The organism is Streptomyces sp. WAC03905 (assembly GCF_057371075.1).
This window is the reverse complement of the sequence record NZ_JBXYDZ010000003.1, coordinates 1307024-1364694: the sequence shown is the minus strand read 5'-3', so window position 1 is coordinate 1364694 and position 57671 is coordinate 1307024. Positions and strand designations below refer to the sequence as shown.

The window sequence follows — 57671 nt, the reverse complement described above, 5'->3', positions numbered from 1 at the left end:
GTCGGCGTGGTGGACCCCCGCGAGCACCTTGATCAGGGTGGACTTGCCGGCCCCGTTGGGTCCGAGGAGGGCGAGGACGCTGCCACCGTGGAGGTCGAGGCTGACGGAGTCCAGTGCGACGGTGCCGCCGAACCGCTTGCCCAGACCGCGTACCCGGACGAGGGGTTCGGCCCCGGAGGGCGGGGGCGGGCTCATCGAGGTGACGGGAGTGTCATGCACGGACGTCTCCGGGGCCGCCTGGGGGAGGTGGTGCTGCGTCAGGGAACAGTCGGGATGTTACTGGGGACCATCGCTGCATCTCGGACATTGCGGGTCATGCCGCGTCCACGGCGCATTCGGCCCAGATGACCTTGCCCCGGGGGGTGTACCGGGCGCCCCAGGTCCGGGAGAGCTGCGCGACGAGGAACAGGCCGCGTCCGCCCTCGTCCGTCGTCGCGGCCCGCCGCAGGTGGGGGGCGGTGCTGCTGCCGTCGGAGACCTCGCAGATCAGGGCCCGGTCGTGGATCAGCCTGACCTGGATGGGTTCGCTGCCGTACCGCATGGCGTTCGTGACCAGCTCGCTGAGCATCAGCTCGGCGGCGAAGGAGAGTTCGTCCAGCCCCCACGCCGCCAGCCGGCGGGTGGCGGCGGCCCGGACCTCGCCGACGCGGGACGGGTCCGGGACGAGGTCCCACGTGGCGATCCGGTCGGCCGGCACGGTACGGGTGCGGGCGACGAGCAGCGCGACGTCGTCGCCCGGATGCTCCGGCGCCACGGCGTCGATGACGGCCCGGCAGGTGTCCTCGGGTGTCCGGTCCGGCCCTGCCAGCGCCTGGCGCAGCTGCTCCAGCGCGACGTCGACGTCGCGGTGGCGGGCGTCGACGAGGCCGTCGGTGTAGAGGACCAGCGTGCTGTGCTCGGGGAGGCGGACCTCGGCCGTCTCGAAGGGCAGCCCGCCCAGGCCCAGCGGCGGTCCGGCGGGCAGGTCGGGGAAGGTCACGCCGCCGTCCGGGGCGACGAGGGCGGGCGGGGGGTGCCCGGCGCGAGCCATCGTGCACATCTGCGAGGTGGGGTCGTAGACGGCGTACAGGCAGGTGGCGCCGACGATGCCGGTGCTGCCGGTGGCGCTCGCGTCGCCGCCCTCCTCGCGGTCCAGCCGCACCAGGAGGTTGTCCAGGTGGGTGAGCAGCTCGTCGGGGGCCAGTTCCAGCTCGGCGAAGGTGCGGGCGGCGATCCGCAGCCGGCCCATCGTGGCGGCGGCGTGCAGTCCGTGTCCGACGACGTCGCCCACGAGCAGGGCGACGCGGGTGCCGGAGAGGGGGATGACGTCGAACCAGTCCCCGCCCACCCCGGACTCGGCCGGCAGGTAGCGGTGGGCGACCTCCACGGCGCTCTGCTCGGGCAGGCCGCGCGGGAGCAGGCTGCGCTGCAGGGCCAGCGCGAGGGTGTGCTCGCGGGTGTAGCGGCGGGCGTTGTCGATGCAGAGGGCGGCGCGGGCGGCGAGTTCCCGGGCCAGCCGGCTGTCGTCGTCCCCGTAGGGGGCCGGGTCCTCGGAGCGGTAGAAGGTGGCGATCCCGAGGAGTACGCCGCGGGCGAGGAGGGGGACGCAGATCATGGAGTGGACGCCGTGGGCCAGGATCCCCCGGGCGTGCTCGATGCCCGGCAGCATCCACGCCGGAGTGGTGTCCTGCAGGCCGGTCTCCAGTACGGCAGGCTCGCCCTCCAGACAGCGCATGTGCGGGCTGCCGGGATCCAGGCGCACCTGGTGGCCGACGGGGTGGAAGGGGCAGTCGTCGCGGATGCCGTGGACCACCGTGCGGTGCAGCTCGGCCTGCGGGTCGGCGGACTCCTCGCCGCGCAGCACGGCTCCGGCCAGGTCGACCGTGACGTAGTCGGCCAGGCGCGGCACGGCCGTCTCGGCGAGTTCCCGGGCCGTCCGGCTCACGTCCAGGGTGGTGCCGATGCGGGTGCTGGCCTCCGCCAGCAGTTCCAGGCGGCGGCGTGCGGCCACGGCGTACTTGCCCACCTCGGGCTCGCCCACCAGGACCAGGCCGCGGACGGCGCCGGAGGAACCGGCCGCGTCGTCCGTGCGGGCGGACGCCCTCCCGCCCGGCCCGGCCGGTGCGCCGCCCGCGTACCGCGCGCCGGCGGAGGCGTCGGCGAGGTGCCAGGGCAGCGACTCGGCGCGTTCCGTGGCGGCGAGGGCCAGGGCGCCCAGGGCGGAGGCGGTCGGTTTCGTGGCGGCCAGGTGGTGCGCCGGCGGGGACTCCCCGGTGAGGACCGCCTCGACGACGACGCCCTGCACCCCGGAGGGGCTCGTGACCGGGCTGCTCAGGAGGGTGACCCCGCGCCCGTGGGACAGCGGCACCTCCACGGCGGCCCGCTGCGGGGAGCAGATCAGCTCGGTGGCCTTCGCCTTCAGGACCATCTGATCCTGCCGGTCCAGCCCGCCGCCGGTCAGTTCGTCCAGCCCGATCAGCTGCCCGTCGTCGGCGGCCTCGCCCCCTCGGGCGCGGAGCCGCGCTTCGAGGTACGTCCGCAGCAGGGCGCGCTCGCGCGCCGAACCCTGCTCCATGAGGCGGCGCTCGATGGACTCCGCCGCCCGGCGGACCAGGACCGGCAGGGCCGGGTCCTCGTAGCTGCGCGGGTAGCCGAAGCAGAGGACGCCGACGATGTGGCCGCTGAACTGGTCGCGGATGGGCGTCGCGGAGCAGGCGTTCGACTGGGAGCGCTCGGCGAAGTGCTCGGCGCCGTAGACCTGGCAGAGCCGCCTCTCGGCGAGCGCGAGCCCGATGCCGTTGGTGCCCGCGTAGCGCTCGGCGAAGACGAAGCCGGGGACGCTCTGGATCGGCGGCAGCCGGCCGGCCAGGGTCGGCTCGCCGAACCGGCGCTGCAGGACGGTCCCGTTCCCGTCGGCCAGGGAGACGTTCATCTGGCTGCCCGAGAACCTGGACTGGAGCTGGTCGAGGACCGGCCCGGCCGCGCGGACGAGCCGGCTGTCCGGGTCGAAGTCGTCCGTGTACGGGAGGTCCGTCTGCTCCGGCGAGAGGCCCAGCATCCGGCTGCGCATCCAGGAGTTCAGGATGGTGCCGCGGACGCTGCCCTCGACCGCCTCGCCCAGCAGGAACCGCTCACGGGAGCGTACGGGGCTGACCTTGCCTCCCGTGACCCCCATCTGCACCACTTCCCCTTGCCGTGCCGCCTGCGAGCGCCTTCCGAGTATATTCCTCCGCTTTTACCTCAATAGAGCGGAATGGGTCTGCTTGCTCCGGCCCGTTCTTGCAGTGTTCCCCCTGCCTCACAGGACCGCGACCGGATTGACCGGTGACCCCGTCCCGCCCGGCACCCTGAGCGGCGAGACCATGAGCATGAACGCGTACCGCCCGGCTCCGGCGCAGGCCGCCGAGAGGGCCTCCAGGTCGAGGTTGTCCAACAGCGGCACCCCCATGGCGGCGACGGCCAGCGCGTGCACGGGGGAGTGCACTCCCTCGACCGGCGAGGGACGTACGTCGCTGTCCCCGTCGCCGCCGAGCAGCGCGATCGCCCGCTCCGCCAGCAGCGGCACGGCGTCCACGTGGAAGCCCGCACAGGCCGCGTCGGCGTCCCAGGGGCCGAGCTCCCGGCGCCGCCGGAAGCGGCCGGAGCGCAGCAGCACCGCACAGCCCTCGTCGATCGTCACCCCCAGCGCCCGCTCCGCGGCGACGACGTCCCGCGCGCGGACCGCGTGGCCGGGCTCCAGCCAGTCCGTCCCCAGGACCGCCGGCAGGTCGAGGAGCACCCCCTTGGCGACCAGCGGGCCGAGGGCCTCCACCGAACCGAAGCGGGCGCCGCCCGCGCCGACGGCCTGCCGCGCCGGACGGCCGTCGTAGAGGTCGCCGCGGTAGGCGACGTGCGACAGCGCGTCGAGGTGGCTCACCGCCTTGCCGTGGTAGTCGGCGGCGAGGAAGTCCTTGTGCGTGGCGGGCTCCCCGGGCTCCACGTCACCCAGGTCGGTCATGTGGTGCAGGGCCGGCCGCTGTTGTCCGGTGCGGCGCGGGTGTTCCACGGCAGGCCCAGCGGCACGGTCGTGCCGGACCGCACCAGGGCGGCCGCCCGGAGCACGTGGTCCGGGGTGACCCGGTTCCAGGCGCCGCGGTCGGCCGGGGACCACCGGCCCCACGTACTGACCGAGGCGAAGAGGGAGTCGAACTCCGCACGCGAGACCCCGGGACCGGGATCGGGGCCGGGACCCGGGCCGGGACCGGCGGGGTCGGGCGCGGCGGCGGGGTCGGGTGGGGGGCTGCTGCTCACCTGCTGCTCCTGCGCTGGGTGCGGGTGCGGTGCTCCACGGCCGGGAGGCCTTCCCCGGTGTGCGCACGCAAGCACATGCCCGCCGGCCCGCGGCCCTACGCGGGGCACGCCGCCCGGTAGGCCGTACGGGGGCGCCGACCGGCCGCGACCGTCCCCGGCCCGGGGGCGCGGGGCCCCGGCGAGTGGCGGTGACGAGCTCCGACGGCGCAGGCTGTATGCATGCGGGTGCCCATCGGCTCCTCTTCCCGACCGGGAGGAAGCGGTCATCACCAGGTCCTCTTCGTCCTCGCGGAGTGCGTGCCCTTCGCGATCGCGCTCCTGGTGCTGGCCATCGAGTTCACGCCCGCACACTTCCTGTACACCGGGCCCTTCCTGGTGGCCACGCCCGCGCTGGCCGCCGTGACCATGGGACCCCGGGGCACCATCGCCGCGGCGGCCCTGGCCGTGGCCGTGAGCATCACGACGGCCACGTACAACCAGGCGTGGGGCAACCAGCAGGTCTACAGCAACTTCATCGCCCTCTTCCTGGTGTCGGTGGCCAGCGTGATGACCAGCCGCATGGCCCGCGCCCGCAGCGCGAGCGAGCTGAACCAGGTCCGCCGGATCGCCTCGGCGGCGCAGAAGGTCCTGCTGCGGCCCGTCCCCGAACGGCTGGGCCGGCTGCGCGCGGCCAGCATCTACCTCGCGGCCGAGAAGGGCGCGCAGATCGGCGGGGACCTCTACGAGGCCATGGAGACCCGGTACGGGATCCGGATGATCGTCGGCGACGTACGGGGCAAGGGCCTGCCGGCCGTACGGACGGCCGCGGCCGTACTGGGCGCCTTCCGGGAAGCCGTCTACTACGAGGACGACCTGGTCGACGTCATCCGGCACTGCGAGGCGGCGATGCGCCGCGACGCGGCCGTACCGGGAGCGGTCGACGAGGAGGCGCTCGTGGAGGGCTTCGTCACCGCCGTGGTGGCCCAGGTGCCCGACGGGAACGTCGTCGAGGTGGTCAACCGCGGCCATCCGCCCCCGCTGCTGCTGCGTGACGGCAAGGTCGAGGCCCTGATGCCGAGCACTCCGCTGCCGCCGCTCGGGCTGGGCGAGTTCATCGCCGGGCCGCCCGGGACCCGGGACAGCTTCGCCTTCCTGCCCGGGGACCGCCTGCTGCTCCACACCGACGGCGTCAACGAGGCCCGCGACCGCGGCAACGCGTTCTTCGCCCTGCCGGAGGCCATGGAGGCGATGCCCGACCGCGGGCCCCGAGAGTTCCTGGACCGGCTCTGCCAGGCGCTGATCCGCCACACCGACGACCAGCTGGCGGACGACGTGGCGATGATCCTCGTCGACCGGCGCGACGACACCGGCGAGCCGGCCCGATGACCCGCGTGCAGTGGCTCCTGGTCCGCGGCGAACGCGGCAATCCCGCGACCCGCCTGGACGACCGGCGCGCGGACGGGGCCGCCTGGTCCTGGGGCAACCGGGCGCGGCCACTGGTCCACGGCGCCTCCTACTTCGCCGAGCTCCTGGCGGGAGTCGAAGCGATGCGCGAGGGCGACCTGCTGCTGTTCACCGACTGGCGCGGCGACCCCGACGAGCGGCTCGACGGACCCGGCACCGAGATCGGCGCGGTCCTGTGCCGGGCGGCCGAGCGCGGGGTCATGGTCAAAGGCCTGCTCTGGCGCTCCCACCTGGACAGCCTCCACTTCAGCGAGGAGGAGAACCTCCGTTTCGGCCGGGAGATCGCGCGGGCCGGCGGCGAGTGCCTGCTCGACATGCGGGTCCGGCCCGGCGGCTCCCACCACCAGAAGCTCGTCGTGCTGCGCCACCGTGACCGCCCCGAGCGGGACGTCGCCTACGTCGGCGGCATCGACCTGTGCCACAACCGCAACGACGACGCCGAGCACCGCGGCGACCGCCAGTCGCTGCCCCTGGCCGCCCCCTACGGGCCGCACCCGCCGTGGCACGACGTCCAGCTCGCCCTGCGCGGGCCGGTCGTCGGTGACGTCGAGGCCGTCTTCCGCGAGCGCTGGGACGACCCCGCCCCGCTCAGCCGCAGCCCCCTGACCCGCCTGCGGGAGCGAATGCACCGCGAGGACGTCCACGCGGACCCGCTGCCGCCCCAGACCCCCGACCCGGCCCCCTGCGGCAGCCACACCGTCCAGTTGCTGCGGACCTACCCGAACCGGCTGCTGGCCGGCTACCCCTTCGCCCCCGACGGCGAGCGCAGCATCGCCCGCGGCTACCTCAAGTCGCTGCGCCGGGCCCGGGCGCTGATCTACCTGGAGGACCAGTACCTGTGGTCGCCCCGCGTCGTGGCCGGCTTCGCCGAGGCGCTGCGCCGCCATCCGCGGCTGCGGATGATCGGCGTCGTCCCCACGTACCCCGACCAGGACGGTCCGCTCACCCTCCCGATGAACCTGATCGGGCGGATCAACGCACTGTCCGAGCTGCGCCGGGCCGGCGGCGACCGGGTCGCGGTGTACGGCCTGGAGAACCACGCCGGGACGCCCGTCTACGTCCACGCCAAGGTGTGCGTGATCGACGACGTGTGGGCATCGGTCGGGTCGGACAACATCAACCTCCGCTCCTGGACGCACGACTCCGAACTCGGCTGCGCCGTCCACGACGAGACCCCGGACCCGCGCGCTCCGCGGGATCCGGGCGGCCTGGGGGACGGCGCCCGCGTCTTCGCCCGGGAGCTGCGCCTGGAGCTGATGCGCGAGCACCTGGACCTCGCGGAGGCGGACGACGGCGTTGACGGTGGCGGTGAGGGAGACGGCGGCTCGCTCTGCGACCCCGTGGCCGCCTTCGAGGCCTTCCGGGCGGCCGCCGCCGCGCTCGACGCCTGGTACGAGGGGGGCCGCCGCGGACCGCGCCCGCCCGGGCGGCTGCGCCGCTACGGTCCCCCGGACCTGCCCGCCGGCCGGAGGCTGCTGGCCCGCCCGCTCCACCGCGTCCTGGTCGATCCCGACGGCCGCCCGATGGGGCTGAGGTGGCGCAAGAGGTTCTGACCGGGGGTGCGTACTTGGGCGTAGTGGGGCAAAGCAGCGCACCGGGCTCCTGGACGGGTACCCCTTAAGCGTCCCATGAGTAGTGGGGTTAGCATATGAGCGCCGCCTAGCTCGAAAGATAAAGCCTGTGACTGTCAACGAGGACTCGTTCACCAACTGGAACCACCGCGAGGAGATCGCGGAGGCGATGATCCCGATCATCGGGAAGCTGCACCGGGAGCGGGACGTCAACATCCTGCTCCACAGCCGCTCCCTGGTGAACAAATCGGTGGTCAGCATCCTCAAGACCCACCGCTTCGCCCGGCAGATCGACGGCGAGGAGCTGTCGGTCACCGAGACCATGCCGTTCCTGCAGGCGCTCACCGCGCTCGACCTCGGTCCCTCGCAGATCGACCTCGGCATGCTCGCCGCCACGTACAAGGCCGACGACCACGGCCTGTCGGTGGAGGAGTTCACCGCCCAGGCCGTCGCCGGCGCCACGGGCGAGCACAAGCTGGAGCGCAGCGGGGGCCGGGACGTCGTCCTCTACGGCTTCGGCCGCATCGGCCGCCTCGTCGCCCGCCTGCTCATCGAGAAGGCCGGCTCCGGCAAGGGCCTGCGCCTGCGGGCCATCGTCGTCCGCGGCGGCGGCGACCAGGACCTGGTCAAGCGCGCCTCCCTGCTGCGCCGCGACTCGATCCACGGCCAGTTCCAGGGCACGATCACCGTCGACGAGGCCAACAGCACCATCGTCGCCAACGGCAACGCGATCAAGGTGATCTACGCCAACGACCCCTCCGAGGTCGACTACACGGCGTACGGCATCAAGGACGCCATCCTCATCGACAACACGGGCAAGTGGCGCGACCGCGAGGGCCTGTCCAAGCACCTGCGCCCCGGCATCGACAAGGTCGTCCTGACCGCCCCGGGCAAGGGCGACGTCCCGAACATCGTGCACGGCGTCAACCACGACACCGTCAAGCCGGACGAGCGCATCCTGTCCTGCGCGTCCTGCACCACCAACGCGATCGTCCCGCCGCTGAAGGCCATGGACGACGAGTACGGCGTCCTGCGCGGCCACGTCGAGACCGTCCACTCGTTCACGAACGACCAGAACCTGCTGGACAACTACCACAAGGCCGACCGCCGCGGCCGCTCCGCGCCGCTGAACATGGTCATCACCGAGACCGGCGCCGCCTCCGCCGTCGCGAAGGCGCTGCCCGACCTCAAGGCGCCGATCACCGGCAGCTCGATCCGCGTCCCCGTCCCGGACGTCTCGATCGCCATCCTCAGCCTGCGCCTGGGCCGCGAGACCACCCGCGAAGAGGTCCTCGACCACCTGCGCGACGTCTCGCTGAACTCGCCGCTGAAGCGCCAGATCGACTTCACCACCGCCCCCGACGCCGTCTCCATGGACTTCGTCGGCTCGCGCCACGCGTCCATCGTCGACGCCGGCGCGACCAAGGTCGACGGCGACAACGCGATCCTCTACCTCTGGTACGACAACGAGTTCGGCTACTCGTGCCAGGTCATCCGCGTCGTCCAGCACGTCTCCGGCGTGGAGTACCCGACCTACCCGGTGCCGGCGGTCTGATCCCGCCCGACCCGTGTCGACGCCGCCGCCCCGCCGCTCCGCGCCGCGGGGCGGCGGTGTTCGTCGTCCGAGCGGCCACCGCGGCGCCCGCCCGCCCCCGCCCCCGCCCCCGTCCCCGCACCCCCGCCCGTCACGCTCACGCGTCCGCGGGTACCGGCCGACGCAGCAGGTACACGGCCGCGGCGCCCACCAGGGCGGCCATGCACGCGATGAACACCAGCCCCGCGCCCTCCAGGCCGATCGGATCGACGAGCAGGCCCACGCCGATCACCGGTACGGAGATGCCCGCGTAGGCCACGACGAACAGCGTCGAGACGACCGCCGCGCGCCGGTCCGGCGGTGAGGCCGCTGCCACCGCCGACAGCGCCCCGCGGAACGCCATGCCCTGCCCGACCCCGCCGACCACGGCGCTCGCCACCACCAGCGCCAGCAGGTCCCACACCAGCGCGCCCGCCAGCAGCGCCAGCCCGGCGAGCAGCCCCGCACAGCCCAGCGGCAGCGACCGCCCCACGCCCACCCGGCCGACGGCGAGCTGTCCGGCGGTGGAGGAGAAGAAGGCCAGCGCGACGACGAGCCCGCTCACGGCGTGATCGGTCACGTCCAGGGACTGCGCCAGGAAGGCCGGACTGACCGACGTGAACACCCCGAACAGCGCGAAGCCCGCGAAGGCGGCGATCGCCGCGGGCCCGAACACGGACCGCACCTGCGGGGGTACGCCGGGCCGTTGCGGCCGTACGGTGCTCAGCGGCCGCCGCTCCCGGACGGTCTCGTCCAGTCCGAGCACGACGGCGGCCGACACGGCGACCAGGAGCAGGTGCACGGCGAACGGCAGGTACAGCGGCCAGGGCGCGTACTGGGCGAGCAGCCCGGCGAGGAGGGGGCCGCAGCCCAGCCCGCCCATGTTGGCGGCCGTCGCCACGAACGTGGCCCGGGAGGACCCGCCCGGCGGGGCCAGTTCCATCACGTACACGGTGGCGGCGCCGGTGAACAGGCCGGCGGACAGCCCCGACAGCAGCCGTCCGGCGTACAGCCAGCCCATCGCCGTGGCGCACAGGAAGCAGACGGCGCTGGCCGCGGAGAAGCCCAGGCCCGCCAGCAGCACGGGCCGCCGCCCGACGGCGTCGGAGGCGTTGCCCGCCAGCAGGAGCACACCGATGACCCCGAAGGCGTACACGGCGTACACGACGGTCACCACCAGTTCGGAGAAGCCGAACTTCTCCTGGTAGAGGCCGTAGAGCGGGGTCGGCAGCGTGGTGCCGGCCATGCACACCGCGAACACCGCACCGCTGAGCAAGCACTGGCGCCACCCTCGGCGATCACCGTCCATGCCGCAGACGGTATCCCGGCCTCCGCGGCGCCGCAGGGCGGTCAGCGACGGCCCGCGTGGAGTTCCAGCGGGCCGGCGCCGCTCGCCCGGGCGTCGAGGCAGGCGGTGATCTGGCGCCGCAGCGCCCCCTTGACCAGGGCGGGGAGGTCCTCACGCGGGACGGTGCGCCACTGCAGGAGCTCGGTGCGGTCCAGCCGGATCCGGGCGAGGGTCGGCGCGTCGAGCACGCCGCCGTCGTAGAGGAAGCGGATACGGACCGGACGGCCGGGTTTGTGCGACCAGTTCACGGCGAGCAGGCGGCCCGGGGCGAGTTCGAGGCCGAGCTCCTCGCGGACCTCCCGCCGGGCGGCGGCGCGCGGGATCTCGCCGAGGTCGCTGTCGATGCCGCCGCCGGGCAGGTTCCAGCGGTCGGTGCGGCCGTACGCGGGTTGCACCAGCAGGATCCGGCCGCCGTCGTCGGTGAACACCACGCTGGCGGCGGTCAGCGCCTTCGGCCGGCTGGCCCGGTGGCTGGCGGCGTCGAGCGCCCCCGCGTGCTCCAGGGCCACCCGCCGGGCCGGATCCAGGCCGGCGGGCGAGCCCGGCTGGGGTACACCGTCGACCAGGTGGGCGAAGGACCCGGTGTGCAGGGCGGCCAGTCCGGCCCGCAACCGGGCCGCGACCGGGGCGGGCAGGACCGCGCAGGCCTCCTCCGGCCGCAGCCAGCGGGCGCCGGTGAGCGCGGAGGCCTGCCGGGGCGGGAGCGGCCCGATCAGGTGGACGTGCACGATCAGGGCGCGGCCGGTCGGGCCGGGCGGCCGCGAGTCGACCGCCAGCAGCCGGCCGACGGGCACGGCCGGCCCCAGCCCCTCCCGCAGGCTCCGGGCCAGCCCCCGCTCCGGCGTCTCGGTGTCCTCGACCGTGCCGCCCGGCAGGTCCGTACCGGCCGGGGCGGTCCGTACGAGGACCCGCCCGCGGGCGTCCAGGAGGATCCCGGTGGCGGCCACGAGCGGCGCCGGGCGGGCGGGGGAGGGACGTGCGGGCACGGCGGGGCTCCTGGGACGAGGGTCGGCACGAGCACTATCCCCCTTCCCCCACCCACCCCCCCGCCCCGACATGCCCACCCCCGCCCCGCGGCCCGTCGTTGTCCGCTGCCTACCCGGGACGGATTACGCGCGGGCGAGGAGGAGGCCGCCCATGGTGACCATCGTCGCCGCGACGAGGCCGTCCATGACGCGCCAGGCCGAGGGGCGGGCGAGGAGGCCGCTCAGGAGCCGGGCCCCGTAGCCCAGGCCCGCGAACCAGGTCAGGCTGGCCAGGCCGGCTCCGACGCCGAAGGCCCAGCGCAGGTCGCCGCGGTCGGCGGCGAGGGATCCGACGAGCAGCACGGTGTCGAGGTAGACGTGCGGGTTGAGCCAGGTCATGGCCAGGCAGGTCAGCACGGCCCGGCGGGCGGAACCGGAGGCGGCACCCTCCGCGGTGAGGGCGGCACCGGGGACGGGCCGCAGCACCCGCCGCGCGGCCAGCACCCCGTAACAGACGAGGAAGGCGCCCCCGGCCAGGCCCACCGCGGTCAGGGCGGCCGGCCAGGCCGTCACGAAGGCGCCGACGCCCGCCACGCCGAGGGCGATGAGGAGCGCGTCGGAGAGCGCGCAGATCGCGACCACGGCGAGCACGGCGTGCCGGCGCACGCCCTGCCGGAGGACGAAGGCGTTCTGCGCGCCGATGGCGACGATGAGGGAGAGCCCGGTGCCGAAGCCGGCCAGGGCCGCGGTGGTGATGCCGTGTGTCATGACTCCGACCGTAGGCAGCCGACACCTTTCAGTACAGCTAAAGATTTTTACGTACCATTAGCGCCCGTGATGGACGAGCTTCCCCTGGACCAGGTGCGCACCCTCCTCGCCGTCGTCGACGAGGGCACCTTCGACGCGGCCGCGGCCGCCCTGCACGTGACGCCGTCGGCGGTCAGCCAGCGCGTCAAGGCCCTCGAACAGCGCACCGGCCGCGTGCTGCTGATGCGGACGAAGCCGGTGCGGGCGACGGAGTCCGGTGAGGTCGTGGTCCGCTTCGCCCGGCAACTGGCCCGGCTGGAGCGCGACGCGCGCGCCGAGCTGGGCATGGCCGACGAGCGGGGCCCGGTGCGGCTGCCGATCGCGGTGAACGCCGACTCCCTCGCGACGTGGTTCCTGCCGGCGCTGACGAGGGTCCCGCAGGACCCGCCGATCTGCATCGAGCTGCACCGCGAGGACGAGTCGCACACGACGGCGCTGCTGCGCGAGGGCCAGGTCATGGCGGCCGTGACCTCCTCCCCGGACCCGGTGGCCGGATGCGGCGTACGGATGCTGGGACTGGCCCGGTACCTGCCGACGGCCAGTCCCGCCTTCGCCGCCCGGTACTTGACGGGCCCGCCGGAGCGGGACCTCCGGGAGGCGCCGACGATCGTCTTCGACCGCAAGGACGACCTCCAGGACGCCTTCGTCCGCTCGCTGACCGGGGACCGGGCGGCCGGCGCGGGGCGGGTCCGGCACCACGTGCCGACGTCCGAGGGCTTCCGCGACGCGGTCGTCGCCGGACTGGGGTGGGGGCTGGTGCCCGAACAGCAGGCGGCCCCCCTGGTGCGTGACGGGGAGCTGGTGCTGGTGGTGCCCCGGCGGCCGCTGGACGTACCGCTGTACTGGCAGCAGTGGAAGCTGGACTCGCCGGCCCTCTCGACGGTGGCCGACATCGTCGCGCAGGCGGCCGCGCGGGCACTGCGCGTCCCTCCGGCGTGATCGCCCGCGCCGCCGCATAGGCTTGCCGGTCATGGAGTCCTACACGATCGGCCAGGCCGCCCGGCTGCTCGGCGTCAGCATCGACACCGCCCGACGGTGGGCGGATGCCGAACGCTTCCCCACCCGCCGCGAGGGCACCCGCCGGATGGTGGACGGGCCGGACCTGGCCGCCTTCTGCGTCGAGGCCGCCCAGGAGGGGGCCGAGGGCGAGGAGTCCGCCCACACCTCGGCGCGCAACGCCTTCCCCGGGATCGTCACCGGGGTGAAGCTGGGCACGGTCGACGCCCAGGTGGAGATCCAGGCCGGCCCGCACCGCATCGTCTCCCTGCTGACCCGCGAGGCGGTGGAGGAACTGGGCCTGGAGGTGGGCGCGCGGGCCACGGCGCGGGTCAAGTCCACCAGCGTGTTCATCGACCGCGTCTGAGCCCGCGGCCCCGAGGACCCCGGGGTGTGCCCGGACACGAGCGGTCGGCGGCGATGGCAGACTGGCCGCTGATCCGCCGAAGGGGAGTACGCCGTTGTCCATGTTCAGCAACCTGCGCCGGGCCGTGCGTCGCGGCTACCGGCGGGCCGTCGACCTCAGCCACCCCGCCCGCTCCCCGCTCGGCAGCTCGGTGGTCAACTGCCTGGTCTACCGCGACGGCGTACGGCAGGAGGACTGCGCCGAGGTCGAGGAGGCGCTGCGCCGGGTCCGCAAGACGGGCGACGGCTTCGTCTGGATCGGCCTGCACGAGCCGGCGCAGTCCGAACTCGCCGGTCTCGCCGAGCTGTTCGGCCTGCACCCCCTCGCCGTCGAGGACGCCGTGCACGCGCACCAGCGGCCGAAGGTGGAGCGTTACGGCGACACGCTGTTCTCCGTCTTCAAGACCGTGCGCTACGTCGAGCACGAGGAACTCACCGCCACCAGCGAGGTGGTGGAGACCGGCGAGCTGATGGCCTTCACCGGCCAGGACTTCGTCATCACCATCCGGCACGGCGGCCGCGGCACCCTCGGTCCGGTGCGCGAGGAGCTGGAGGCCGCCCCCGACCAGCTCCTCAAGGGGCCCGCGGCGGTCCTGCACGCCATGGCCGACCACGTGGTCGACGACTACGTGGCCGTCACGGACGCCGTGCAGAACGACATCGACGCCGTCGAGACCGCGGTGTTCAGTGAGAACGGCGGCCGCGGCGACGCCGGTCGGATCTACCAGCTCAAGCGCGAACTCCTGGAGCTGCGGCGGGCGGTGGCACCGCTGAGCCGCCCGCTCCAGCAGCTGGCCACCCAGCCGATACCCGTCATCCCGCCCGAGATCCGTGCGTACTTCCGGGACGTGGCGGACCACGTGACCCGGGCCACCGAGCAGATCGGCGCCTACGACAACCTCCTGGACTCCATCCTCCAGGCCCACCTCGCGCAGGTGACCGTCGCCCAGAACGAGGACATGCGCAAGATCACGGCATGGGCGGCGATCGTGGCCGTGCCCACCATGGTCTGCGGGGTCTACGGCATGAACTTCGACCACATGCCCGAACTGCACTGGACGTACGGCTATCCGCTCGTCCTCGGCGTCATGGCGCTCGCCTGCTTCGTCATCCACCGGGGCTTCCGCCGCAACGGCTGGCTCTGAGCCGGGCGAAATACCGTCGGGGCGGTCTTGAGTCGCTCTCAGATCTGGCAGTAAAGTTTCCTAACGAAGCCAGGACGCCTCAACTCCCCCATGGAGGCCTTGTGTTCGCCCCCCACCGCACCATGCTGGCGACCGGAGCCCTGCTCGGCAGTGCGCTCCTCGCCGTACCCGTCGCCGCCCACGCCACCGCCGCGCCGCCCGACCCCGCCCGCGCGGCACGGGCCGCCGCGCCCGCGGCGGTCGCGGGGCTCGACGATCCGGCGAAGAAGGAGATCGCCATGCAGATCGTCTCCAGCGCGGAGAACTCCTCGCTGGACTGGAAGGCGCAGTACAAGTACATCGAGGACATAGGCGACGGCCGCGGTTACACCGCCGGCATCATCGGCTTCTGCTCCGGCACGGGCGACATGCTCGACCTCGTCGAGCACTACACCAGGGTCAAGCCCGGCAACGTCCTCGCCAAGTACCTGCCGGCCCTGCGCGAGGTCGACGGCAGCGACTCGCATGCGGGCCTCGACCCGAACTTCACCAGGGACTGGGCGAAGGCCGCCCAGGACGCGGAGTTCAGGAAGGCCCAGGACCACGAGCGCGACCGGGTCTACTTCAACCCGGCCGTGAAGCAGGGGAAGTCGGACGGGGTCGGCGTCCTCGGCCAGTTCACCTACTACGACGCCATCGTGATGCACGGCGACGGCTCCGACCCGACCAGCTTCCGCAACATCCGCAAGCGCGCCCTGTCCAGGGCCAAGCCGCCGTCCCAGGGCGGCAACGAGGCCACCTGGCTGAACGCCTTCCTCGACGCCCGCGTCTGGGCCATGAAGCAGGAGGAGGCGCACAGCGACACCAGCCGGGTCGACACCGCGCAGCGGGTCTTCCTCAGGAAGGGCAACTTCAACCTCGACACGCCCCTCGACTGGAAGGTCTACGGCGACTCGTTCCGCATCGGCTGACCGCGCCGCCCGGTGACTCCCGCGCCGGGTCGCGACGCGGTAACGATGTCGGTAACGATCCGGGTGGCTCCCGGGGTGTCAAGTAGGCCTTGGGTGCGGACGATTCGGACGACCGGGGACATGGCGCCCCGGTCGTGTCCCGAACTCGTCACTCGGGTGCCGGAAATCGGGCGGTCCGGCCGATTTGGCTTCCCCGTAAGTGGCTTGACCCCGACGTAAGGGGGGCATAAGTTCTGCCCCGGCTTGCTCCAGCAGGACGGGCCGAACCAACCGTCCTCTGGGGGGACCCGTGAACTACTACCTCGACGTTCTGAAGAAGTACGCCGACTTCTCCGGCCGCGCGCGCCGCCAGGAGTACTGGATGTACACCCTCTTCCAGATCGCCGCGCTCATCATTGTCATGATCCTGGACGCGGTCATCGGCACCGCCCCGTGGCTGTACGCCCTCTACGCGCTCGGCACCTTCCTCCCGAGCCTGGCCGTCGCCGTGCGCCGTCTGCACGACCTGGGCAAGTCCGGCTGGTGGCTCCTCATCTCCTTCGTGCCGCTCGTCGGTGGCATCTGGCTCCTGGTCCTGCTGGCCACCGCCGGTGAGCAGCAGCCGAACCAGTACGGCCAGAACCCGAAGGTCCTCGCCGCCTGATCAGGCGCGCGGGCCCGATCGTGGTCCGACCGCGAGAGCGTCGCCCCGGCTGGAGACAGCCGCGGGCGGCGCTCTCGCCGTTTCCGGGGCCGCCGCGGCCCGCGTGACGTGCGTCTCGCCGACTGGCGGCCGGGGGCTGTGCTGACCGGCCCGATCACGAGATATCTTGATGTCGAGCAATGTTGCAGACGAGAGACGCAGACTGTGGAGCGGAGCATCCGGTGACTGACTCGACCATCATCTACACGCACACTGACGAGGCCCCGGCCCTCGCGACGTATTCCTTCCTGCCTGTGATCCAGGCCTACGCGTCGACGGCCGGTGTGAATGTCGAGACCCGTGACATCTCCCTGGCCGGTCGGATCATCGCCGTGTTCCCCGAGTACCTCGAGGAGGGCCAGCGGATCGCCGACGCCCTCGCCGAGCTCGGCGAGCTGGCGAAGACCCCGGAAGCCAACATCATCAAGCTTCCGAACATCTCGGCTTCGATCCCGCAGCTGAAGGCCGCGATCGCCGAGCTCCAGGGCCAGGGCTACGCCCTCCCCAACTACCCGGACGACCCGAAGACCGACGAGGAGCGCGACGTCCGCGCCCGTTACGACAAGGTCAAGGGCAGCGCCGTCAACCCGGTCCTGCGCGAGGGCAACTCCGACCGCCGCGCCCCCGGCTCGGTCAAGAACTACGCCAAGACGCACCCGCACCGCATGGGCGCCTGGACCACCGAGTCGAAGACGAACGTCGCCACCATGGGCGAGAACGACTTCCGCTCCACCGAGAAGTCCACCGTCGTCGCCGAGGACGGCACCCTGCGCATCGAGCACGTCGCCGCCGACGGCGCCGTCACCGTGCTGCGCGAGTCCGTACCGGTCCTCGCCGGCGAGGTCGTCGACGCGTCCGTCATGCACGTCGACGCGCTGCGCACCTTCCTCAACGACCAGATCGAGCGCGCCAAGGCCGAGGACGTCCTGTTCTCCGTGCACCTCAAGGCCACGATGATGAAGGTCTCCGACCCGATCATCTTCGGCCACGTGGTCCGCGCCTTCCTCCCGAAGACCTTCGCCCGCTACGGCGAGACCCTGGCCGCCGCCGGCCTGTCGCCCAACGACGGCCTCGGCGCCATCCTGAACGGCCTGGGCGCCCTGCCCGACGGTGACGCGATCAAGGCCTCCGTCGAGGCCGAGATCGCCGAGGGCCCGGCCCTCGCCATGGTCGACTCCGACAAGGGCATCACCAACCTGCACGTGCCGTCCGACGTCATCGTCGACGCCTCGATGCCGGCCATGATCCGCACGTCGGGCCACATGTGGGGTCCCGACGGCAACGAGGCCGACACCCTCGCCGTCCTCCCGGACAGCAGCTACGCCGGTGTCTACCAGGTCGTCGTCGACGACTGCCGCGCCAACGGCGCCTTCGACCCCTCCACCATGGGCTCGGTGCCGAACGTCGGCCTCATGGCCCAGAAGGCCGAGGAGTACGGCAGCCACGACAAGACCTTCGAGATCGCCGCCGCGGGCACCGTCCGCCTCGTCGACGCCGCGGGCACCACGGTCCTGGAGCAGGAGGTCGCCGCCGGCGACATCTTCCGCGCCTGCCAGACCAAGGACCTGCCGATCCAGGACTGGGTCAAGCTCGCCGTCACCCGCGCCCGCGCCACCGGCGCCCCGGCCGTCTTCTGGCTCGACGAGAACCGTTCGCACGACGCGCAGCTGATCGCCAAGGTCAAGACGTACCTCGCCGACCACGACACCGAGGGTCTGACCATCAAGATCCTCTCCCCGGTCGAGGCCACCGCCTTCTCCCTGGAGCGCATCCGCCGCGGCGAGGACACCATCTCGGTGACCGGCAACGTGCTGCGTGACTACCTGACCGACCTCTTCCCGATCCTGGAGCTGGGCACCAGCGCCAAGATGCTGTCGGTCGTCCCGCTCATGAACGGCGGCGGCCTCTTCGAGACGGGCGCCGGCGGCTCCGCCCCGAAGCACGTCCAGCAGCTGGTCAAGGAGAACTACCTGCGCTGGGACAGCCTGGGCGAGTTCTTCGCGCTGGCCGCCAGCTTCGAGCACCTCGCGGTCACCACCGGCAACGCCCGCGCCCAGGTGCTGGCCGACACCCTGGACCGCGCGACCGGCACCTTCCTCAACGAGGACAAGTCGCCGAGCCGCAAGCTGGGCGGCATCGACAACCGCGGCAGCCACTTCTACCTCGCCCTGTACTGGGCGCAGGAGCTGTCCCGCCAGATCGACGACCCGAAGCTGGCCGCGGCCTTCGAGCCGCTCGCGAAGACCCTCGCCGAGCGCGAGGAGACCATCGTCGGCGAGCTGATCGCGGTGCAGGGCGCCCCTGCGGAGATCGGCGGCTACTACCAGCCCGACCCGGCCAAGGCCGCGGCGATCATGCGTCCGTCCGCGACCCTCAACGAGGCGCTCGGCCTCCTCGGCTGACACCCGTCGACGCGTTCCGCCCCGGCCGGCCCCGCGCCCGGCCGGGGCGGACCCGTTTCCGGCCCGGGCGGACCCGGCTCCCCGGGGCCGCCCGGGCGTGACCGCGGCGGGCGGTCAGAGGCGGTGGATGCGTTCCTGGTCGAAGGCCAGCGGGAAACGGCCCGCGGCCAGGATCCGCAGGCCGGGAGCCACGGCCAGCAGCTTGCGCAGCCAGGCCAGGGCGTCCTGGCCGAGCTGCTCGGTGCCGTCGAGGACGAGCAGCATGTCCCGCTCGGCCAGCCACGAGGCGGCGTACGTCGTCGTCCCGCACGGCAGGGCGGGTCCGCCGGGTGCGCCTGGTACGGGGCCCAGCTCGGCCGTCAGTTCGCGGACGCCGTAGCCACCTTCGAGCGGGTCGAGGTCGACGACCGCGACACCGTCGCAGAAGTTGGACGCGAGTCGCCGGGCGATCTCCCGCACCAGCAGGCTGCGCGGCTCGCGGAACCCGCCCGCCACGGTGAGCACCCGTCCCCGGCGGACGGCGGTGAGCAGCCGGGACATCTCTACCGACGTCGCCGGCAGCCTCCCGGCCGACCCTGATTCCCTCATCGGCACGATGCCCCCCATCGCATGCGTGACCAGGCGCGGCCGTGGCTACAGGGATCTTTCGGCCGTGTGACGATGATTATGCGCCACTTGCGCCGTATCGCTAGGGGAATGTCGCATTCCGATCGAGCGCCCCGCCGCCGCCCAGGTCAGCGCCCCGCGCCCCGCGCGCCCCGCGCTCCGCCGCGCCGACGGTGCCCCTGCCGGGAGCCGGGCGACGGACCGTCCGGGGCTACGGCGCGTGCGGGGGCGGGGCCCCGCCCGGACCGTACCGAGGCCCCGCGCACGGGTGGCCGGCGCCTACGACGACCTGACGAGGCGGTCCGGGCAGCCACCGTGCCCGGCCGTCGGCGTCCCGAGGCGCACGCGCGCGGTCCCCGCTCCCCGATCCGCGGGAGCCCGGCGTCCCGCACCGCACCGACCCCGGGCAGTGCATCCGCATACGTCGCCCCGCGTACCGCAAGGCCATCGCCGCCCTCCTGCGGGCGGGCCGGGGAGGACGGGGCCGGCCCGGAGACGGCCATGCGCCCCGGCACGGCCCACCCCGGCCCGGGGGAACGGTTGTCCGGAAGGCGGTAATGGGCTCTACTGCTGTCCAGCCCCACCGGGGCATATTCGCGGGAGGGGCCAGCATGACAGCGGACCGGCGCACGGACCGGCGAGCACGACGCAGAACGCGCGGCGCGGAGCGGGCGGCGGGACCCGTGTCGCACCGGCGCCGGCCGGCCGTGCGCGGCGGCCGGCCCCTGCTGACCCTGCTGCTCTCCGCCTTCCTCCTCGTCGGCGTCTGCGCCGCCACCGGCATCGCCTGGGACCCGCTCAGCGGGGATCCCGCGCGGAACGCCACCGCCCGCGGCCCCGCCCTCCCGCAGCCCACCGGTTCCGCACCCGGCGCCACCGGCCCTGCCGAGTCCGCACCGCCGGACCGGAGCCCGGCGCCCACCAAGGGCGCGGCGGGGAAGGGCGATCCCGAGGGGGCCGTGGACTCCGGGGCCGTGCGCCCCGCCGGCGCGCTGCCCTTCGACATGCCCCAGCCGGCCTCCCTGCGCTCCGGCGAAGCGGGCAGGAAGCTGGTGTTCGCCCACTACTTCACCCCGTACCCGCTGTCCCTCGACAACGCCCGCGCGGACAACGACTACTACACCCGCAACTACCTCGACCCCGACGGGGAGAGCGGCAAACACGGCCGCTACGGCGGCCTGCTGCGCGACCGCCCCCTGCCCGTGGCACCCAGGACCGGCGACTGGGAGTACGCCAACCTCCAGCAGGAGGTCCGCACCGCCCGGGCCGCCGGCATCGACGGTTTCACCCTCGACCTGCTCTCCCTCTCCGGCAAGAACTGGGACCGCTCCAACCTGCTCATGGCCGCCGCCCGTTCCGTCGACCCCGCCTTCAAGATCATGCTGATGCCGGACATGACCTCCCTGAAGACGGACGACCCCCGCGTGCTCGCCGAGGCGGTCGCCACGCTCGCCGACGCCTCCGCCGCACACCGGCTCCCCGACGGCCGGCTCGTCGTCTCTCCCTTCAAGGCGGAGGCGAAGGACGTGGCCTGGTGGACCGAGTTCATCCGCGTCCTCAAGGCCGACCACGGCATCCGCACGGCCTTCGTACCGCTCTTCCTCGACTTCGGCGCCCACAGCGGCGCGTTCGCCCCGATCAGCCACGGCTTCTCCGAATGGGGCAGCCGCAGCTACGTCGGCCAGGAGAGCTCCGCGCGCGACGTCCAGCGGGCCCACGGCATGGGCAAGATCTGGATGCAGCCCGTCTCCGTCCAGGACGCCCGCCCCAACCAGGGCATCTACGACGAGGCCGGCAACACCGCGACCCTGCGCGCCACCTGGACGCGCGCCATCGAGGACGACGCCGACTGGGTGCAGCTCACCACCTGGAACGACTACTCCGAGGGCAGCCAGTTCGCGCCGTCCCTGCACAACGGGCACGCCTACCTCGACCTGACCTCCTACTACCTGACCCGGTTCAAGACGGGCGGCTGGCCGAAGATCGTCCGGGACACGCTGTACCTCAGCGCGCGCACGCAGTTCGCGGACGCCGACCCCACCGGCGACCAGTCGCTGGTGATGTCCCTGCGCAAGGGCAGCGCCCCGTCCCGCGACACGGTGGAGGTGCTCAGCTTCCTCACCGGGCCTGCGGTCGTGCGGACGGAGGTCGGCACGTCCCGGGGCAGCCACGAGGCCCCCGCCGGAATCCACTCCGAGCTGCTGCCGCTCAAGGCGGGCACCAGCTCCGCCCGCGTCAGCCGGGACGGCGGGACGGCGGCGGAGGTCGACCTGCCGTACCGGGTGGACTCCGAGGTGGAGGTCCAGGACCTCCAGTACTACGCGGCGACCAGCGGCCGCGAACCCTAGGACGTGTCGTCAAGTCCCTTCTGGCCGGCGGGGCCGCCCTGCCGGCGGCCGACGCCACTTCGACGACGCTCCCCGAGGTGCACGGTTCCGGCCGCGGTGGCGGCGGCGGTGTTCCCAGGGCCCGGGGCCGCGGGGGATGATCCGGGCGACAGCCGCGCCGCACCCCGGAGGTCCCGTGACCGAGACGACCCGCCCCGCCGACCGCCGCGCCGAGCCGCCCGCGGGGGAGGGGCCCGGCGAGTTCCCCGGCGGGCCCGCCCTGTTCCGCCTCGACCCGGGCGTCGCGCACCTCAACCACGGCTCCTTCGGAGCGGTCCCCGTACCCGTCCAGGAGGCCCAGGCCGCGCTGCGCGCCGAGGTGCACGCCGACCCCGACGCCTTCTTCATCGCCGTACCGGAACGCCTCGAAGGGGCCCGTGCCCGGATCGCCGCGCACCTCGCCGCCGATCCCGACGGCCTCGCCTTCATCGCCAACGCCACCGAAGGCGCCCACCTCGCCCTCGACGCCGTCCCGCTCGCCGACGGCGACGAGATCCTGGTCACCGACCACGGCTACGGCACCGTCACCGCGGCCGCCGCCCGCCGCGCCCCGGTCACCACCGTCGCCCTGGACCCCGCCCTGCCCGACGAGGACGCCGTACGGGAGACCGTGCTGGCCGCGCTGACCCCCCGTACCCGGGTCGCCGTACTCGACCACGTCAGCTCGCCCACCGCCCGGATCATCGCCTCGCCCCGGCTCCTCGCCGCACTGCGCGAGCGCGGCGTCACCACCGTCGTCGACGGCGCCCACGCCCCGGGCATGCTCGCGGACCCGCTCGCCGGCGGCGCCGACTTCTGGTTCGGGAACCTGCACAAATGGGGCTACGCCCCGTCCGGTACCGCCCTGCTCGCCGTCGCCCCGCAGCACCGCCACCGGGTCCGGGCGCTCGTGCCCTCCTGGGAGGACGGGCACGGGTTCCCCCGCTCCGTGGAGAACCGCGCCACCGCCGACTACACCGGCTGGCTCGCAGCCCCCGAGGGACTCGACCTCATCGAGACCCTCGACGCGGCCAAACTCCGCGCCCACAACAGCGCCCTCGCCGCCCACGGCGCCGCACTGCTCGCCCGGATCCCCGGGCTCACCCCGCTCCCGCACACCGACGGCCTCGCCATGCGCACCCTGCGCCTGCCGCCCGGCGTCGCCGGCACCCCGGACGCCGCCCGCGCGCTGCGCGAGGAGATCGCGGCGCGCGAGCGCATCCGGGTCCTGATCTGGCCCTGGCCGGGCGGCGGCGGCATCCGGATCTGCGGGCAGATCTACAACCGGCCCGAGGAGTACGAACGCCTCGCCGCCGCCCTCCCGGCGTACCTCAGGCGCGCCTGAGCAGGTAGGTGTCCATGATCCATCCCTTGCGGGCGCGGGCCTCCGTGCGGAGTTCCTCGATCCGCCCGGCGACCTCCGCCAGCCTGCCCTGCACCAGGATCTCGTCCGGGGTGCCCACGTAGGCCCCCCAGTAGATGTAGAGGTCCTGGTCCAGGTGGGCGGTGAAGGCGTGCCGTGCGTCCAGCATCACCACCACGTCGTCCACATCGCCCGGCCAGCCCTCGGCCAGCCGGCGCCCGGTGGTGATCTGGACCGGCCGCCCGACTCGGTTCAGGTTCGTCCGGTGCCGCGCCAGCAGCGCGGAGATGCTGCTGATGCCCGGTACGACCTCGTGCTCGAAGGCCACCCGCCCGCGCTCCAGCACCTCGTCGAGGATCGCCAGGGTGGAGTCGTAGAGCGAGGGATCGCCCCACACCAGGAACGCCCCGGTCTCGCCCTCCGCCAGGTCCTCCGCGATGAACCGCTCGAAGAGCCCGGCCCGCGCGCTGCGCCAGCCGTCCACCGTCGGGGTGTAGTCGGCGGGCGTCCGGTCCCGGTCCGGGTCGCGGCCCTCCACGAGCCGGTGGCCGGGGCGGGCGTGCGCGTCGAGCATCGCGCGCCGCAGCCCGGTCAGGTCCGCCTTCTCCTCGCCCTTCTCCAGGATGAGGAATGCGTCCGCCGCGCCGATCGCCCTGACCGCCTGGAGGGTCAGATGGTCCGGGTCGCCCGCGCCTATGCCGATCACTGAGAACTTCTTCACCCGGCTATTGTGCCCACCATGCGTGTCGCCCTGTTCGTCACCTGCGTCAATGACGCGCTGTACCCGAGGACCGGCATCGCCGTCGTACGCCTCCTGGAGCGGCTCGGGGTCGACGTGGACTTCCCGGAGGACCAGAGCTGCTGCGGGCAGCCGCAGTACAACACGGGCTACCGGCACGAGAGCGAACCGCTGCTGCGACGCACCGCGGCTGCCTTCGCCGGCTACGCGTACGTCGTCACCCCGTCCGGCTCCTGCGCCGCGATGCTCCGCGAGCACTACCCGCGGATCGGCCGGAAGGCGGAACGCGAGGGACGCGGCACCGCCCTGGCGGACGCGGCCCGCTCCCTCGCGCCGCGCGTGTACGAGCTCAGCGAGTTCCTGGTCGACGTGCTCGGCGTGACCGACGTCGGCGCGTACTTCCCGTACACCGTTACCTACCACCCCTCCTGCCACGGCCTGCGCGGCCTGGGACTCGGGGACCGGCCCCGGCGGCTGCTCGCCGCCGTCAGGGGCCTGCGGCTGGTCGAGCTGCCGGGAGCCGAGGAGTGCTGCGGATTCGGCGGCACCTTCGCCGTCAAGAACCCGGACGTCTCCGTCGCCATGGGCGCCGACAAGATCGCCTCCGCGGCCGCCACCGGGGCCGAGGTGCTGTGCGGCTCCGACAACTCCTGCCTCGCCCACCTCGACGGCCTCCTGCGTCGGGCGGCGGACCCGGCACCGGGCACGCCCGGCGGCTCCCCGCCCCGCTCCCTGCCCCGCACGCTGCACCTCGCCGAGATCCTCGCCGCGACCGAGGAGAAGGGGCCCCTGCCATGACCGGTGGCACGTACCTCGGCATGCCCGCCTTCCCCGCCGCCGCGCGCGACGCCGTACGCGACGGCGTCCTGCGCGCCAACCTCCGCCGCGCCACGCACACCATCCGCGACAAGCGGGCGCGGGCCGTCGCCGAGCTGGCCGACTGGGACCGGCTGCGGGCCGCGGGCGCAGCCGTGAAGGACCACACCCTGCGCCATCTCGACCACTACCTGCTGCAGTTGGAGGCGGCGGTGACGGCCGCGGGCGGAACCGTCCACTGGGCCGTCGACGCCGACGAGGCCAACCGGATCGTCACGGAACTCGTCCGTGCGACCGGCGAGCGCGAGGTCGTCAAGGTCAAGTCGATGGCCACCCAGGAGATCGGCCTCAACGAGGCACTGGAGGCCGTCGGAATCGCCGCCTACGAGACCGACCTCGCCGAACTCATCGTCCAGCTCGGCCACGACCGGCCCTCGCACATCCTGGTCCCCGCCATCCACCGCAACCGCGCCGAGATCCGCGACCTCTTCCGCACCGGGATGGGACGCCTGGGCCGCCCGGCCCCCGACCCGCTCGGCGACGACCCGCGGGAGCTGGCCGAGGCGGCCCGGCTGCACCTGCGCGAGAAGTTCCTGCGCGCCAAGGTCGCCGTCTCCGGCGCCAACTTCATGGTCGCCGAGACCGGCACCCTGGTCGTCTTCGAGTCCGAAGGCAACGGCCGGATGTGCCTGACCCTCCCCGAGACCCTGATCTCGGTCGTGGGCATCGAGAAGGTCGTCCCCACCTTCCGCGACCTGGAGATCTTCCTCCAGACCCTGCCGCGCTCCTCGACCGCCGAGCGCATGAACCCGTACACCACCATGTGGACGGGGCTGGGGCCGTCGCGCGGGGCGGACGCCGACGGGCCGTCCGCCTTCCACCTCGTCCTCCTCGACAACGGCCGCACCGACACCCTCGCCGACGAGACCGGCCGCCAGGCCCTGCGCTGCATCCGCTGCTCGGCCTGCCTCAACGTCTGCCCCGTCTACGAGCGGGCCGGGGGCCACGCCTACGGATCGGTCTACCCCGGCCCCATCGGCGCCGTGCTGAGCCCCCAACTGCGCGGCACCGAGAGCGACATCGACGCCTCGCTGCCCTTCGCCTCCACCCTGTGCGGCGCCTGCTACGAGGTCTGCCCGGTCGCCATCGACATCCCCGAAGTCCTCGTCCACCTCCGCGAACGGGTGGCCCAGGGCGGCCCGGTGACCCGCGACGGCATCCGCGTACGGATCCGCCCCGCGCACGGGCACACCGCCGAACGCGCCGCCCTGCGGGCCGCCCGGCTGCTCCTGGACCGCCCCGGGGCCCTGCGCGCGGGGGAGCGGCTGCTGGCCCGCGCCCGCAGACTGGCGCCGCGCCGGCTGCCCGGCCCCGGCCGGGCCTGGACCGACACCCGCGAGCTGCCGTCCCCGCCCGCCGAGTCGTTCCGAGACTGGTGGACCCGGGAGCGGGGGACCCGCCGATGACCAGTAGGGACCGCATCCTGTCCCGCATCCGCCGGGCCGTGCCGCGGCCGGGACCGGACCGGCTCGCCGCTCCGGACGTCCCGCGGGACTACCTGCGCGTCCACGGCACGCGCACCCCGGGCGAGCGCGTCGACCTGCTCGCGGCGAACCTCGCCGAGTACCGGGCGCTGGTCCACCGCACCGACGAGGAGGGGCTGGCGCCCCTGCTGGCGCGCCTGCTCGCCGCACGCGGCGCCCGCAGCGTCCTCGTCCCGCCCGGACTGCCGCCGCACTGGCTCATCGCGGCCGACCCGACCCGGGTCCACGACCGGGCGGCCGCCACGCCGCAGGAGCTGGACCTCGTCGACAGCGTGGTCACCGGCTGCGCCCTGGCCGTCGCCGAGACCGGAACCATCGTCCTCGACGGCGCCCCCGACCAGGGCCGGCGCCGCATCACCCTGATCCCGGACCACCACGTCTGCGTGATCCGCGCACCGGACCAGGTGGTGGACTCCGTACCGCAGGCACTGGAACGGCTCGACCCCGCCCGCACCCTGACCTGGATCTCGGGGCCCTCCGCCACCAGCGACATCGAGTTGGACCGGGTGGAGGGCGTCCACGGGCCCCGCACCCTGGAGGTCGTCCTCCTCTGCGCACAATGAGGGCATGCCATCCCACATCGCCCTGACCGCCCTCGTGGTCCACGACTACGACGAGGCCATCGACTTCTACACGCGGGCCCTCGGCTTCGACCTCGCCGAGGACACGGCCCGCCCCGACGGCTCGCGGTGGGTGGTCGTCCGGCCGCCCGGTGCCACCGAAGCCGCCCTGCTGCTGGCCCGCGCCAAGGACGAGGCGCAGCGCTCCCGCGTCGGCGACCAGACCGGCGGCCGCGTCGGCTTCTTCCTCCACACCGACGACTTCGCCCGTGACCACGCCCGGATGACCGCGGAGGGCGTCCGCTTCCTGGAGGCCCCGCGCCACGAGCCGTACGGCTCCGTGGCCGTCTTCGAAGACCTGTACGGCAACCGCTGGGACCTCCTCCAGCCCGCCGTTCCGTAACCCTCAGGGCACGCGGCCCAGGCGCGGGGCCTCGCGTGCGGCGTCGACGGCCGGCCCGGACCGCTCCACCCGGCCCGCCAGCTCCCGGGCCCACCGGACCAGGCCCGGCACGTCGACCCCGTACGGGTCCCCGGCGAGCCCCTCGATCCCGTCGGCCCCGCGCCGCAGCAGCCGGGCCCCGCCGACCGCGTTGCCGCGGGCGGCGTGCGTCAGCCCGACCGCGAGCTGCGCGAGCCCCCGCCACAGCGGGGCCGCGGCCTGCGGCCCCGACTTCCACGCGTCCTCGAACACCTCGTGCGCATGGAACGGCATCCCCGCGTCCAGCAGCCGCTGCGCCTCCCGCACCGTCTCGCCGGCCGACCGCACGACCCCCTCGGGCTGCCGCTCCACACCGGCCGCCCCGTAGTCCAGCGGCCGTCCCAGCCCGTCCCTCGGCCGGGCGTTCCTCGCCCGCCCCTCAACGTCCCGATCCCGTGCGTTCACCACCCCATCCTCCCCCTCGCCGATTACCCGTGCATGCACACCCCTCGGCGTGGGGTAATGTTCTGCATGTGCCGCCGAGCACGGGGAAACCCGCAGGTCGAAGGTACATCGGGACGTGGCGCAGCTTGGTAGCGCACTTGACTGGGGGTCAAGGGGTCGCAGGTTCAAATCCTGTCGTCCCGACCATGCGGAAACGCAGGTCGAAGGCCGTTCTCTCACCTTGAGAGGACGGCCTTTCGTGCGTCCGTACGTCGTGCGTGGTCGGTTCGTCATGGCGCCGGGCTCGCCGCGTCACGTGTCAGGGCGGTGAGCAGCCCCCGGGCCTTTCGGAGGGAGCGGGGCCGGGGAGGGTCCTGCCAGGGATCCTCCCTGAGCAGGCCGTCGACGGTGGGGAGGGTCCAGCGGCGGGCGGTGAGGTCCGGATCGTCGAGGTCGCCCCAGGCGAGCGGGGCCGCGACGGGGGCGCCGGGGCGGGCGCGGACGGCGTAGGGGGCGACGGCGGTCTGGGCGTAGGCGTTGCGCCCGATGTCGAGGTAGAGGCGGCCGCGGCGGGCCTTCTTCCGGGCCTCGGTGGTGAACCGGTCGGGATGGCGGGCGGCCAGCACGTCGGCGACACCGCGTGCGAAGACGCGTACGTCGTCGGCGGGGGTTCGGCGGTCGAGGGCGACCACGACGTGGAGGCCGCGGGAGCCCGTGGTCATGAGCAGGGACGGCAGTTCCAGCTCGTCCAGGAGCTGGTGGAGGCCGAGCGCGGCGTCCCGCACCGGGGCGAAGTCCTCGCCGGCCGGGTCGAGGTCGAACACCAGCCGGTCCGGACGGTCGGGCCGGTCGGCCTTGGAGAGGAAGCGGTGCGGGGTGGTGCACGCCTGGTCGGCGAGGTAGAGCAGGGTGGCGGTGTCGTCGCAGATCGCGTAGGTGACGGTGCCGCCCTCCTTGGGCAGCTCGGCACGGTGGATCCAGTCCGGGAAGTGGTCAGGGACGTCCTTCTGCATGAAGGCCGGGCCGTCGATCCCGTGGGGATGCCGCTCCAGCATGAGGGGCCGCCCGCGCAGGTGGGGCAGCATGCGCGGGGACACCGTGCGGTAGTAGTCGGCGAGGTCGGCCTTGGTGATGCCGTCACCCGGGAAGAGCACCTTGTCCGGGCGGCTGATCCCGACGGTGCGGCGGCCGGCCCGGATGCGCTCCGGCTGCGTGGGCTGCTTCTTCGGGGTCATCAGGCCCTCCCGGCCGGTTGCTCCCGGACCACCTCGTGTGCCGGCCTGTCGTCGCGCAGCCCCGAGCAGCGGGGGTGTCGCAGCAGTCCGGCGGTGGTCCGTTCGGTGAAGGCGATCGGCGCGACCAGCTCGGGACGCACCCGGTGGACGGCCCGTTCCCGGACATCACCGGCGGCGGCCGGGCGCAGCAGACGCCGCTGCTCCGCCGGGAGCCGGTACAGGGGCGGGGTGCCGGCATCGGCTCTCCCTGCTGCCACCGCATCCTCCTCCCGTGGTCCGGCGGGCCTCCCTGTCCGCGCGGATACCCGGCATTCCCGCCTCCACCCTCGGCGCGCCCTCCGTCTCACCGGCTCGGGCGGTCGGACGACCTGGGCGCCGGGGGCCCGCCCTACCCGAGGGCTGCGTTCTCCTTGCCCAACAGGTCCAGCAATTGTGCCCGGCGGAGGGCGGCGACCGGTTCGAGCAGGTCGGGGTGGCGCAGCAGGGGCGCGGCGTCGTGTTCGTGTGCGCCGGGGCGGGTGAGGCGGGTGAGCTCGCCGGCCTGGCCGCGGTCGGCACGGTGTTGGGCGGCCGCGGCGAGGTCGGGGGCGGCGAGGAGGCAGGCGGCCCAGCTGACGACGCTCTCGTCGACCCAGGTGCGCCAGTCGGCGTCGGACGCGTCGCTGTCGTGGTCGGCACCGGTCAGCCAGTCCAGGCGGGAGCTTCCGCCCGGGCCGAGCAGGTGCAGGAGTTCCGCGTCGAGCGGGGTCGGGTAGCGCAGGGCAGCGGCGAGGGTGACGGCCTGCCGGGCCTGGGCCTCGGCCAGGGCCCGGCTGAAGGCGCCCGGGGCGGGCGGGAAGGCGGTCAGCAGCCAGCGGGTGCCTGCGGCTATGACGGGAGTGAGATCGGCGGACACGGCGGCTTCCTCGGGGCGTGCTCGCACCGGTCCGTGCCGGTTCCGCGAGCTGCGGCGCGAAGCTGCGCCGCTCCGCTGGTGGCCGACCAGCCTAGCCCGCAGGTGCAGGCCTGCGGCATGACGCACGTCACCGTCCGTCCGGGGCGGCGGCCCGCCGCCCCGGGCCGGTCGTCAGGACTTGCCGCGGCCGGTCACGAAGTCGCGTGCCCGGTCGACCAGGCCGGCGCCCGGTGCGAGGAGCTTGCTGGCCGCGGGGCTGCTGGGCGCGGCGGGGTGCGGGCGGGTGGGCGCCATGGACTTGGCACGGCGGATCTTGTCGCCGAGCTCGTCCAGTTGCTGCGGGGTACAGGCCCTTCGCAGCATCGGGAAGAGGTTGGTCTCCTCGTCCTGGACGTGGGCGGTGACCTCGTCCATGAGCTGCCGCAGGAGCGGGCTCATCTGCGCGTCGTCGGTGTCCATCTTCTCCAGTTGCTTGAGCATCTTCTCGACGCGGGCGTGGTCCTGGATCTCCTTGTCCGCCATCGGCCCGCCGCCTTCGACGTGCTCGCGTACCGCCGGGTAGAGGTACTGCTCCTCGGCGACCGAATGGCGTACCAGCTCGATGGTGACCTCGTCGATGAGATCGCGGAGCTCCTGACCGCCGCCGGCCATGCTCCGCATGCGGCCGAACATCTCCGCCACCTCCCGGTGGTCGGCCATCAGCTCGTCGATCACGTTTCCGCCGTGTCCCATGTCGCCTCCGTGTGTGTGGTTCGGGTCGGGGCCGCTGCGGCCCGATCGGATCGGTTCCCCGCCCGATGCGCGGGCGCCCGGTCGCGCGGGGCCTCTCACCCGCTCGGGGGAGGCGGCCACCCTGCCGCGGGGACGACGAACCGGCAGGCCCGCTGCACCTGCCGGTACGAGCGCTGGTCCGGGGCTACGGCAGGGGTGTTCCGCCGGTGGCGTTGACGATCTCGCCGGTGATGTAGGACGCCGAGTCGGAGGCGAGGAAGACGTACGCCGGTGCCATCTCGGCGGGCTGTGCGGGCCGGCCGAGCGGCGACTGCTCGCCGAACTTCGTCGGGTCGGGCATCGTCGCCGGGATGAGGGGGGTCCAGACCGGTCCGGGTGCGACGGCGTTGGCCCGGATGCCGCGTCCGGCGAGCATCTGGGCGAGGTTGTGGGTGAAGGAGATGATCGCGGACTTGGTCATGGCGTAGTCGAGGAGGTGCGGGCTGGGCTGGTAGCCCTGCACGGAGGCGGTGTTGATCACGGAGGCGCCGCGCGGCATGTGGGCGAGGGCGGCCTTGGTGAGCCAGAACATCCCGTACAGGTTGGTCTTCATCACCCGGTCGAACTGCTCGGTGGTGATCGCCTCGATCCCGTCCGGCTGGGCCATCTGGTAGGCGGCGTTGTTGACGAGCAGGTCGATGCCGCCCAGTTCGCCGACGGTCTTGTCGACGAGTGCGGTGCACTCGTTCTCGTTGCGGATGTCGCAGGCGACCGCCACCGCTGTGCGTCCGGCGTCGCGGATCAGCCGTACGGTCTCCTCCGCCTCCGCGGCTTCCTCGGGGAGGTGGGTGAAGACGACGTCTGCGCCTTCCCGGGCGAAGGCCAGGCAGACGGCCCGGCCGATCCCGGAGTCGCCGCCGGTGACCAGCGCCTTGCGGCCGCCCAGCAGGCCATGCCCCTGATAGGTGTCCTCGCCGTGGTCGGGGCGGGGATCCATCGCCCCGGTGGAGCCGGGATGCTCCTGATCCTGCTCGGGGAACGGGGGACGGGCGTGCAGGGACACGGGATCGGTGAGACGGGGCTGGTCGTGGGAGGACATCGCGGTCTCCTTCCGGCGGGTCGGAATGGTCAGACGGAGGGTGGGCGGGCGGTTGAGCCGCCGTGGACGAACACCCGCCGGGCTCCCGTCGCGTCCGGTGTTCTCTGCGGGCCTCGGCCAGCAGGTCGGCGCGGCGGCGGGCGGCGGCGCGCGGCGGCGAGGTTCCGGGGAGGGCGCCCACGACGTCCGGCTACCCCGATCGTCAGGTCGTATCCGGCCCCGGACGCGGTCCGCCGGCCGTGGCGGATCTGCCCGGGCGGGTGGCGGCGGTCGGGGATCCGGGCTCGGCGACCGCACAGGCCCGCCCGCCCGGATGTGCCGCGTGCTCGCTCGGAACCGCCACCGGCCCTCTCGGCGGAGCCCGCACGGCGTGGCCGACGCCGGAGAGCCCGGGTGACCCAGCAGACTGCGTGCACCCCCGCTTCGTGTCCTTTCCCGGATGGAGGACCCATGCTGCTGACCCATGCCTTCGATGAAGGCGTCCTCGTCGTGCGCCTCGTCCCTGCCCTGGCCGTACGCCACCGCGCGACCGTCGTCCTGGCCGTTGAGGAACTCCTGCGAGCCCACCGACCGGCTCACCTCGTCGTGGTGGTCGAGGAAGCGTGGACACCAGCGGTGTTCAGCACGGTCCTGCGCTCCCACCGGACAGCCCAGGAGCACCACGTCGGTTTCGCCCTCGTGACGGCCTCGCCCCACGCCGCCGACCAGCTCCGCGCGAACGCCTCCGGTCACGTCCGCGTCCACTCCTCTCTGGCCGGGGCGCTGTCGGACGCGTGTGCGCGATCCGTCGCACCGACGGGCGTCGGTCCGCGCCCGTGAGCCGCGGTGGTGCTCCCGGGTCCGGCCGCGGGCCGGCTCGGTGGAAGGAGGAGCGAGGGCAGCACGGCACTCGTCGCGACCCTCGTTCGTCGTCGGACGAGCCGCGCCCGTCCGGAACGCACCCCTACGCCGCGGCACCCCTACGCCGCGGCACCCGTGGCAGGCGTGACCGGCACGCGGCAGGGCAGACGCCGGGGTGTCGCCGGACGAGAGGAGAACGGAACGTGGCTGCGCCCACCCCTCCGCCCCGCATCACCGCCACCGTCGTGCGACCGCTCGGAACGCCCGTGCCACTCGGCTTCCTGGCGCTGGCAGCGGGAGCCTTCGTCACCGCCGGCCTGCAGCTCGGCTGGGTGCCGCCTGTCGAACGGCACGCCGTGGCCGCAGTCATGATCGCATTCGCCTTTCCGCTGCAGCTCCTGGCGGCCGTACTGGGCTTTCGAGCCAGGGACACCGCCTTCGGTACGGCCATGGCAGTGCTGGCCGGGAGCTGGCTGGTGCAAGGAGCACTCCTGGGGAGCGGGCCCGTGCCCGGCACGCGGCACGTCCTCGGCCTGTTCCTGCTGGTCACCGCAGTGAGCCTGCTCGTACCGATCGCCGCCGCCGGCACCGGCAAGATTGCGGCGACCGCCGTCATCGCATGCGCCGCGCTGCGGCTGTGCGCGGCTGGGCTGCACGAGTTGACCGGGGCTCCCGGCTGGCAGGACACCGCCGGCGTCATCGGGCTCGTCCTGACGGCCGCGGCCCTGTACGCTGCCGCCGCCCTCGCCCTGGAAGACGCCCGGCACCGCCCCGTCCTCCCCGTGGGACGCGCAGGCCTGCGCTCCGACGCGATCCACCGGGGAGCCGAGCCGGGGGAGCGCCCGGAACTCTGACGGGGAGCCCCGCGCCCTCCGGGCCGGGGATCGCCGGTACGCAAGCGCACGGCAGCAGCCAGCAGTTCACGCCGGGAGCCCGGCCCTCCACCGCGGGATCTTGCCCTGCCTCCCTCCCTGCGTCAGACGAAGGCCCGGGGTTTCGGGCCGAGCCGCTCGGGCAGAAGCCGACTGCCGTCGGGCCGGTGCCTCACGGGACCGGTCGAGGGCGTACGCACAGGATCCCGGGCTGGAAGGCGCGGTCATGGACGCGGACGCGGGTGCTGCCTCGGCCACCGACAGGGGCCAGGGGTACGACGCGACTCCCTACCTCCCCTCGCACGGCGGGCTGGCGGTTCTGCGCCGGGCGGCGGGCGACTGCCGCGGGTGTCCGCTGTTCCTCGATGCCACGCAGACGGTTTTCGGAAAGGGGCCGGCCAGGTCGCGGCTGATGCTGGTGGGGGAGCAGCCCGGCGACCGGGAAGACGTGAAGGGGGAGCCCTTCGTGGGCCCGGCGGGGCAGCTCCTGCGCCGTGCGCTCGACGAGGCCGGGCTGGGTGACGAGAAGGCGTACCTCACCAATGTGGTGAAGCACTTCAAGTTCACACCGGCCCCGCGCGGCAAGCGCCGGATCCACAAGGCCCCGAGCCTGCGGGAGATGACCGCGTGCAGGCCCTGGCTGGCGGAGGAACTGAGACTGGTCGCTCCCGAGGTGCTGGTGGTGCTGGGAGGAACAGCCGGCAAGTCGTTGCTGGGGTCGTCGTTCCGCGTGGGTGAGCGGCGGGGTGTCCTCCTGCCGATGCCGGACACCTTCGGAGGGCGGTTCGGATCCGCCCCGGGCAGCTGCTGGCCACGGTCCACCCCTCCGCCGTCCTGCGGGCCGACGACCGCGAGGCGGCCTTCGCCGGTTTGGTGGCCGATCTGTCCCTGGCTGCCGCCGCGCTGCGGTAGGGGCGCGGGCGCCTCCGCCAGGCGCACAGCCCTTGCCCAGAGTGGGTCCCACGAGATGCCACGGCGTCCGGCCCCTCCTCCCGAGGGTGGCCGTGGGCCCGTCGGAACCGAGGGAAGGCGAGGCAGAGTATGGACAGCGCGGTACAGGCCGACCTGACGGGCAAGCAGGCCCTGGTCACCGGCGGGGCCCGGGGGCCGGGCGCAGCCATCGCGCGGCGGCTCGCCGCGGCCGGCGCATCCGCCGCCGACCGGACCTGGACGGAAGCGGGTCCCTGCGCGGCGAGCAGGTCCGGGCTGCAGGCGTTCACCCACACCCTGCTCAAGGAGGCCCAGCGGGACTGCACCGGCACCGGTGTCACCGGGATCATCGCCGGCGGAATGGACACCGCCTCCATCATGGACCGGTTCCCGGACACCGACACCACTCTGCTCCGGACCCCGGACGTCTGCGCCGACACGGTCATCTACGCGCTGTCGGTACCCGCCGGAAGCGTGGTCGGGGAACCGGTCGTGGTGCCGCGCCGGGAACCGTCCTGGCCGTGACGGGAGGTTCGACCATGATCAGTCCTCTGGATTTCTCCCCCGCCACGGCGGTGGTCACCGGTTCCGACTCGGGGATCGGCCGCGCCGTCGCCGTGCACCTGGCCACGGCCGGGCTGGACGTCGGCATCACCTGGCACGAGGACGAGGAAGGGGCCGAGCGCACGGCCCAAGAGGTCCGGGCGCGTGGCCGGTGTGCCCTGCTCGCCCGGCTCGACCTCACCGACCTGCCCGCCGCCGCCGACGTCATCGACCGACTCGCCGACGGGCTCGGGCGCATCGACGTGCTCGTGAACAACGCGGGCACCGGAACCGCCACGCCTTTCCTGGACCTGGACCTGACCACCGTCCGTCGGGTCCTCGACGTCGACCTCGTGGGTCCGCTGTTGTGCGGTCAGCGGGCCGCCCGGCACATGATCCAGCAGGGCACCGGCGGGCGGATCGTCAACGTCACCTCGGTTCACGAGCACCAGCCGCGGGTGGGCGCGGGCCCCTACTGCGCCGCCAAGGGCGGACTGGGCCTCCTCACGCAGGTGATGGCACTCGAACTCGCCGAACACGGAATCACCGTGAACGCGGTGGCCCCCGGGGAGATCGCCACCCCCATGACCGGCCAGGGGGACGAGGACGTGCGTACGGAACTCCGGCCGGGCGTCCCCGCGGGCCGGCCCGGCGACGCCCACGAGGTCGCCGCCGTCATCGCCTTCCTGGCCGGGCCCTGGGCTTCGTACGTCACCGGTGCCTCCTGGGTGGTGGACGGAGGCATGCTGCGGATGGGGCCGATGGCCGGGTCGCACATGGACCACGACCGGTGGCGCCGACCCTGAGCGCCGCCCCGTCGTCCGCCCGGGCGTCGGACAGCGCGCTCACACCGGTTCGTTCGCCTCCGGCGGCGGTCGCGGGATCACCACGGCGGCCGTGGACCCGCTCACGGGGGCGCTCACCGTACTGAGCGTCGTGGACGGTCTCGAAGACACCCCGGGTACCGGATCACCGCCGGCGGTCTCGCTCCGCTCGGGCGGCCCGTCCCCGTCGACGGCCTCGGTCCCGCAGCCGACCATCTGCCGGGGGGAGGCGAGGGCGTTCCCGGGTAGACGGGCCGTGACGAGAGGAGTCCCGGTATGGGCGACCTGCTGATCGGAACCTGTTCATGGACGGACAAGGAACTGGTGGCCGGCGGTTGGTACCCACCCGGGCGGCGTGACCCGGAGGGGAGGCTGCGGTACTACGCCGAACGCTTCTCCGTCGTGGAGGTCGACGCCGGCTACTACGCACTCCCCAGCGAGCGCAACAGCGTGCTCTGGAGCGAACGCACGCCGCCGGGCTTCCGTTTCGACGTCAAGGCGTTCTCCCTCCTCACGGGCCACCCGACCCGCACGGCGGCGCTGCCCGCCGATCTGCGCGACCTCGACCGCGGGGACCCGGAGCTGCTCGACGAGGTCTGGCACCGTTTCGGCGCCGCCCTGCGGCCCCTCCACGAGTCCGGCAGGCTGGGCGCCGTCCTGTTCCAGTTCCCGCCGTGGTTCGGGCCGGGCCCCAGGGCGGAGAACGTGCTGCACGCCACCAGGAAGCGGGCGCACCAGTGGCCGATGGCCGTGGAGTTCCGTCATCCCGACTGGTGGCGCGAGGACCGGCAGGAGCGCACCACTGCCCTGTTGCAGGACCTCGATGCCACCGCGGTCGTCGTGGACACGGCCCAGGGGCTGCCCACCTCGATGCCCGCCGTCACACCCGTGACGTCGACGAAGCTCTCCGTGGTCCGCTTCCACGGCCGCAGCACCGCCTGGGGGACCGGGAGCAAGCAGGACCGCTTCCGCCACCGCTACACGCGGGCGGAACTGGCCGCCTGGCTGCCCCGCCTGCGCCACCTGGAGGAGCGGACCGAGCGGCTGCACGTCCTGTTCAACAACTGCTGCGGCGACGCAGCCGTACGGTCCGCCGAGACGCTGCGCGGTCTGCTGGAGGGCTGCTCCTGACGAAGTCTTCCGGGTCCCGCCGCTGCACGCCGCAACGTGCCGACCGGCCCCGCACCCGTGAATCGTGCCGACCGCCGGGTGCGCCGCACCCGATGCCGCTAGCCTCTCTTCCTGTCACCGTAGGGTCGGCGAGCGGGTGGGTGAGGTGTGGCGAACGATATGGCGGCGTTCCGCCGTATGGAACGTCAGTTACGGGGCGAGGCCGCCCGGGCCGACTACCTGATCGACCTGTCGAACGTCGTGCGCGACAGGGAACTCGGCGGCCGCACCGCGCGCTCGCTCCAACGGCTGCGACTCGTGCTCACGGCGCTGCGCGAGTGGACCGGGGACGCGGAGGCGACCGTCCACGCCATCGCCGACGACAACCTGCTGGACCCACGGTCCGCCCCGGACTACCCCGACCCCCGCGAACTCGCGCTGCTGCGCGACTGGCTGGACCGCGGCCTGATCGCCTCGATCGCCAAGGCGGACCCGGACCTGCTCGACCACGCGAAGGTGCTCGGCACCCGGGTCATCAGCCGCGACCTCTTCCGGGGGCACCGGGCGGAGCATCCGTGGATCCAGGGCGACCGCGAGCACTTCCTGGAGCCGCTGCGCCGCGCGGACGGCTCGGTCCGGCTGGCGCCGCGCGACATGCGGGTGTTCGCGGACCGGGTGATCTCCCAGGAGGGGGAGCGCGACGACCTCAAGGCGCGGAACCTGCTGGACTTCCGGGGCCGCCCGCGATCGGAGGTCCTGGAGCGGTCGTGGCGCTGTCCCCGTACGCCCTGCAACCCCAGCCCGGCCATCCGGGCCGGCAAGGTGGTCTGCCGGGCCCACGGGACGCTGCTGGCCGACCTCGGGGAGCGGCGTCCCCGGCTGCAACTCAAGATCATGGTCGACGGCGTCTGCCGGGCGTGGGAGAACCTCACCGAGGACGAAGGCCGTGAGTTCGTCCTCGGGCGCGGCCATCTCGCCCGGATCGAGGAGCGCCACCTCCCGGACGGCCGCCGGGCCAGGATCAGCCGGCACCACCTGGTGATCGTGTCGCGGCGGGGCACCCTCAAGGTCCTCGACGCCAGCACCGCCCGCAGCCGTATCCGCACCCTGCGGCCCGGGCGAGAGCCCACGCCCTGGCAGCCCCTTCCGCACGTCGACGAGGTCCCGGAGGGCGCACCGAGGGAGCGGCTGCTGCGGGGATTCGGACCCGACGACGAGATCGAACTCGTCCCCGGGATCGTCCTGCGGCGCAGCGGCCAGAGATGGCCCGGGGAGCGCGGCGACGGCGTACGGGCGAAGCCGCCCGGGCGGGTACGGGGCGTCGAAGAGCTGACCAGCACGGACTGAGCACGCACTGAGCACGGCACGGGAGTCCGTCGGCGGTCCGCGCAGGGCGCTCCCGGACGGGAGCCGGGGCCCGGGGGTTCGCCCGGCACGACGGTACGAGAGCGGGAACGGCCCGGTGGGGACGGCGGGTTGACCCCCGGGGTTCGCCCGCGGGGCCAGAGGGCCGGTGGATCGGTGGATCGGTGGATCGGTGGGAGAGTCGAGTTGGAGCCACTGCGGGAGGACGATCCTGAAACGATCGGCCCGTACCGGTTGTTCGCCCTGCTGGGCCGGGGAGGCTGGGGGAACGTCTACTTCGCGCGCAGCGAGTTCGGCCGCGGGGTGGCGCTCAAGACGATCAGGCCCGAGCACTTGGCGGGGTCGGCGGAGCGCTTCCGCCGCCGCTTCGCCCGCGAGGTCGAGGCGGCCCGGGCGGTCGACAGCACGTACACCGCCCAGGTGGTGGACGCCGACACGCACGCCGCCGAACCCTGGCTGGCCGCCCGGTACATCCGCGGGGTCGACCTGGCGGAGGCGCTCGACCACTGCGGGGCCCCACTGCCCCAGCGGACCTGGCGGGTCCTCGCGACGGGGCTCGCGGACGCCCTGCGCAGCATCCACGCCGCGGACCTGGTCCACCGCGACCTCAAGCTCGCGAACATCCTGCTGGCCGCGGACGGCCCCTACGTCATCGACTTCGGGATCGCCCGGAACCTCGCCCCGGCCGACGGCTTCACACTGACCGGCTCCGGGGCGGCCCCGCGCACCGTCACCTTCGCCTCGCCCGAACAGCTCAGGGACGAGCGGGTGGGGCCCGCGAGCGACGTCTTCGCCCTCGGCGTGGTGCTGGCCTACGCGGCGCTGAACCGGCACCCGTTCGGGCCCGGTTCCGCCGCCGAGATCCAGGCGAACATCCTGCACGGGCACCACCGGCTGGACGGATTGCCGGACGGCGTGGCGAGGATCGTCCTCGCCTGCCTGGAACCGAGGCCGCAGGACCGGCCGACTCCGCAGGAACTCGCCCGGCTGCTGCCGTCGAGCGTGTCGCCCAAGGAGCACGAGTGGCTGCCGCCGGGGCTGCGCGGTGCGCTCGCCGGGCTGTCGGACCTCGCCGTGGACCTCGAAGCGCCGATGCGCCACCGACACGGCCGGCACGGACCGGCGGCCCCTCCCCACCCCGCACGCGCCTCCGCCGCCACGCCCATGCTCATGCCCGTGCCGACGCCCACGCCCACCGCGCCGTCCGTCCGGGCGGTCCGTGAGCGAGCATTCCCGCCGGCGCCACCCGGGGCGTCCGTGCACGAGGCGACCACCCTGCCCCCGACCGGCGGGCCCGCCGCACGGCAGGTGCCGCCGCCGGCGAGTCCGCCGGCGTCCACCGGGGCGAAGGCCGCGGCCCGCAAGGCGTACGCGGGTGAGCCGGGCGCCCGCCACCGGGCCGCCGCCGAAGCAGGGAACTCCGAGGCCATGCGCCAGGTGGCGGCCGCCTGCCGCTCCGTCCGGGACTGGGAGCAGGCCCTGTCCTGGTTCGGGCGCGCGGCCGACGCCGGCAACCCGACCGCCGCCCGGGAGGCCGCCCAACTGATCGAACAGCACCTTCCCGACCTGCGGGACCGGGTCGCGCCCTTCTACCGCAGGGCGGCCGAGGGCGGGGACCTGCACTCGGCGATGCGGCTGGGCGGCCTGCTGGAGCACGAGCCCGGAGGGCTGGCCGAGGCCCTCACGTGGTACGAGAGGGCCGCGGGGCGCAACCATGAGAAGGCCCCCGACGCGGTGGCCCGGGTCCGGGAGCGGCTCGCCCGGGAGCGCCTCGCCCGCGCAGCGGCGTCCGACGGCACACCCGCGAAGACCGTGGACGCCGGGAGCGGCGCGGACGCGGCGCTGATCCACGAGCACCGGGCAGCCGCCCGCGACGGCCGGGTGGAGTCGATGCTGGCGCTGGCGAGCCGGCACCTGGAGGCGAAGCGCGTGCAGGAGGCCCTCACCTGGTACCGGCGCGCCGCCGAGGCCGGTCACGTGCACGCCATGATGTTCTCCGCCCAACTGCTGGCCAACGAGCCCGAGGGGCAGGCCGAGTCCCTCGCCTGGTACCGCAGGGCCGCGGCCGAGGGCAACACCGATGCCATGCACTGCGTCGGGCGGTCGCTGAAGCAGCGGGGCGCCCTGGCGGACGCGCTGGCCCACTTCCGCGTGGCCGCCTCCAAGGGGCACCAGGCCGCCATGATGGACGCGGCGGAGATCCTGGAGCAGACGGGACGGGCCCCCGAAGCGCTGAAGTGGTACGCGCGCGCCGCCGACAAGGGGCACCCGAGGGCCACGCTCGCGGCGGAACGCCTCCGCGCGGAGTCCGTCGGCGCCGGTCCCGCCGGTCCGGCCGAACCGAGGAACGCCCCGGACGTACCCGAGCCCAGGTCCGAGCCGAAGCCGAACCCGAAGCCGAACCCGAAGCCACAGCCGAACCCGAAGCCACAGCCGAACCCGAAGCCGAAGCCCGAGCCGAAGCCAGAGCCGAAGCCCGCGCCGAAGGCGGCCACGGCCCAGCCGGTGCCCAGGAAGGCCGCCGTCGAGGCCGGCGCGAGGAACGATGCCGGGCGGACGCCGCCACGGTCCGCCGCGGCGAAGCCGAAGGCGTCCGCCCGGACCGCCGCACTGCGCACCGAGGCCGTGACGCACGAGCGGCGCGGCCGGCCGCAGGGCGCCCTGCAGTGCCTCCTCCAGGCCGAACGACTCGGCGACCCCACCGTCGGGAAGGACATCATCCGGCTGTACCTGGAGGTGCGCGGCCGGAGCAACAACCCCGCGGAGCGCAAGCAGCACCTGGAGGAGGTGCTACGGCGCTACCGCGAGCTCGCCGACGGCGGGGACGTCGAGGCCATGCTCGCCCTGGTGGGCCTCGACGCACCCAACGCGTTCGGGTGGTGGCAGCGGGCCGCCGAGGCGGGCAGCATCCGGGCCATGCGCAGGCTCGCCCGGGCCCAACTGAAGGCGGGGAGCGACGAGCACGTCCAGGCCGCCCTGTCCTGGCTGCTGGAGGCAGGCAAGGCCGGCGACACGTCCGCCATCCTGGAGGGCGCCCGGGTGCACGAACAGCGCGGCGCGTACGGGAACGCCATCGACTGGTACCGCTGGGCCGAGGAGAACGGTGTGGCCGCCGCGGCCAGGGAGGTGGCGCGGGTGACGGCCGAACACCCGGGGACCGTCGTCTGGCACCGCTGGTCGGAACGCCTGCGCCGTTGGAGGGGGTGACCGGAGCGTCCCCGCGGACGCCCCGGTGGGGCCGCCGTCAGCCGGACGGGGTGAGTTCGCCGGTGAGGGTGTGGTGGAGGCTTGCGCTGGGGCCGTTGAGACCGGTGATCTCGACCGTCTTGCCGCGCTGGGCGTAGCGGTGCTCGATCGCGTCGAGCGCGGCCACCGAGGAGGCGTCCCAGATGTGGGCGGCGGAGAGGTCGATCACGATCCGGTCCGGGTCGCCCGCGTAGTCGAAGCGGCCGACGAGTTCGTTGGCCGAGGCGAAGAACAGCTGCCCGGTGACGGAGTAGACGACGTGGCCGCCGTCGGGGTCGGCGACCGCGGTGAGGTCCGCAAGCCGGGCCACGCGCTTGGCGAAGATCACCATCGCGGTGACGGACCCCGTGACGACGCCCACGGCCAGGTTGTGGGTGGCGACGACGCACACCACGGTCACGACCATGACCGTGATCTCGCCCGCGGGCATCCGCTTCAGGGTGCCCGGGGCGACGGAGTGCCAGTCGAAGGTCGCGAAGCAGACCATGACCATGACGGCGACCAGGGCGGCCATCGGGATGTCGGAGACGACCGGTCCGAAGACGATGCACAGCACCATCAGGAACGCGCCCGCGAGGAAGGTGGACAGGCGGGTCCGGGCGCCGGACACCTTCACGTTGATCATGGTCTGGCCGATCATGGCGCAGCCGCCCATGCCGCCGAAGAAGCCGGTGACCACGTTCGCGACGCCCTGGCCGACGGCTTCCCGGGTCTTCGACGAGCGGGTGTCGGTGATCTCGTCGACGAGCTGCGCCGTCATCAGGGATTCCATCAGTCCGACGAGCGCCATGGCGAAGGCGTACGGCGCGACGGTCGTCAGGGTGTCGAGCGTGAACGGCACGTCGGGCAGGCCGGGCACCGGCAGCGACGACGGCAGCGCGCCCTTGTCGCCGACGGTGGGCACGGCGAGGCCCGCGGCCAGCGTGATCGACGTGAGGATGACGATCGAGACCAGGGGAGCGGGGACCGCCCTCGTGATCCGCGGCAGGAGGACCATCAGGGCCAGACCGCCCGCGAACAGCGGGTACACCGGCCAGGGCACGTTCCACAGCTCCGGCACCTGGGCCATGAACACCAGGATCGCGAGGGAGTTGACGAAGCCGACCATCACCGAGCGCGGGATGAAGCGCATCAGCCTGCCCACGCCCAGGGCGCCCAGCCCGATCTGGAACACACCGGCCAGGATCACCGCGGCCACGAGGTACCCGAAACCGTGCTCCCGGTTGAGCGGGGCGATCACCAGGGCCACCGCACCGGTCGCGGCGGAGATCATCGCGGGCCGGCCGCCGACGACGGCGATCGTGACGGCCATGGTGAAGGAGGCGAACAGCCCGATCGCCGGGTCCACCCCGGCGATGATCGAGAAGGAGATCGCCTCCGGGATCAGCGCGAGCGCGACCACCAGCCCGGCCAGCACCTCGGTGCGCAGCACCTTCGGTGACAGCCACGCGGGCCGCGGGCCGCGGGCGCGCAGCCGCGCGGACGGGGAACCGGAAGCGGGCGCGGGGGCGGAACCGGGCGCTGGGGCGGTGCGGTCGGGCAAGGGGGCAGACCTGTCGGGCGGGCACACCGCCGGCGGGCGGGCGGGCGTACGGGAAGGGGACGACCCTCCACGGTACCCGCGGCCGTGCCGGACGGGTCACGGGGCCCACGCCCCCGTACGGCGGCAGGCGCGTGACGTGCGCCGACGGCTCCGACCGGCGGTCCCGGCGGGTGGTGATCCCGTGTTGATCGGTCGTAGAGCACGGGCGGCGACCATCGGCGACAAGGGGAACACGGCTCGGGGGTCACCACCGGTCGCAGCCGCCCCCGGTGGGCCGCACGGCCGCCGGGCCCCTCGGTCCCCGGTACTTGGCCAACCCACGGAAGGTGGACGAGCATGCACGGTGTTACGTCTCTGCGAACGGCGACGGGCTTCGGCGAGCTTCTCAGGGTCCGGCGCGAACGTGTCGGGCTGACCCAGCAGGTGCTCGCCGACCACGCGACCCTGAGCGTCCGGGCGATCCGGGACATGGAGAGCGGGCGGGTGCAGCGCCCGCGGCAGGAGACGGTCCGGCTGCTGGCCGACGCGCTGCGGCTGGAGGGCCACCACCGGTCGAGTTTCGAGGCGGCGGCGCGGCGGCAGGAGCCGTTCGAGGAGCCGCGCGACGAACCGACCGCGCCGCCGGCCGCCCGCGGCGCGATCGTCGGCCGGGAACTGGAGGCCGAGGTGCTGACCGACGCCCTCGCCGTGCACGGCGACCGGCTGGTCACCGTGGCCGGTCTGGGCGGGGTCGGCAAGACGCGGTTGGTCCTGGAGGTCGCGAGACGCCTGCACCACGCCCCGGGGTGGTCGGTGCGCTGGATCGACTGCGGCCGGCAGCCCGCCGCCGCACTCGAAGGCCGCGCCGACCTCGTCCGTGCGATCGGGGACCGGCCCACCCTGCTGGTGCTCGACGGCGCCGACGCCGGTGTGGACACCGCCCTGCTCGACGAGCTCTTCCACCGCTGCCCCGGCCTGCGCGTCCTGATCACCGCCCGGGTGCCGCAGCCGCTGCCCGGCGGACAGGTGATCCCGCTCGCCCCGCTGCCGACGCCCGGCCCGGAACTCGACCACGACCCGGTGGCACTGGCCGAGGTGGGCGCCGTACGGCTGCTGCTCTCCCACCTGCGCCGGCTGCGGCCCGGATTCCGCCTGGAGCCCGAGGAGGCGCCGGCCGTGGCCTCGATATGCCGTCAGCTCGACGGCCTGCCGGGCGCGCTGGAACTGGTGGCCGGCTGGTCGACGGTGCTCTCCCCGCGCCAGCTGGTCGCGCGGCTGACGGACGGGCCGTTCCACCTGGCGCCGCCCCCGGCGGGCTTCGGCGGCCGCGCGGACGTGGGCGCGGCCCTCGGGGCCGCGCTGGACCGGCTGACCCTGGACCAGCGGGACCTGCTGGAGCGGCTCGCGTCCACCCCGGGGGACTGGTCGGGGGAGGACGCCGTCGAGCTCAGCGGCCGCCCGCCGCAGGAATGCCTCGCGGCGGTGCACGAACTGCTGGCGAGCGGACTGATCCGCAGCGTCCCGGCCCGTGACGGCGTCCGGTTCACCGTGCTGAACCTCTGCCGGCGGCTGTGCGGGACCGGCGTGTACGCGCAGCTGGCGGCGGCGAGCTGAGACCCGCACGACGTGCTCGCGTCCGCCCGCTCCGGCCCGGCCGATACTGCCCGCATCCTGCCGGACGAGCTGCCGGTGCGGTGTCCGGAACCTCCCTAGCGTTCTGTCCACGGCCGGATGAGCCGGACCCGGTGCAACGGAGGCTTCCGACCACCCCGGGCACCTGGAGTCCCACCCCTGGCCGGGGCACCCCACCACCTACCGACACAGAGGGTTTGCGCCGTGGAGCAGCATGCCGTGGAGCAGCACGGAAAGGCCGAGCCGACCGGTCTGGACGTCGTCGTGACGACCATGGCCTCGGACTCGCACACCTGGAACCTGGTCTTCCTCCAGCTGCTGCTGGAAGAGCTCGGTCACCGGGTCACCAACCTGGGCGCGTGCGTCCCGGACGAGCTGCTCGTCGCCGAGTGCCGCCGGATCGAGCCGGACCTCATCGTCCTCAGCAGTGTCAACGGGCACGGCTTCCACGACGGCCTGCGGGTGATCGAGGCGCTGCGCGCCCGCCCCGAACTGGCCCGCACGCCCACCGTGATCGGCGGAAAGCTCGGGATCTCCGGATCCGGCACGCCCGCCCGGCAGCGGGCGCTGCTGACGGCGGGCTTCGACGGGGTCTTCGAAGAGGGCGGCTCGGTGCTGGACTTCCAGTCGTTCGTCGGCTCGCTGCCCGCCGCCGCGCAGCGCACGCTGCCCTCCGCCGCGCCCCGTACGCTGCCCGCCGGGTCGGGAGTACTGCTGTGAGCGGCCGCGGGAGCGGTGCGGGTGGTGCTCCCGCCGTGCGACCGGGAGCCCCCGCCGTGCGACCGGGAGCCGCCGCCGTTCCCGGCGCGCCCGCCGTCCCCGCCGCCACGCCGGCCGGGTTCGGCGCCTTCGTCGCCCGGGCCCGCGCGGCCGGCGCCCTCGTCGTCCAGCCCCGGATGGGCATGGCCGACCCGCTGCGGATGCGCGACGGCCTGCGGGCGACCCGGGACGCGGACGCCGTCACCGTCGGCACCCTCACCCTCGACAGCTACACCCGCACCGGCGACCTGGAGGCCGCCCGGCGCGCGCTCGCCGAGGGCGTCGGCCTGAACGGGTACCCGATCGCCACCCACCCCGCCGGCACCACCCGGACGGTCCTGCGCGGCATCGCCGACGCCGGCTTCCCGGTGCAGGTCCGGCACGGTTCGGCGATGCCCGAGCACATCGTCCGCGCGCTGCTGGCCGTCGGCCTGGACGCCACCGAGGGCGGCCCCGTCTCCTACTGCCTGCCGTACAGTCGTACGCCGTTGCGGGAAGCGGTCGCCGCCTGGCGACGCAGCTGTGAACTGCTCGCCTCCACGCGTGCGTACGGAGCCTCGCCCCACCTGGAGACCTTCGGCGGCTGCCTGATGGGGCAGCTCTGCCCGCCGAGCCTGCTGATCGCCCTCAGCGTGCTGGAGGCGCTGTTCTTCCGCCAGCACGGGCTGACCTCCGTCTCGCTCAGCTACGCCCAGCAGGCCGATCCGCGTCAGGACGAGGAGGCGCTCACCGTCCTCGGGAAGCTGGCGGGCGAACTGCTGCCGGACGTCGACCACCACGTCGTGCTCTACGCCTACATGGGCGTCTTCCCGCGCTCGCCCGGCGGGGCGCGGCTGCTGCTGGAGGACGCGGCCCGGCTGGCCGTGCGGGCCGGCGCGGCCCGGCTGATCGTCAAGACCACCGCCGAGGCGCACCGGATACCGACCGTGGGCGAGAACGTCCGGGCGCTGGAGGCGGCCGCCGCGGCCGCCGCAGACGAACGCGCCCGCCCGGCGCTGACCGCCGCCGCCCCCGGACCGCCGGCCACCGCGCCCGCCCCGTACTCACCTCACGCCCCGCACCCGCTCGCCCCCGACACCGGCATCGAGGCGGAGGCACGGGCGCTGATCGGCGCCGTGCTGGAGCTGGACGCGGACGTCGGCCGGGCCCTGGTACGCGCCTTCGCCGCCGGCTACCTGGACGTCCCCTACTGCCTGCACCCCGACAACGCCGGACGGGCCCGCACCTCGCTCGCGCCCGACGGCCGCCTGCTCTGGTCGAGCGTCGGCTCGATGCCGATCTCCGGCCTCGCGGACGGCGGCCCGCGCCCGCCGATCCTCGGCTCGGCCGGGCTGATCTCGGCCCTCTCCCACGTCCAGCGCACCTACGACGACCGTGCCGCGGCCGGCGCCGCCGACCCGCTCCACGCACCCCTGCCTCCGCCCGTACCGCCCCGTACGACGTCCACGCCACGACGAGAGTTGGGACTGACCACACCATGACCACCGACGGGCCCACGGCCTCCGCCTCCGCGCCGATCCCGGACCCCGGGCGGCACCTGACCGCGCCGGCCACCCGCAGCGCGCTCCGGATCCAGCAGCAACTCCTCTTCTCCGCCCGCGAGTACCTGCGCGGCCAGGGCTTCACCGAGCTGCTCCCGCCGATCATCGGACCCGTCACCGACCCCGGCTCGCGCGGTTCCAAGCAGGTCGACATCGACTTCTACGGACACCGCTACAAGCTGATGACGAGCGCCATCCTCTACAAGCAGGCCTCGCTGCTGGCCTTCGACAAGATCTTCTGCATCGCCCCCAACGTCCGGCTGGAGCCGCTGGAGACCGCCGGCACCAGCCGCCACCTGGCCGAATTCCACCAGCTCGACGTGGAGATGGCGGGCGCCACCCGGGACGACGCCGTCCGGCTCGTCGAGGAGCTGGTGGTCCACATGGTCGACGGCGCGCTCCGCGAGCTGCCCAAGGAGTTCGCCGAACTCGGCCGGGACGTGGACGCCTTCACCGAACTGCTGAAGGGATCCTTCGGCCGGATGCGGCACGCCGAGGCCGTCGCCGAACTCCAGGGCCTCGGTCACCCGCAGAGCCCCGACGCCGAACTCGACTGGGACGGGGAGGCCCTGCTCTCCGCCCGGCGGGACCGGCCGTTCTTCGTCACCGACTACCCCAAGGGCTCCCGCGGCTTCTACGACCGGGAGCACCCCGAACGGCCCGGCCTGCTCCAGAACTTCGACCTGATCGCCGCCGACGGCTACGGCGAGCTGTGCAGCGGCAGCCGGCGCACCAACGACTACGCGGAGATCGTCACCCGGATGCGGGAGACCGGCGAGAACCCGCAGAAGTACCGCTGGTACCTCGACCTGGTCCGCGAGGGCGTGCCCGGCAGTGCGGGCTTCGGCATCGGCGTCGAGCGGCTGACGCGCTACGTCTGCGGGCTCGACGCGGTCTGGCAGGCCAGCGCCTTCCCGAAGCTCGCCGGGGTGGTGTCGCCGTGAGCGACCTGTCGGCACCCGGCTTCCCCGAGGAAGAGGTGCGGCGACGCGCCCAGGCCGGTGCGGCGGCGGCCTTCCCGCCGCCCGGCGAGTACGGGCGGGTCCTGTTCGGCGCCGAGCACGGCGGTCCCCGCCCGCCGGACGGCGAGGCCGACCCGCTCGACGCGCTGCGGATCACCCCACCGGTCCTCATGCCGCACCGGCTCGCCCGGCTGATCGACCTCGGCCGTGAACCGGACTACCGGGACGTCGAACTCACCACCGGGATAGGCGGGTTCACCTCCACCCTGCCCGTGTACGTGTCGGCGCTCGGCTCCACCCGGGCGGCCGGCGGCGATCTCGGTCTCGCCCTCAGCCGGCAGGCGGGCGCACTCGGCATCCCCATGGTGATCGGCGAGAACGTCGTCCCCGTCAACGGCTACGGCCGGCAGGGCGAGGCGGCCGACCGGGCACTCCTCGGCCGGCTCCGCGCCTACACCGGGGAACTCGCCGACGGGCGGGGCGGGGTGGCCGTCCAGCAGTCCACCGAGGACGCCGACGCCGAGGTGTGGAACCTCGTCTACAGCGACCCCGCTGCCCTGCCGCTCCTCGAATCGGGACGCCTGGCCTTCGAGCTCAAGCTGGGCCAGGGGGCCAAACCGGGTCTCGGCGGGATGACCGTCCTGGACACGGAAGCGGCCGCCCGGGTCGGCGACCGGTACGGACTGGACGACGTGTTCGGCGACGGCCGCGTCCTGCGTTCCAGTACGCCCGGCACCTTCACCGCGGAGATCCTGCGCCAGCAGGTCCGGCTGATGCGCAACAACTTCCCCCGGGCCCGCGTCTGGGTGAAGCTGCACCCCGGGCGGGACGTCGCCGAAGCCGCCCGGGTCGCCGTGGAGGCGGGTGCGGACGCCGTCACGGTCGACGGCGCCGAGGGCGGCACGGGCTGGGCGCCGGAGGCCTTCCCGGCCCAGGTCGGCCTGCCGCTCGCGGAGTGCCTGCGCCGGCTGGCGGCCGCCGGGCCGCCGCCGTGCCTGCTGGTGTCCGGCCGGATGTGGGAGGGCGGCCGCGCGGTGAAGAGCCTGGCGCTCGGCGCCCGGGCGGTGGGGCTGGGCCGGGCCGCGCTGCTCGCCGCGGCCGAGGACCCGCACGGCGGACTGATCCGCTTCACGGAATGCCTCGCACTCGAAATGCGGCTGCTGATCAGCGCGCTCGGTAAATACCAACCGGCCGCTCTGGACCAGGACGACGTATGGGCGCCGTATTTCCCCGGATTTCCCGCCGCCGGATAACGAACAACGATGTTCCGCAGCCCGTCGAGGCGCCCGTACGCGCCTCGGCGGGCTGTCCTGTCTGCGGATTCTTCCCTCGACGTCCTTGAGGGAGAGAGGCAGTTCAAACTGCCGATCGCCTTCCGGGGAATCTGCCGATCGCCCCCGGAACGCGGTCCTATCGTCGAGACCACTGCCCGCAGCGTCGTTAATTCATCGGGGTTGGATGATGGAATCTCGCGGTTTGCCTTTCATATCCGTCGCACGGCGGTTCCCGGACCGCCCGGCCCTGAGGCTGGGAGCCCGTACGGTCACCTACCGGGAGCTGGACGACCTGAGCGGCGACCTCGCCGCCCGGATCGCCGCCCGGACCGCGCCCGGCGCGACGGTGGCCGTCACCGGCAGGGACCGGTTCGACCACGTGGTCGGCCTGCTCGCCGTGCTCCGGGCCGGCGCCACCTACCTGCCGCTGGACCGGGAGGCCCCGCAGGAGCGCAACCGCTGGATCCGCGCCGACGCCGCCGCCGTCCTCGCCCTGACCGACGGCGACCTCGTCCCGGCCGCGGAACCAGCCGCGGAACCAGCCGCGGAACCAGCCGCGGAACCAGTCGCGCAACCAGGCGCCGCGAGCCCGGCCGCGGACCCCGCCGCCGCGGGCTACCTCATCTACACCTCCGGCACCACCGGCCGGCCCAAGGGCGTGCACGTCCCCCTCGCCGCGCTGACCGGCCACCTGGCCGCCGCCGTGGAGTCCTTCGGCCTCACCGAGGACGACGTGGTGCTGCACCTCGCCCGCCCGACCGTGGACGTGGCCGTCGAGCAGGTGCTCACCGCCCTCTCCGCCGGCGCCTGCCTCGTCGTACCGCAGGAGCAACTCCTCGCCCCCGCGGCCCTGCTGGAGCTGCTCGACGCCGAGCGCGTCACCGTGGCCAACCTCGCCGCCGGATACTTCCAGGAGGTGGTGGCCGCGCTGCGCGAGGACGCCCCCGCGCCGCGCACCCTCCGCCTGATGATCTCCGGCAGCGACCGGCTCTACCCGGACGCCGCGGCGCGCTGGCGGGCCGCCACCGGGGTACCGCTGCTCAACGCATACGGCCCGACCGAGACCGTCGTGACCGCCACCGTCCACGAGCCGGCCGCCCCCGCCGCGGGCGAGGCCGGGGCCGGCACCGTGCCGATCGGCCGCCCGCTCGCCGGACGCCGCGCGTACGTGCTGGACGACCGGCTGCGGCCGGTGGAGCCCGGCGCCTCCGGCGAGCTGTACCTCGGCGGCCCGGTGCTCGCTTCCGGCTACCTCGGCCGCCCCGGCCCGACCGCGGGCCGGTTCGTCGCGGACCCCTTCGCTCCGGAGCCGGGCGCCCGCATGTACCGCACCGGTGACGTGGTCCGGCGCTCCGGCACCTACGCCCCGCTGGAGTTCGTCGGCCGGGCCGACCACCAGGTGAAGGTCCGCGGCTTCCGGGTGGAGCCCGGCGAGATCGAGCAGGTCCTCGCCGGGTGCCCCGGCGTCGCCGCGGCGGTCGTGGTGGCCCACGAGGGCCGGCTCGCCGCCTACGTGACCGGCTCGGGTACGACTCCGGCCGCCCCCGACCCCGCCGCGCTGCGCGCCCGCCTGGCCGAGCGGCTCCCCGAGCACATGGTCCCCGCGACCGTCACCCCGCTGGACGCCTTCCCGCTGACCGCCGGAGGCAAGGTGGACAGGACGGCACTGCCCGAGCCGAAGGCCGAACCCGCCGCGTCGGCCGCCGGCCGCCGCCCGGCCCGTACCCAGGCCGAGCAGCTGATCGCCGCCGTCTGGTCCGACGTGCTCGGGGTGCCCGAGGTCGGCGCCGACGACAACTTCTTCCACCTGGGCGGCGATTCGCTCACCGCCGTGCGCGTGGTCGGCCGCGTCTTCGACGTCTTCGGCATGATCTCCCCGTACACCATCTTCGACGCGCCGACCCTCGCCGAGTTCGCCGCCGCGGTCACCGCTGCCTCCGACGGGGGCGAGGAGCGCCCGGCGCCGGCCCGGACCGGCGCCACCCGGGCACCGCTCGCGAACTTCCAGCGCGGACTGTGGTTCCTGGACCAGTGGAACCCGGGCGCACCCACCTACGTCGTGCCCTGGCTGTTCCGCTTCGCCGGGCCCGTCGACCCGGAGCTGCTCCGCCGCGCCCTGGCGGGCGTCGTCGACCGGCACGAAGCACTGCGCACCACCTTCGAGCTGGGCGAGGACGGCCCCCGGCAGGTGGTCCACCCCGCGATGGAGCTGCCGTTCACCGTCCGGGAAGCCACCGACGCGGCGTTGGACGACCTGCTCGCCGAGGCCGCGCTGGTGCCCTTCGACCTGGAGACCGGCCCGCTGGTCCGCGCCCACCTGTACCGCACCGGCGAGACGTCCACCCTGCTGCTGCTCTGCCACCACATCGTCTGGGACGAGGGTTCGCTGCCCGTCCTGGAGACCGAACTGGCCGCCCTGTACGAATCCCTGGCCACCGGCCGCCCCACCGGACTTCCCGAACTCGCCGTCCAGTACGCCGACTACAGCCTCTGGCAGCACCAGGACGGCACCGCCGAACGGCACCTCGACCACTGGCGCGAGCACCTGCGCGACGCGCCCACCGAGCCCGCCCTGCCCACCGACCGGCCCCGCCCCGAACTGCAGGCCTTCAGGGGCGCTTTCCACCGCTTCGCGATGCCGCGGCCGGTCGCCGAGGGGGTCCGTGCACTGGCCCGCAGCGAGGACGCGACGCCGTTCATGGTGCTCCTCGCCGGGCTCGCGCTCACCCTCCACCGGCGGACGGGCCTGCGCGACCTGGTCCTCGGCTCACCGGTGAGCGTCCGCGGCCGAGCCGAACTCGACGTGCTCATCGGCTACTTCGTCAACCTGCTGCCGCTGCGCGTGCGGATCGACGAGGGCGCGGACTTCCGCGACCTGGTCCGGCACGTCCGGGAGGTGGCCATCGACGGCTACCGGCACCAGGAGGCCCCCTTCGACGCCATCGCCGGCGCCGTCATGGAGGAGCGCCCCGACGACCGGACCGACGACCGCAACCCGCTCTGCCAGGTGCTGCTGGAACTGCACCCGCTCGACGACCGCCCGCTGACCATCGGCGGCACCCCGGTCACCCGCGCACTGCACTCCAACCCCGTCTCCCGCTTCGACCTGTCGATCTCCGTCGACGACCGGGGCACCGACTTCACCGGCCGCTTCGAATACGACTCCGACCTGTTCGACCCGGCCACCATGGCCGAGCTGTGCGAGGCCTGGCTCGGCACGCTCGCCACCGCCGTCGACGCACCCGTGCACACGCTGTTCGAGGACCGGGCCGCCCGGGCCCCGTACGCCCCGGCGCTGGTCTGCGGCGAGGACCGGCTCGACTACGGCACCCTGAACGAGCGCGCCAACCGCCTCGCCCACCACCTCGGGGCCCTCGGCATCGGCCGCGGCGACACCGTCGCCGTCCTGGTCGAGCGCGGACCGGACCTGGTCGTCGCCCTGCTCGCCGCTCTGAAGGCCGGCGCCGCCTACACCCTGCTCGACCCGGACTTCCCGGCGGACCGGCTGGCCGGCTCGGTCACCGACAGCGGCGCCGCCCTGCTCGTCACCCACCGCGACACGAGCCCGCCGTTCCCCGTCGCCCGCCACCTCGACCTGGACGCCGAGGCGGCCGCCGTCGCGGCCCGCCCCGGCCACGACCCCGGCCTGCCGGTCACCGGCACCGATCTCGCCTGCGTGATGTTCACCTCCGGCTCCACCGGCCGCCCCAAGGGCGTCGCCGTCCCGCACCGCGCGCTCACCACCACCTATCTCGGCCAGGACTACGCCCGCTTCGGCCCGGACGAGGTGTGGCTGCAGTGCTCCCCGGTCTCCTGGGACGCCTTCGCCCTGGAGCTGTACGGCGCGCTGGCCTTCGGCGGGGTGTGCGTGCTCCAGCCCGGCCAGCGGCCCGACCCGCAGGCCGTCACCGAGCTCACGCGCCGCCACGGGGTCACGCAACTCCAGCTCTCGGCGAGCCTGTTCAACTTCCTGCTGGAGGAGTTCCCGGAGACCTACGACGACGTCAAGGTGGCCTTCACCGCCGGCGAGCGGGCCTCCGTCACCCACGTCGGGAAGGCCCTCGACCAGTACCCGGGCCTGGTCGTCGCCAACGGGTACGGCCCGGTCGAGAGCCTCGGCCTCACCACCTGCCACCGGGCCACCCCGCAGGACGCCGCGGGCGCCTCCATCCCGATCGGCCACCCCCTGCACGGCAAGGCCGTCCACGTCCTCGACGAGCGGCTGCGGCCCGTCCCCGACGGCGCCACGGGAGAGCTGTACGCGGCCGGCGGCGGGCTCGCCCTCGGCTACGTCGGCCGCCCCGGGCTGACCGCCGAGCGATTCGTGGCGTCCCCGTTCGGCGCGCCCGGCGAACGCCTGTACCGCACCGGCGACCTCGGCCACCGGACGGCGGCGGGCGTCCTGGAGATCACCGGCCGGATCGACGACCAGGTGAAGATCCGCGGCTTCCGCGTCGAACCCGGCGAGATCGAGGACGCGCTGACCCGCCACCCGTCCGTGGGCGAGGCCGCTGTCAGCGTCCACGAAGCCGCTCCGGGGGACCGGCGGCTCGCCGCGTACGTCACCGCCGCGGCCGGTGCGACCGCGGCGCCCGACCCGGACGCGCTGCTCGACCACCTGGCGGGGCTGCTGCCCGAGCACATGGTGCCGGCGACGCTCGACGTGCTGGACGCGCTGCCGCTCAACCAGAACGGCAAGGTCGACCGACGGGCCCTGCCCGCCCCGGCCGAGCGGTCCGCCGCCCCGGCGGCCGACCCGCTGACCCGCGACCAGCGGATGGTCGCCGACGCGGTGCGCGAGGTCCTGGGGCTCGCCGCCGACCTCGGCCCGGACGCCGACTTCTTCCGGATCGGGGGCAACTCGCTGGCCGCCGTACGGGTCGCCATGCGGCTCTCCCAGGAGACGGGCACCCGGGTCCCGCCCCAGACGGTCTTCCGCGGCCGGACCGTCGCGGCCATCGCCGAACGGCTGGCCCCGCGATGACCCCCCGCGCGGCCTACCACCGTGTCCGCCCCGCGGTCCGCCCACCCCTCGAACCGTCCGTCCGCCCGCCCGTACGACCGAAGGGAACGAGGCCGTGAGCCCGTCCGCCGACCCGCCCGCCACCCCGCCCGCCGGCCCGGCAGCCGTGCCTCCCGCCGGCGTACTGCGTACCGCCCCGGTCACGGGCCTGCAGCGCGGCCTCTGGTTCCTCGACCGGTGGAACCCGCGGGCCGCCACCTACACCACCCCCTGGACCTACGACGTCACCGGCCCGCTCGACCTCGATCTGCTCCGGGAGGCACTCGACGGCGTGTCAGCCCGGCACGAGGCGTTGCGCACGACCTTCGCCCTGCACCCCGACGGCCCGCGCCAGTACGTCCACGCCGAACTCCCCGTCCCGCTCGCCGTCACCGACCTCCGCACCCTGCCGGCGGACCGACGGGGCGCCCGCATGGAGGAGCTGGTCACCGCGCGCGCGTCCGAACCGTTCGACCTGGCCACCGGACCCCTGCTGCGCGCCGAGGCGTTCCGCCTCGCCGACGACCGCACCACCCTGCTGTTCGTGGTCCACCACATCGTCTGGGACGGCTGGTCGGCCGAACTCTTCGACCACGAACTCACCGAGCTCTACCGCGCGTCCGCCGAGCACCGGGCCCCCGTCCTGCCGGCCCTCGGCACCCAGTACGCCGACTGGGCCGAGGAGGAGCAGCACACCTCCTACGAGGAGCACCTCGCCCACTGGAAGCAGAGCCTCGACGGCGCCCCCACCCTGCTGGAGCTGCCCGGCGACCGGCCCCGCCCCGCCGAACGCAGCCAGCGCGGCGCCACGGAACCGTTCGCCCTGCCCCCGGGCACCGCCGCCCGCGTGCGGGAACTCGCCGAACGCGAGGGCGTCACCCCGTACACCGTCCAACTCGCCGCCTTCGCGCTGCTGATGGGCCGCTGGACCGGCCGCGACGACCTGCTCGTCGGGACACCCGTCACCACCCGCAACCGCCCCGAAATCGCCGACCTGCTCGGCTACTTCGTCAACCTGCTGCCGCTGCGCGTCCGGCTCGCGCCCGACGCCACCTTCCGCGGCCTGCTCGCCGACCTCCAGGACGGCGTCTTCGACGCCTTCGGCTACCTCGACGTCCCCTTCGACCAGCTGGTCGACCTGCTCGGCACCACCCGAACCCCGCAACACCCGCCCCTGGTCCAGGTGGTGTTCGGCGCGCACACCGAGGACCCCGCGCCGCTCGTGCTCGCCGCCGGCGTCAGCGCCCTGCGCACCGTACGCGCCAACGGCACCAGCAAGTTCGACCTGACCTGGTCCGTCTTCGAGGACACCGCCGGCGGCGGCCTGCGCGGCGAGGCCGAGTACAGCACCGACCTCTTCGACGCCGGCACCGTACGCCGCCTCGCCGCCGACTACGCCGGTCTGCTGGACGCCGCCCTCGCCGACCCGGACGCCTCCGTGCTCCGGCTCACCTCGGCCGGACGCCCGCACCGCCCCGCACGGCTCGACCCGGGCCACTGCCTGCACCACCTCTTCGAGCGCGCCGCCGACGCCCACGGGGACCGGCCCGCCGTGAGCGACCCGGGCGGCACCCTCGACCACGCCGAACTCGACCGCCGCGCCAACCGGCTGGCCCACACCCTCCTCGCCCGCGGCGTACGCCCCGGCGACCGGGTGGGCCTGCTGCTGGAACGTACCGTGGCCGTGCCCGTCGCGATCCTGGCCGTGCTCAAGACCGGCGCCGCCTACGTGCCCGTCGACCTGGCCGCCCCGGCCGACCGGGCGGCCCTCGTCTTCGGCGACACCGCCGTCACCCTGGTCCTCACCGACCGGCCCGACCGCGCCCCGGACGGCCCCTGGCAGACCCTCGACCTCGACGCCGACGCCGCCGAGATCGCCGCCCACCCCGCCGCCCGGCCCCCCGCCGCAGGCCGCCCCGGCGACATCGCCTACCTCATCTTCACCTCCGGCTCCACCGGCCGCCCCAAGGGCGTCGCCGTGGCCCACGAACACGTCAGCCGACTCCTCGACTCCGGCCGGGACCACTTCGGATTCGGCCCGGACACCGTCTGGACGCTCTTCCACAGCTACGCCTTCGACTGGACGGTCTGGGAGCTGTGGGGCGCCCTGCTGCACGGCGGCCGCCTGGTCGTCGTACCCCACCTCACCAGCCGCTCGCCCGACGAGTTCGCCGCCCTGCTCGACGAGGAACGGGTCACCCACCTCTGCCTGACCCCCTCCGCCCTGCGCCAGCTCGAACCGGCCCTGCGCCGCCACCCCCGCGCCCTGCCCGACCTGCGCCGGATCATGCTCGGCGGGGAGGCGCTCGACCCCGCCGTCGTCCAACGCTGGCACGACCTCGACCCGCTGCCTCCCGCCCGGCTCTGCAACCTCTACGGCATCACCGAGACCACCGTGCACGTCACCACCCACGACGTCGCCGAAGGCGGCGCCGGCTTCGAGCGCAGCCTCGTCGGCGAACCCATGCCGCACCTCACCGCGCTCGTCCTCGACGACTGGCTGCGCCCCAGCCCGCCCGGCGTCCCCGGCGAGCTCTACATCGGCGGCGGCAGCCTCGCACACGGCTACTGGGGCCGCCCCGGCCTCACCGCCGGCCGCTTCGTCGCCGACCCGTACGGGCCTCCCGGCGCCCGGCTCTACCGGACCGGTGACGTCGCCAGACGGCTGCCCGACGGCGGACTGGAGTACGTCGGCCGGGCCGACTTCCAGGTGAAGCTGCGCGGCTTCCGCATCGAACTCGGCGAGATCGAGAACGCCGTCGCCGCACACCCCGGCGTGGACGCCTGCGTGGTCACCGTGCACGACGACCGGCTCGCCGCGTACGTCACCGGCCCGGCCCGCGGTGCGGAACCCGCGGACCTGCGGTCCTTCCTCGGGCGCTCACTGCCCGCGTACATGGTCCCGGCGAGCTTCACCGTCCTGGACGCGCTGCCGCTCACCGTCAACGGCAAGGTCGACCGGGCCGCGCTGCCCGACCCCGACCGGGCCGCACCCGCAACACCCGGCCTGCACGTCGAGCCGCGCACACCGGAGGAGGAACTGTTCGCCGGTGTCTGGACGGAGGTGCTCGGAGTCGGCGGGATCGGCGTCCACGACGACTTCTTCCACCTCGGCGGGGACTCCATCCGCGCCGTCCAGCTCGCCGGAGCCCTGCACGACAGGGGCTGGCAGGTCACCCTCCGGGACGTCTTCAACGCGCCCACCGTCGCCGAACTCCTGCCGCTGGCGCGGCCCGTGGCCGCCGACCCCACCGCCGACCGGCCGTTCGCGCTGGTCGCCGAGGAGGACCGGGCCGATATGCCGCCCGGCATCGTCGACGCCTACCCGATGGTCTCCATGCAGCTGTCCATGGTCTTCCACATGGAGGTCGCCGGCGGCACCGACAGCTACCACAACGTCAACTCCTACCGGATCGCCGGCGACCTCGACGAGAGCGCGCTGCGGCGCTCCGTCGAGGAGGCCATGGCCCGGCACGCCGTCCTGCGCACCGGCCTCGACCTGTCGGGTTACGGCGAACCGCTCCAGCTCGTACACGGCACGCTGCCGGCACCGGTCGAGTTCACGGACCTGCGCGGAGCGGGCCCCGACGAGCAGGACGCGTCGGTCCGTACGGTCTTCGCGCACCACCGGGACCGGCCCTTCGACCTCGCCGAACCGCCGCTCTTCCGGATCACCGTCCAGCGGCTGGCCGACGACGCCTTCCAGCTCACGATCTCCGAGCACCACGCCATCCTCGACGGCTGGAGCTTCACCTCGCTGCTCACCGAGATCCTCGAACGGCACACCGCACTCGCCGCCGACCCGGCCTCCGCGCCCACACCGCCGCCGCGCACCGCGTTCCGGGACTTCGTCGCCGTGGAGCGCGAGGCCGCCGCTGACGGGGACTCCCTCGC

At 74.0% G+C, this 57671-nt stretch carries 43 protein-coding genes, 1 tRNA gene and 2 pseudogenes (2 of these 46 running past the window's edge); 31 read left to right on the top strand and 15 right to left on the bottom strand.

What is annotated here, in order from left to right; translation table 11 throughout:
• The 3 genes and pseudogenes from AC2RP6_RS08850 to AC2RP6_RS08840 form a co-directional block, all read right to left on the bottom strand.
• Positions 1–219, bottom strand: the start of a protein-coding gene (locus AC2RP6_RS08850; RefSeq protein WP_486445700.1) for a sugar ABC transporter ATP-binding protein. Its footprint begins 1347 nt before the window's first position; only the first 219 of its 1566 coding nucleotides appear in the window; its start codon is at positions 217–219; its stop codon lies off the left edge, out of view.
• A gap of 94 nt (positions 220–313) precedes the next feature.
• Positions 314–3154: a SpoIIE family protein phosphatase gene (locus tag AC2RP6_RS08845; protein ID WP_486445699.1), complete on the bottom strand. Its 2841-nt coding sequence runs from the start codon at positions 3152–3154 to the stop codon at positions 314–316.
• Positions 3155–3277: 123 nt separating this feature from the next.
• Positions 3278–4269 (bottom strand): annotated as a pseudogene (locus AC2RP6_RS08840) (cyclase family protein).
• Between the two features lie 219 nt (positions 4270–4488).
• Between AC2RP6_RS08840 and AC2RP6_RS08835 the strand changes: the two are divergent.
• From AC2RP6_RS08835 to AC2RP6_RS08825, 3 genes are all read left to right on the top strand, one after another.
• The gene (locus AC2RP6_RS08835; RefSeq protein WP_486445698.1) at positions 4489–5634 is read left to right on the top strand and encodes a PP2C family protein-serine/threonine phosphatase; all 1146 of its coding nucleotides are present in this window, start codon (positions 4489–4491) and stop codon (positions 5632–5634) included.
• A complete protein-coding gene (locus tag AC2RP6_RS08830; protein ID WP_486445697.1) occupies positions 5631–7265 on the top strand; it encodes a phospholipase D family protein in 1635 nt (544 codons plus the stop codon). The genes AC2RP6_RS08835 and AC2RP6_RS08830 overlap by 4 nt, the downstream gene beginning before the upstream one ends.
• 127 nt (positions 7266–7392) lie before the next feature.
• Positions 7393–8838: a glyceraldehyde-3-phosphate dehydrogenase gene (locus AC2RP6_RS08825; RefSeq protein WP_486445696.1), complete on the top strand. Its 1446-nt coding sequence runs from the start codon at positions 7393–7395 to the stop codon at positions 8836–8838.
• A 136-nt stretch (positions 8839–8974) separates the two neighbouring features.
• Here the strand turns inward: AC2RP6_RS08825 and AC2RP6_RS08820 are convergent, their stop codons facing one another.
• From AC2RP6_RS08820 to AC2RP6_RS08810, 3 genes are all read right to left on the bottom strand, one after another.
• Positions 8975–10165 carry an MFS transporter gene (locus AC2RP6_RS08820; protein WP_486445695.1) on the bottom strand — a complete coding sequence of 397 codons (1191 nt, stop codon included), beginning with the start codon at positions 10163–10165 and terminating at the stop codon, positions 8975–8977.
• A 41-nt stretch (positions 10166–10206) separates the two neighbouring features.
• A complete protein-coding gene (locus AC2RP6_RS08815; RefSeq protein ID WP_486445694.1) occupies positions 10207–11190 on the bottom strand; it encodes an NUDIX hydrolase in 984 nt (327 codons plus the stop codon).
• A gap of 123 nt (positions 11191–11313) precedes the next feature.
• Entirely contained in the window at positions 11314–11937 is a 624-nt protein-coding gene (locus AC2RP6_RS08810; protein ID WP_486445693.1) for a LysE/ArgO family amino acid transporter, read from the bottom strand.
• Positions 11938–12006: 69 nt separating this feature from the next.
• Between AC2RP6_RS08810 and AC2RP6_RS08805 the strand changes: the two genes are divergently transcribed.
• From AC2RP6_RS08805 to AC2RP6_RS08780, 6 genes are all read left to right on the top strand, one after another.
• Positions 12007–12915, top strand: coding sequence for a LysR family transcriptional regulator ArgP (locus tag AC2RP6_RS08805; protein WP_486450264.1), 909 nt, complete (start codon positions 12007–12009; stop codon positions 12913–12915).
• A 31-nt stretch (positions 12916–12946) separates the two neighbouring features.
• Positions 12947–13339 carry a TOBE domain-containing protein gene (locus tag AC2RP6_RS08800; protein ID WP_486445692.1) on the top strand — a complete coding sequence of 131 codons (393 nt, stop codon included), beginning with the start codon at positions 12947–12949 and terminating at the stop codon, positions 13337–13339.
• 100 nt (positions 13340–13439) lie between these two features.
• Positions 13440–14522 (top strand): magnesium/cobalt transporter CorA, encoded by a 1083-nt coding sequence (gene corA / locus AC2RP6_RS08795; RefSeq protein ID WP_486445691.1) that lies wholly within the window; start codon positions 13440–13442, stop codon positions 14520–14522.
• 122 nt (positions 14523–14644) lie between these two features.
• The gene (locus AC2RP6_RS08790) at positions 14645–15472 is read left to right on the top strand and encodes a chitosanase (protein WP_486450263.1); all 828 of its coding nucleotides are present in this window, start codon (positions 14645–14647) and stop codon (positions 15470–15472) included.
• A gap of 289 nt (positions 15473–15761) precedes the next feature.
• On the top strand, positions 15762–16115 hold the full coding sequence (locus AC2RP6_RS08785; RefSeq protein ID WP_486445690.1) for a DUF805 domain-containing protein: 354 nt from the start codon (positions 15762–15764) through the stop codon (positions 16113–16115).
• 221 nt (positions 16116–16336) lie between these two features.
• Positions 16337–18556: an NADP-dependent isocitrate dehydrogenase gene (locus tag AC2RP6_RS08780; RefSeq protein WP_486445689.1), complete on the top strand. Its 2220-nt coding sequence runs from the start codon at positions 16337–16339 to the stop codon at positions 18554–18556.
• 114 nt (positions 18557–18670) lie between these two features.
• On the opposite strand, the gene AC2RP6_RS08775 is transcribed toward AC2RP6_RS08780, so the two are convergent.
• Positions 18671–19096, bottom strand: coding sequence for a hypothetical protein (locus tag AC2RP6_RS08775; protein ID WP_486445688.1), 426 nt, complete (start codon positions 19094–19096; stop codon positions 18671–18673).
• A 677-nt stretch (positions 19097–19773) separates the two neighbouring features.
• On the opposite strand from AC2RP6_RS08775, the gene AC2RP6_RS08770 reads away from it, so the two are divergent.
• Positions 19774–21510: a glycoside hydrolase family 71 protein gene (locus AC2RP6_RS08770; RefSeq protein WP_486445687.1), complete on the top strand. Its 1737-nt coding sequence runs from the start codon at positions 19774–19776 to the stop codon at positions 21508–21510.
• A gap of 175 nt (positions 21511–21685) precedes the next feature.
• Positions 21686–22873, top strand: a complete 1188-nt coding sequence (locus AC2RP6_RS08765) for an aminotransferase class V-fold PLP-dependent enzyme (RefSeq protein WP_486445686.1) — start codon at positions 21686–21688, stop codon at positions 22871–22873.
• Here the strand turns inward: AC2RP6_RS08765 and cobF are convergent.
• On the bottom strand, positions 22860–23612 hold the full coding sequence (cobF, locus tag AC2RP6_RS08760; RefSeq protein WP_486445685.1) for a precorrin-6A synthase (deacetylating): 753 nt from the start codon (positions 23610–23612) through the stop codon (positions 22860–22862). The two genes, AC2RP6_RS08765 and cobF, sit on opposite strands and share 14 nt — an antisense overlap.
• A gap of 18 nt (positions 23613–23630) precedes the next feature.
• Here cobF and AC2RP6_RS08755 point away from each other — a divergent pair, with 18 nt between their 5' ends.
• Genes AC2RP6_RS08755 through AC2RP6_RS08740 form a run of 4 tightly spaced genes read left to right on the top strand, consistent with a single transcriptional unit; the run spans position 23631 to position 26953 of the window.
• Entirely contained in the window at positions 23631–24428 is a 798-nt protein-coding gene (locus tag AC2RP6_RS08755; protein ID WP_486445684.1) for a (Fe-S)-binding protein, read from the top strand.
• Positions 24425–25912, top strand: a complete 1488-nt coding sequence (locus AC2RP6_RS08750; protein WP_486445683.1) for a lactate utilization protein B — start codon at positions 24425–24427, stop codon at positions 25910–25912. Before AC2RP6_RS08755 ends, AC2RP6_RS08750 begins: the two co-directional genes overlap by 4 nt.
• Positions 25909–26553: a LutC/YkgG family protein gene (locus tag AC2RP6_RS08745; protein ID WP_486445682.1), complete on the top strand. Its 645-nt coding sequence runs from the start codon at positions 25909–25911 to the stop codon at positions 26551–26553. The genes AC2RP6_RS08750 and AC2RP6_RS08745 overlap by 4 nt, the downstream gene beginning before the upstream one ends.
• Positions 26554–26557: 4 nt before the next feature.
• On the top strand, positions 26558–26953 hold the full coding sequence (locus tag AC2RP6_RS08740; protein ID WP_486445681.1) for a VOC family protein: 396 nt from the start codon (positions 26558–26560) through the stop codon (positions 26951–26953).
• Between the two features lie 3 nt (positions 26954–26956).
• Here AC2RP6_RS08740 and AC2RP6_RS08735 read toward each other — a convergent pair whose 3' ends face one another.
• Positions 26957–27436: a DUF309 domain-containing protein gene (locus AC2RP6_RS08735; RefSeq protein ID WP_486445680.1), complete on the bottom strand. Its 480-nt coding sequence runs from the start codon at positions 27434–27436 to the stop codon at positions 26957–26959.
• Positions 27437–27545: 109 nt separating this feature from the next.
• Between AC2RP6_RS08735 and AC2RP6_RS08730 the strand changes: the two genes are divergently transcribed.
• Positions 27546–27622 (top strand) — tRNA-Pro (locus tag AC2RP6_RS08730).
• An 83-nt stretch (positions 27623–27705) separates the two neighbouring features.
• Here AC2RP6_RS08730 and ligD read toward each other — a convergent pair.
• The 5 genes from ligD to AC2RP6_RS08705 form a co-directional block, all read right to left on the bottom strand.
• Positions 27706–28650 (bottom strand): non-homologous end-joining DNA ligase, encoded by a 945-nt coding sequence (ligD, locus tag AC2RP6_RS08725; protein ID WP_486445679.1) that lies wholly within the window; start codon positions 28648–28650, stop codon positions 27706–27708.
• Complete coding sequence (locus AC2RP6_RS08720; protein WP_486445678.1) at positions 28650–28907, bottom strand: ATP dependent DNA ligase; 258 nt, start codon at positions 28905–28907, stop codon at positions 28650–28652. The genes ligD and AC2RP6_RS08720 overlap by 1 nt, the downstream gene beginning before the upstream one ends.
• Positions 28908–29038: 131 nt before the next feature.
• Positions 29039–29545 carry a hypothetical protein gene (locus AC2RP6_RS08715; protein ID WP_486445677.1) on the bottom strand — a complete coding sequence of 169 codons (507 nt, stop codon included), beginning with the start codon at positions 29543–29545 and terminating at the stop codon, positions 29039–29041.
• A 171-nt stretch (positions 29546–29716) separates the two neighbouring features.
• The gene (locus AC2RP6_RS08710; RefSeq protein ID WP_486445676.1) at positions 29717–30277 is read right to left on the bottom strand and encodes a hemerythrin domain-containing protein; all 561 of its coding nucleotides are present in this window, start codon (positions 30275–30277) and stop codon (positions 29717–29719) included.
• Positions 30278–30461: 184 nt separating this feature from the next.
• A complete protein-coding gene (locus AC2RP6_RS08705) occupies positions 30462–31355 on the bottom strand; it encodes an SDR family oxidoreductase (protein ID WP_486445675.1) in 894 nt (297 codons plus the stop codon).
• Between the two features lie 450 nt (positions 31356–31805).
• Here AC2RP6_RS08705 and AC2RP6_RS08700 point away from each other — a divergent pair, with 450 nt between their 5' ends.
• The 8 genes and pseudogenes from AC2RP6_RS08700 (at position 31806) to AC2RP6_RS08665 (ending at position 41046) form a co-directional block, all read left to right on the top strand.
• A complete protein-coding gene (locus AC2RP6_RS08700; protein ID WP_486445674.1) occupies positions 31806–32174 on the top strand; it encodes a hypothetical protein in 369 nt (122 codons plus the stop codon).
• A 224-nt stretch (positions 32175–32398) separates the two neighbouring features.
• Entirely contained in the window at positions 32399–33049 is a 651-nt protein-coding gene (locus tag AC2RP6_RS08695) for a GPR1/FUN34/YaaH family transporter (RefSeq protein WP_486445673.1), read from the top strand.
• A gap of 244 nt (positions 33050–33293) precedes the next feature.
• Positions 33294–33979 (top strand): annotated as a pseudogene (locus AC2RP6_RS08690) (UdgX family uracil-DNA binding protein).
• Positions 33980–34108: 129 nt separating this feature from the next.
• Complete coding sequence (locus AC2RP6_RS08685) at positions 34109–34522, top strand: hypothetical protein (RefSeq protein ID WP_486445672.1); 414 nt, start codon at positions 34109–34111, stop codon at positions 34520–34522.
• Positions 34523–34536: 14 nt separating this feature from the next.
• Positions 34537–35346 carry an SDR family oxidoreductase gene (locus AC2RP6_RS08680; protein ID WP_486445671.1) on the top strand — a complete coding sequence of 270 codons (810 nt, stop codon included), beginning with the start codon at positions 34537–34539 and terminating at the stop codon, positions 35344–35346.
• Positions 35347–35640: 294 nt separating this feature from the next.
• Positions 35641–36495, top strand: a complete 855-nt coding sequence (locus AC2RP6_RS08675) for a DUF72 domain-containing protein (RefSeq protein ID WP_486445670.1) — start codon at positions 35641–35643, stop codon at positions 36493–36495.
• 177 nt (positions 36496–36672) lie between these two features.
• Positions 36673–37821, top strand: a complete 1149-nt coding sequence (locus AC2RP6_RS08670) for an FHA domain-containing protein (protein WP_486445669.1) — start codon at positions 36673–36675, stop codon at positions 37819–37821.
• A 204-nt stretch (positions 37822–38025) separates the two neighbouring features.
• Positions 38026–41046, top strand: coding sequence for a protein kinase domain-containing protein (locus AC2RP6_RS08665; RefSeq protein ID WP_486445668.1), 3021 nt, complete (start codon positions 38026–38028; stop codon positions 41044–41046).
• A gap of 37 nt (positions 41047–41083) precedes the next feature.
• On the opposite strand, the gene AC2RP6_RS08660 is transcribed toward AC2RP6_RS08665, so the two are convergent.
• The gene (locus tag AC2RP6_RS08660) at positions 41084–42628 is read right to left on the bottom strand and encodes a SulP family inorganic anion transporter (protein ID WP_486445667.1); all 1545 of its coding nucleotides are present in this window, start codon (positions 42626–42628) and stop codon (positions 41084–41086) included.
• Between the two features lie 336 nt (positions 42629–42964).
• Here AC2RP6_RS08660 and AC2RP6_RS08655 point away from each other — a divergent pair, with 336 nt between their 5' ends.
• The 7 genes from AC2RP6_RS08655 to AC2RP6_RS08625 all read left to right on the top strand — a co-directional run.
• Positions 42965–44221, top strand: a complete 1257-nt coding sequence (locus tag AC2RP6_RS08655) for a helix-turn-helix domain-containing protein (protein WP_486445666.1) — start codon at positions 42965–42967, stop codon at positions 44219–44221.
• Positions 44222–44443: 222 nt separating this feature from the next.
• Positions 44444–44959 (top strand): cobalamin B12-binding domain-containing protein, encoded by a 516-nt coding sequence (locus AC2RP6_RS08650; protein WP_486445665.1) that lies wholly within the window; start codon positions 44444–44446, stop codon positions 44957–44959.
• A gap of 56 nt (positions 44960–45015) precedes the next feature.
• On the top strand, positions 45016–46479 hold the full coding sequence (locus AC2RP6_RS08645; RefSeq protein ID WP_486445664.1) for a methylaspartate mutase: 1464 nt from the start codon (positions 45016–45018) through the stop codon (positions 46477–46479).
• Positions 46476–47483 carry an asparagine synthetase A gene (locus AC2RP6_RS08640; RefSeq protein ID WP_486445663.1) on the top strand — a complete coding sequence of 336 codons (1008 nt, stop codon included), beginning with the start codon at positions 46476–46478 and terminating at the stop codon, positions 47481–47483. The genes AC2RP6_RS08645 and AC2RP6_RS08640 overlap by 4 nt, the downstream gene beginning before the upstream one ends.
• Complete coding sequence (locus AC2RP6_RS08635; RefSeq protein ID WP_486445662.1) at positions 47480–48754, top strand: glutamate synthase-related protein; 1275 nt, start codon at positions 47480–47482, stop codon at positions 48752–48754. The genes AC2RP6_RS08640 and AC2RP6_RS08635 overlap by 4 nt, the downstream gene beginning before the upstream one ends.
• A 208-nt stretch (positions 48755–48962) precedes the next feature.
• Positions 48963–53759 carry an amino acid adenylation domain-containing protein gene (locus tag AC2RP6_RS08630; RefSeq protein WP_486450262.1) on the top strand — a complete coding sequence of 1599 codons (4797 nt, stop codon included), beginning with the start codon at positions 48963–48965 and terminating at the stop codon, positions 53757–53759.
• A gap of 94 nt (positions 53760–53853) precedes the next feature.
• Positions 53854–57671, top strand: the 5' portion of a protein-coding gene (locus tag AC2RP6_RS08625) for an amino acid adenylation domain-containing protein (RefSeq protein ID WP_486445661.1). 691 nt of this gene lie beyond the right edge of the window; 3818 of the gene's 4509 nt are visible here — the first part of the coding sequence; the start codon lies at positions 53854–53856; the stop codon falls past the right edge of the window.

Excerpts from the sequence above, each read along its gene's own strand:
- AC2RP6_RS08775 (WP_486445688.1), bottom strand. The coding sequence starts at position 19,096 with ATGTCCCGGCTGCTCACCGCCGTCCGCCGGGGACGGGTGCTCACCGTG.
- AC2RP6_RS08820 (WP_486445695.1), bottom strand. The coding sequence starts at position 10,165 with ATGGACGGTGATCGCCGAGGGTGGCGCCAGTGCTTGCTCAGCGGTGCG.
- AC2RP6_RS08640 (WP_486445663.1), top strand. The coding sequence starts at position 46,476 with ATGACCACCGACGGGCCCACGGCCTCCGCCTCCGCGCCGATCCCGGAC.
- AC2RP6_RS08680 (WP_486445671.1), top strand. The coding sequence starts at position 34,537 with ATGATCAGTCCTCTGGATTTCTCCCCCGCCACGGCGGTGGTCACCGGT.
- AC2RP6_RS08700 (WP_486445674.1), top strand. The coding sequence starts at position 31,806 with ATGCTGCTGACCCATGCCTTCGATGAAGGCGTCCTCGTCGTGCGCCTC.
- AC2RP6_RS08740 (WP_486445681.1), top strand. The coding sequence starts at position 26,558 with ATGCCATCCCACATCGCCCTGACCGCCCTCGTGGTCCACGACTACGAC.
- AC2RP6_RS08655 (WP_486445666.1), top strand. The coding sequence starts at position 42,965 with ATGCACGGTGTTACGTCTCTGCGAACGGCGACGGGCTTCGGCGAGCTT.
- AC2RP6_RS08685 (WP_486445672.1), top strand. The coding sequence starts at position 34,109 with ATGGACAGCGCGGTACAGGCCGACCTGACGGGCAAGCAGGCCCTGGTC.
- corA (WP_486445691.1), top strand. The coding sequence starts at position 13,440 with ATGTTCAGCAACCTGCGCCGGGCCGTGCGTCGCGGCTACCGGCGGGCC.
- AC2RP6_RS08810 (WP_486445693.1), bottom strand. The coding sequence starts at position 11,937 with ATGACACACGGCATCACCACCGCGGCCCTGGCCGGCTTCGGCACCGGG.
- AC2RP6_RS08800 (WP_486445692.1), top strand. The coding sequence starts at position 12,947 with ATGGAGTCCTACACGATCGGCCAGGCCGCCCGGCTGCTCGGCGTCAGC.
- AC2RP6_RS08755 (WP_486445684.1), top strand. The coding sequence starts at position 23,631 with ATGCGTGTCGCCCTGTTCGTCACCTGCGTCAATGACGCGCTGTACCCG.
- AC2RP6_RS08770 (WP_486445687.1), top strand. The coding sequence starts at position 19,774 with ATGACAGCGGACCGGCGCACGGACCGGCGAGCACGACGCAGAACGCGC.
- AC2RP6_RS08675 (WP_486445670.1), top strand. The coding sequence starts at position 35,641 with ATGGGCGACCTGCTGATCGGAACCTGTTCATGGACGGACAAGGAACTG.
- ligD (WP_486445679.1), bottom strand. The coding sequence starts at position 28,650 with ATGACCCCGAAGAAGCAGCCCACGCAGCCGGAGCGCATCCGGGCCGGC.
- AC2RP6_RS08670 (WP_486445669.1), top strand. The coding sequence starts at position 36,673 with ATGGAACGTCAGTTACGGGGCGAGGCCGCCCGGGCCGACTACCTGATC.
- AC2RP6_RS08710 (WP_486445676.1), bottom strand. The coding sequence starts at position 30,277 with ATGGGACACGGCGGAAACGTGATCGACGAGCTGATGGCCGACCACCGG.
- AC2RP6_RS08805 (WP_486450264.1), top strand. The coding sequence starts at position 12,007 with ATGGACGAGCTTCCCCTGGACCAGGTGCGCACCCTCCTCGCCGTCGTC.
- AC2RP6_RS08750 (WP_486445683.1), top strand. The coding sequence starts at position 24,425 with ATGACCGGTGGCACGTACCTCGGCATGCCCGCCTTCCCCGCCGCCGCG.
- AC2RP6_RS08845 (WP_486445699.1), bottom strand. The coding sequence starts at position 3,154 with ATGGGGGTCACGGGAGGCAAGGTCAGCCCCGTACGCTCCCGTGAGCGG.
- AC2RP6_RS08745 (WP_486445682.1), top strand. The coding sequence starts at position 25,909 with ATGACCAGTAGGGACCGCATCCTGTCCCGCATCCGCCGGGCCGTGCCG.
- AC2RP6_RS08790 (WP_486450263.1), top strand. The coding sequence starts at position 14,645 with ATGCTGGCGACCGGAGCCCTGCTCGGCAGTGCGCTCCTCGCCGTACCC.
- AC2RP6_RS08830 (WP_486445697.1), top strand. The coding sequence starts at position 5,631 with ATGACCCGCGTGCAGTGGCTCCTGGTCCGCGGCGAACGCGGCAATCCC.
- AC2RP6_RS08630 (WP_486450262.1), top strand. The coding sequence starts at position 48,963 with ATGGAATCTCGCGGTTTGCCTTTCATATCCGTCGCACGGCGGTTCCCG.
- AC2RP6_RS08835 (WP_486445698.1), top strand. The coding sequence starts at position 4,489 with ATGCGGGTGCCCATCGGCTCCTCTTCCCGACCGGGAGGAAGCGGTCAT.
- AC2RP6_RS08705 (WP_486445675.1), bottom strand. The coding sequence starts at position 31,355 with ATGTCCTCCCACGACCAGCCCCGTCTCACCGATCCCGTGTCCCTGCAC.